Raw genomic sequence first — 55,952 nt, forward strand, 5'->3', positions numbered from 1 at the left:
CGGCCTTGCCGCCAAGCTCGCCGGTCGCTGCATCAACATCCACCATTCCTTCCTGCCCGGCTTCAAGGGCGCCAAGCCCTATCACCAGGCCTTCGAGCGCGGCGTGAAGCTGATCGGCGCCACCGCGCACTACGTCACCTCGGACCTCGACGAAGGGCCGATCATCGAGCAGGACGTCGAGCGCGTGTCCCACCACGCGACGCCGGAGGACCTGGTGCGCAAGGGCCGCGACATCGAGCGCCGCGTGCTCGCCCGCGCCATCGCGTGGCATCTGGAAGACCGGGTGCTGATGAACGGCAAGCGGACCGTTGTGTTCGCGGACTGAAGCCCCGCAACAGGCACCCGCCTGTGGAAGACCGCGTTCTCCACAGGCGGGGCCTCTGCGAGCCCATCTCCTAACCCACTGGAATCGAACGAAAATCGCGATTTGTCGGCGAAGATCAGAAATCGCGCTTCGCCCTCTTGATTCCCAAACGGTCTGCGCATAAGTTCCGCCTCGTCTCCGCGGCGACGGTCTCCCAAAGCAGATCGGACGGGCAACGGCAGCAGGTCTCAGAAGGCTTGCGGACGTGGTGGAAAGCCAAGGAGACGGCCAGTGTGGGGCCATAGCTCAGTTGGGAGAGCGCTTGAATGGCATTCAAGAGGTCGTCGGTTCGATTCCGATTGGCTCCACCATTTCTTCCTCGATCTGGCCTGAACCGAAGCCGCCGAAAGGCGGCTTTGTCGTTTCTGGCGCCCCGCTCGTCTTACCGGGATGCATTACGGTCTCGGATCAGTTCGCGCGATGATCCCGCGCGATGATCCAAAGATCGGCCCAGGCGCCTCCCGGCGGCCGATCACGCAGCCGGGAGGCGGTCCCAGGACCAAAGGCGGCTCAGACGTTCAGAAGCAGATATTCCCGTTCCCAGCTCGAAATCACCCGGTTGTAGAGCTGCCATTCGAGGTTCTTGACCTCGACAAAGGCGTCGACGAAGCGGTCGCCGAGGATGCGGCGGATCTTGTCGGCCCGCGCGAACATCAGAAGCCCGTCGTGCAGGTGGCGCGGCAGCGAGAACGGCAGGGTGTGGGCGTCGATGGTCACCACCGGCTCGGGGCGGATGCCCTCCTCCAGCCCGAGCAGGCCGCAGGCGAGGGTGGCGGCGATGGCGAGATAGGGGTTGGAATCGGCGCCCACCACGCGGTTCTCGATCCGGCGGGCCTCCGGCCCCGAATCCGGCACGCGCAGCCCGCAGGTGCGGTTGTCGCGGCCCCAGTGAACGTTGATCGGCGCGTCCGACTCGAGGCGGATGCGCCGGTAGGAGTTCACGTTCGGGCAGAACAGCGGCATCGTCGTCGGCACGTGGCGCTGGAGCCCGGAGATATAGTGCAGCAGGGCGGGGGCGTCGGTGCCGTCGGCGTGGACGAAGATGTTCTTCCCATCGGTGCTGCTGACGATGGACTGGTGGATGTGCATGGCCGAGCCCGGCTCGTTGACGTGGGGCTGGGCCATGAAGGTGGCGAACATCTGGTGGCGCACCGCCGCCTGGCGAACGGTGCGCTTGAACAGGAACGCCTGGTCGGCGAGTTCCATCGGGTCGCCGTGGCGGAAGTTCATTTCAAGCTGCGCCGGCCCGGCCTCGTGGGCCATGGTGCCGATCTCGATGCGCGAGGCGGCGGCGAAGGCATAGATGTCCTCCACCACCGGATCGAACTCGTTGGCGGCCTCGATGCCGTAGGCCTGCCGGCCCGATTCCGGCCGGCCGGAGGAGCCCATCGGCGCCGTCAGCGGCAGGTCGTGATCGGTGGAGCGGGCGACCAGATAGAATTCGAGTTCGGGTGCGATGATCGGCTTCAGGCCGCGCTCCGCATAGGCGTCGATCACCGTCCTGAGCACGGAGCGGGGCGCGTAATCGACCGCGGTGCCGTCGTTGAAGACGCAGTCGCAGATCACCTGCGCCGTCGGGTCCTGATACCACGGCACGATGCGGATGGTGCCGACATCCGGCACGGTGCGGATGTCCTGGTCGATCTCGGCGGCGACCGCCGTGTGGGGCACGGTGTCGCCTGTCACGGCCTGGATCAGCACGTGTTCGGGCAGCCGCAGGCCGGATGAGGACAGGGCGCGGATGAAGTCCTCGCGCGGCACGATCTTGCCGCGCATCATGCCGTTCATGTCCGGGATGATGCACTCGACCTCGTCGATGCGGCGCGCACGCAGCCATTCCACGCATTCGGCGGCGGAACCGGGGACTTCGTCGTTCATGGGAAAACTCGCAAGCCAGCTGAAAGCCGCGCCGGCCGGCTGGCGCGGCGGCTCTCCGCCTGGCCGGCGCCCGTCACCGGCGCGTCGGTGTGGAGATTAAAGGATTCTCCCGCAGATGGAATCGCCTCCCGTGCGGCAATCTCGGCAGGCGGGGCGGGCGGACCGGCAGGCGCGGCCGCTGAAAAGAAAAACGCGGCCGCATGGGCCGCGTCTTCGTGAAGATCGCGCGGGCATCGCCCGGTCCGATCAGAAATCGCGCTCGATGTGGAGCAGTCCCACAAGCGCGTTGCCGGTCGAGCCGATAGTCGGCTGGATGTTCTTGTATTCGACTTCGACGCCAATCTGGAAATCAGCAACCGGCATGAAGACGTGCTCGACCTGAACGTCGATGTTCGAGAAGTCGTAGAACCGCCCGAGCTGGTTCACGTCGAGATAGGAGGCGTTGATGTTGGTCTGCCATTTCGGCGACCAGTTGTGGGTGAGGCCGCCGCTGACGGACCACGCGCGCGAGAGATCGAGCCGCTTCGTGCCGTTGGAATTGACGACGATGGCCGCATCCGCGCCGCTGCGGACGAGCGGTCCGCCGATGGGGTTGGTGGCGACATAGTTGAGCGCGCCGTAGCCGTAGGCGGCCTGGACGACGAGCGAATCGCCGTCGCCGAGGAACGGCAGGTTCACCGTGACGCCACCGGCGGTCGCCCAGCCCATCGCGCTCTTGTCGTAGCCGACGGCGTTGTTCTGGTAGGAGTTCACCTGGTGGCTGGCGATCGACCACTGGAACCCGCCCCAGCTCTGCGACAGGTTCACCTGCCCGACCAGATCCGGTGCGCGCACGCCGGCATAGCCGTTGGCGGTGCCGGCATCGAAGCCCGGACCGTTGATGATGCCCACCTGGCGCGAGGCGTTGTCTTCGACGGAGCCGGTCACCGAGAGGCCGCTGTTGCCGAAGCTGTAGGTGTAGGCCAGCATGTTGGTCTTGGTGTCCGACCACGCGGGCTCGTACAGCGAGGCGTAGGTCGTGCCGGTGAAGTAGTCGAACATCGACTGCGTCCGCCCGGCGGTGATCCCGTTCCACGTCATCACCGCGTGATAGAGCGTGAGCTGGGTCGGCTCCGGCCCCGGGCCGTTCGACTGCAGGCTCATGCGCAGCTCGGTGAAGGTGGTGATCATGCCTTCTTCGGTCGGCGTCGCGGTATGGAACTTGATGTCGCCGCGGGTGTAGCTCGAGACGCCGTTCTTGCTGGGGCTATACCAGCCGGGCTGGCCCGAGGCCTGATTGCTGCCGTAGACCCAGAATTCGTAATAGACGAGACCGTCGATGCGCATGCACGTATCGGTGCCGGGCACGAGGAAGTAACCCTTGCCCTGCGCGTCGCAGGCCCGCATGAAGGAAACCGGCTCGGCGGCCGGCGGTTCGTCCGGCAGGCCGGCGGCGATGGCCGTTCCGGCGGGCGGGCAGAGCATCGCCGCTGCGATCAGGATCGCCCCGGCACGATGGTTTCTTGTGACAGACGGAAATTCCATAGCGGCGCCGACGTGGCGCCGAACACGCGAACAGACCCCAGTGATCATCCCCAACCTGCCGAAAATCGTGCAGCCCCACGGTCACATTCTCAGAAGCACCGTGACGTGGCAATGAAGGCCTGTACATTCCCGGCGCCCGGAAGCGGAGCGGCCACGCTTGGGCATGTGGTGTGACAATCGTGCACCGGCGGCGGACGTTTCGGCGCGCCGTCCGCTCAGGCCCCGGTGCCGTCGTCGTGCGGGGGCGGGGCGGGCTTCCGGCGGCGGGCGAAAGCGGAGTCCGCCTCTCCCTCTCGGGAAGAGGGCAGCACCTTCGCGACCTCGCCGATGACGTCCGACACCCGCGGCCGGCGGGCTTCCAGGAACGGCAGCGGCCGGCAGACATCGATGGCGGCAAGCCCGATGCGGGCGGTCATCAGGCCGTTGACGATGCCTTCCCCGAGCCGGCTGGACAGCCGGGTGGCGAGGCTCTTGCCGATCACCTCGTGCAGAATGGAATCCCCCGCCGCGATGCCCCCGGTGACGGCGAGATGGCCGATGACGTGGCGGGCGAGTGCGATAAAGCCGACGAGGCCCGGACGGCCGCCATAGAGCCGGGCGAGCCGGGCGATCAGCCGGGCGGAGGAAACCAGCACGAACAGGATGTCGACGAAGGCCCGCGGTGACAGCGCGGTGACGACGGAGACGCGCTTGGCGGCGTCCGTCACCATGGTCCGGGCCATGGCGTCGAGCGGGCTCAGGATCTCGCGCTCTGCCAGCACCAGAAGGTCGCGGCCGTCGATCACCTCGTCGAGATGCCCCTTGAGCGCGGCGCGCCCGCGGGCGGTCTCCGGCCGCTCCGTCATCAGGCGGGTGAGGTCGGCGATCACGGCTTCCGCCGCCGGGCGGCTGTCGGTGGCGGCGGCGGCCTCCGCGTCGTGGCGAAGCCGGTCGATGCGGCCGAGGCGCAGGAGCGACACGACCTCGCGGCCGACGATCGCGGCCGTCGCCACCACCGCCACGGCGGCGAGACCGGCGGCGACCCAGCCGAGCCATTCGGCGCGGGCGAACAGGTCTTCGATCAGCCGGTCGATGGAAAGCCCGATGCCGAGCGAGACGAGGCCGCCGACGCCTGCCGCTAAAAGCCCGCCCCACGGGATGCCGCGGCGCCGGACCGGGGCGACGCCCGTCGCTGTGGCTTCCAACCCGGCTTGCGGCACGTCCTCCGGTTCCGGCTCCGGCTCGATGGCGGCCGGTCCGTTGCCCGATTCCACCCGGCCGGCCTCGTCGAGGCGGAAGGCCATCGGCCTGCGGCGGAGGACGGGGTCCTCAGGGCGCTCTGCGGTCGTCATGCGAGGCGATCTCCGATCAGGAACTGGAGCGCCCTGTCGAGGCGGATGTGAGGCAGCACCAGCCCGAGCCCGTCCGGCGTGCGTTCCAGGCGGGGCGGGCGGAAGCGGGCGAACCGCAGGTCGCCCGGCGGCGCGACGCTTGCGGGCGCCTCGAACACGGCGGCCGGGTCCGCCGGCAGGTCGCCGGGAAACAGCGCTATCTCGGTGTCGCCGTCATAGGTCTCGCCGTCGATCCGCTCGCCCGGCATCGGCGTGCCGATGATGGCGGGAAGCCGCTCGCCGCCCCGCCGCACCACCGCCTGCCGGGTGGCGCGCACCGCGGCAATGGCGGCGACATCCACCGTCGCCCCGGCGAAGGAGGCGCGGGCGGAGGCACCGGCGACGAGCCGGGCGAGGATCGCCTCCAGCCGGTCGTGATCGCGGTGGTGCAGGTGGTCGGCCTTGGTGGCGGCGAACAGGATGCGGTCCACCCGCCGGTCGATCAGGCTGCCGAGCCACGACAGCTTGCCCGGACGGAAGGCGGCCATCACCTCGCCCAGCACCCGTTCGAGTTCGTGGACCGCCGCCGGTCCACGGTCGAGCGCCGCCAGCGCGTCGACCAGCACGATCTGGCGGTCGAGGCGGGAGAAGTGATCGCGGAAGAACGGCCGCACGACGTGGGTGCGATAGGATTCATAACGCCGCGCCATCATCGCGGCGAGGCTTCCCCGGGCCGGCTCCCCGTCGAGGAACAGCGGCGCGAAGGTCACGAGCGGCGAGCCTTCCAGATCGCCGGGCATCAGGAAGCGGCCCGGCGGCTCGGCGGCGAGCGCTTCCGGGTCCGCGCGCCGGGCGCGCAGGTGCGCGGTGAAGAGTTCCGCGAGCCGGCGGGCTTCCGCCTCGTTCTCCGCGGCGGACGGCGGCAGTTCCTTCAGGGCGTCGAGGAAGCGCTGGCTCGCCTCGGCCAGCGGCTGCGCGGTGAGGCGGGAAACGGCGTCCCGCGACCACGCCGCATAGTCGCGGTCGAGCAGGGCGAGGTCGAGCAGCCACTCGCCGGGATAGTCGACGAGATCGAGGTGCAGCCGCCCCCGGCCGAAATTGCGGCCGAGGAACGTGGCCGATTCGTAGGAGAGCGTGAGGCGGAGTTCGGCGATCATGCGCGTCGACGCCGGCCACAGCCGCCGGTCGACGAGCGCATCGACATGGGCCTCGTAGTCGAAGCGCGGCACGGCGTCGTCAGGCTGGGGATCAAGCCGCACGCCGGAAAGCCGGCCGGAGGCCGCGGCCTGGAACAGCGGCAGACGGCCGCCATGCAGCAGGTTGTGGACGAGCGCGGTGATGAACACCGTCTTGCCCGCCCGCGACAGCCCGGTGATGCCGAGCCGGACCGAGGGCGTCGCGAGATCGCGCGCGCGGCCGGCGAGGGTCTCCATCGCGAGGCGGGCATCGCCGGTGAGGTTCGACAGGCTCAGGCTCGGGGTTCGCAACGGCGGGTCGCTCGCTGAAGGACGGACGTTCTGGCAGCCGGTCGTGCCGGCACGGCATGGGGCCTTCCGAATCGCGCGCGACGGCGCCCGAAGCCGGAGGAGGGCTGTCCTCCACATAGGTCCTGCACCGGCGCTTTGCCAGTTTCCGGGCCGCTGCGGGCGGCGGAATCGCCCGGCTGCCGCCACCGGAACGCCGCGATGCCGCCACGCCATCTTAACCGGGTGGCAAGCGGTTGCTGGCATTCTCACTCCATCGTCGACGGGCGAGTGTGCGTTCAGGCCGCCGCGATCTCGACATCTGTGATGCGCCGCGAGGTCGCGATGGTTCAACGGGATATGAGGGAGAGGGGCATGCAGGCCCGCGTCAACCGGCTGGAGCCCACGGCGATCGAGTCGAACTCGGCCGAATTCGCCGTCGTCGCGCTCCTGATCGCCGTCGCGACCGCCGTTTCCCTGATCAGCGTCGGCGGCCCCATCGCCGATCTCGTCGCCCAGCTTCTCGCCGGCGGCGCCGTCTGAACACCGCAGCCCGGCCGCCTCGCGCAGGCCGGTCTATCCTCCCGATTCCGGTCCGCGCGGATGTTCGCCGGCCAATGTCTTCCACAGCCTCGGCGTTCCGGCTTGAGAGCCCCTTGCGCGTCCGGTGGAAGCCCGTTATAGGACTGCCTCGCCGGCTCCGCACCGGCGCGGCTTCGGCCAGAGGGCGGTTAGCTCAGCGGGAGAGCGTTGCCTTGACACGGCAAAGGTCACAGGTTCAATCCCTGTACCGCCCACCATTTTTGGTTGACTCCAATCGATATTGATATTTTTATTTGTAGCTGTGCCCCATTTGATTTCGGCATGGTGGCGTTAGGCGTGTTTTGCCTAGTTTACTCTCTGTCTTTGCATGCAGGCTTCAATGTGAAGTCGAGATAGAGTCAAATTTCTTCTAATCCAATCGCGCCGCATCGGCTGTCGATCGTATTAGTGGCGAGCTTTTCTCTCGTCGCTCTGTACTCGCCATGCGTGAATGATTGTTCGGCATCAACGCGGGGGCGTTTATGTTTGACGTTATTATCAGCGCAAGTGCGACTGTCGCAGTCGGTGTGCTGGCGTATTTTCAGTGGCTCATATCTCATCGCGCTTACAAGAAGCAGCGTGACAACGAGATGGTAAGATGGGCATCTGACGCGATGAAATCGATGTCGACTACTCGGTTACTTGTAAATAAATACAAAAATAAGCCGTATCCCGAAAATTTCCATAATCTTGTTGACGGAAACATTATTGAATTAAGTGCTCTAATAGAGAGAGGGCGGCTATTTTTCTCAAATACTGACGTTGGGCCCGAAGGATATCGTCCAAAAATACTGGATGAGATCGTTAAATACCATCATATTGCAATATATCTTTCTGCGGGGTTGCCATATGATGACCGTTTGATTGAGCATCTTGAGCATTCCAGAAAGAATTTTACACGTTATGTTCAACGTGAATTGGGGGAATCTATTAAGAGGAGCGCTCCTAAAGATGCAGGCTATAGTATACCGAAAAATCCGATGGATTGGCGTAGTTATTCTTCCTAGTCACATACGTCATCTTGCAATCATCATTTGTTAATTTCATTTCGACAGCCGCCGGATGTTCGCCCGGACCTTGCGGCGGTAGCCGTTGACGACCTTGCCGTGCGAGGCGCCGGTCGCGATCTGCGTCATCGCTTCGCCAGCCGCGGCGACCTTTTCCGTCACCATGCGCTGCGCCTCGCGATTCGCCTTGGGGCCGCCGGCGGCGAACAACGCCATCCGTTTGGCGATCACCATCTGCGCCTCGAAGCCGAGCATTGCCATGCTCATTCCGGCACTCCACCACGACGGCAGGGATGTCTTCTTCACGGGGGTGTTCTCCACTTTGACAGGCGAGGCCGATCATGCGGCCCCGCCGCTGCGCGATCAGCGCAGGATTGGGGACCGCGCGGGCCACATTCACGGTTGAGCATGTCCTTGCCGTTCAGATCGGTTCGATCCGGGCGGAATAGGCATTAGCGGTTCAGCACCAGGATCGCCGCGTTGAGAATGGCCGCAAAGCTGACCCAGGCGAGATAGGGCGCGAGCAGCCAGTTCGCCAGCGGATCGATGGTGCGCCCCGTGCGCATCGCGGCCACCAGCGCGCCGATCAGCACGAGGATGAGCACCAGCGCCGCAGCCGGATTGTGGCCGGCGAAGAAGGCGAACGACCAAGACACGTTCGCCAGCAATTGCAGCCCGTGCAGCGTCATCGCCTGCGGCTTCAGCGGGTGCGGCGGCGCGCGCATGAGCCGCCAGAGCGCGACCGCGATCATGGCGTAGAGCACCGTCCAGACCGGCCCGAACACCCAGTTCGGCGGATTGAACCACGGCTTCTGCAACCCGGCATACCAGGTCGGAATCTCCGGCATGGTCACCGCCGCGCCGAGCGCGGCGATGGCGAAGCACATCACGAGGCAACCGCCGAGCACGGCGAAATCGGCCGGGCTGCCGTGGCGCCAGGGCCGTTGTTCGTCGAACCGAGAAGAAAACATCACACCGCTCCCACGAGAACACAGGCAAGGGGTAACGCCCGGCGGGGAGGAACGATCCGTCGCCGGGGTCTCGCCCGGACGGCCGCAGCAGTGGTGTCAGCCGATCCGCTCGATCACGATGGCACCGGCTTCCGGTGCGATGTCCGCTAGCGCATAGGCCGCGCGGATATCGGCCGCGACCGCATCCGCATCGGCCTCGCTGGCGGCGTGGATCAGGCACAGCGGCCGGTCGGCGCCGACGCTGGCGCCGCGCCCGGCAATGCCGGTCAGCCCGACGGCCGGATCGATGGTGTCGGTCGGCCGCCGCCGGCCGCCGCCGAGCGCGATCACGGCGAGGCCGAGGGCGCGCATGTCGATGGCGGAGACGACGCCGGCCCGCTCCGGCATGACGGCGCGCACCACCGGCGCGCGGGCGAGGTGGGCATCCGGCCGGTCCAGAAGATCGGCCGGCCCGCCGAGCGCCGCGACCATGCGGGCGAAGCGTTCCGCGGCCGCGCCCGAGGCGAGCGCCCGGTCGACCTTGTCACCGGCTTCGGCGAGATCGGCGGCGAGCCCGCCCATCACCAGCATCTCGGCGGAGAGCGCCCGCGTCACCGCCATCAGCCTCGTTTCCGCCTTCCGGCCCGCGAGCACATCGATCACGAGGCGCACCTCCAAGGCGTTGCCGGCGGCGGTGGCGAGCACGTCACCCATGTCGGTCACGAGCGCCCGCGTCGGCAGGCCCGCCCGGACCGCGACGGCGACCAGGCTTTCCGCCAGCGCGCGCGCCTCGTCGAGGGTCGCCATGAACGCGCCGGAGCCGGTCTTGACGTCGAGCACCAGCGATTGCAGCCCCGCCGCGAGCTTCTTCGACAGGATCGACGGCGTGATGAGGTCCAGCGTCTCCACCGTCGCCGTCACGTCGCGGATGGCATAGAAGCGCCGGTCCGCCGGGGCGAGGTCGTCGGTCTGGCCGATGATCGCGGTGCCGACGTCGCGCACCACCCGGCGGAAGGTGGCGAGATCGGGCGTCGCGCGATAGCCGGGAACGGCGTTGAACTTGTCGAGGGTGCCGCCGGTGTGGCCGAGGCCGCGGCCGGAGATCATCGGTACATAGCCGCCGCACGCGGCGACGATCGGCCCGAGCAGCAGCGAGACGGTGTCGCCGACGCCGCCGGTGGAGTGCTTGTCGAGCGCGGGTCCGGGCAGATCCGACCAGTCGAGCACCGTACCCGAATCGCGCATCGCCAGCGTCAGCGCCGCGCGCTCGTCGATGTCGAGGCCGCGGAAGAAGATCGCCATGGCAAGCGCCGCGATCTGCCCCTCGGACACCGCGCCGGAGGTGATGCCGGCCACGAAGGCGGCGATGTCGCGCCCCGTCAGCCGCTCGCCCTGGCGCTTGGCGCGGATCACTTCCTGGGGCAGGAACGGGCGGGCCGGTTCGGCGGATGACGTCACGATGGCAATCCTCGGCACGACAGCACGAGCCGGCGCGGGGCGCCGACGTTTTGACGGGACAAAGCCGGCGCGGGGCGCCGGCGGTTGCGCTGAGAGTGCCTGCTTTTATCGCAAGGTAAAGCCCCCGCGGCGTCAGGCCGGCCAATCCTCCAGCGCGGCCTTCACCAGCGCCGTGAGGCGCTCCGCGGCCTTGCCGGCGACGTCCTTCGTCTCCTGGTGCGAGGGGCCGGTCGCCACCATGCCGGCGGCATAGTTGGTGATGGTGGAAAGCGCGGCGACCTTCAGGCCCATGAAGCGGGCGAGGATCGCCTCCGGCACCGTCGACATGCCGACCGCATCCGCGCCGAGCGTGCGGGCCATGCGGATTTCCGCCGGTGTCTCGAACGCGGGGCCGGAGAACCACATGTAGACGCCTTCCGACACCGGCTGCTGTAGTCGCTCCGCCGCCGCGGCGATGGTCTGCCGGAGCGCGGGGTCGTAGGCGTCGACCAGGTTGACGAACCGCGCGTCGGATGGCTCACCGATCAGCGGGTTGATGCCGGAAAACGCGATGTGGTCGCTGATCGACATCAGCGAGCCCGGCCCGACGTCTTCACGCGTCGAGCCGGCCGCATTGGTCAAGAGCAGGCTGGTACAGCCGAGGGCGGCGGCCGTGGCGATCGGCACCCGCATCGCCCGCGGGTCGCCGTGCTCGTAGAAATGGGCGCGTCCGGCGAACACGATCACCCGCCGCCCGGAAAGCCGGCCGGCGACGAGCGCCCCGGCGTGACCGGACACGCCCGAACCCGGAAAGCCCGGCAGGTCGCCATAGGGCACACGGACCGCCTCTTCCACCGCATCCGCGAGCTGGCCGAGGCCGGATCCGAGCACGATGGCCACCTCATAGGGGCCAGGGCGCTGCCACGACACCACGCGCGCCGCCGCCTCCGCGAGGCCGCGCCAGTCGTGCGCGGACCCGGCGGACGGCGCGGCGGCGGAAGGCTGTTCGGTCATGTTCGTTTCCATGATTGTGGCGGATCGGCGGGGGCGTCATGCGGCCTGCGGCCGACGGCACGCTCGGGGCGCCGGAACAATGCGGAGCACCGGGCCGCGGTTTCGGTCCGCTGCCGCTCAGTCGGCGAGGACGAAGCCGTGGGGCAGCAGGTCGCCCACCGTGAAGCTGGCGCGAACACCGCCGGGATCGGCGATATGAACCGGCACGTCGCGGCCGGCGAACTCGGCGAGCCGCTGCCGGCAGCCGCCGCACGGCGTCGTCAGCCCCGGCCCGTCGCCGATGACGAGCACTGCGCGCACGGTGCGTTCGCCCGAGGCCACCATCTTGCCGAGGGCGGTGGTCTCCGCACACCAGCCCTCCGGATAGCTGGCGATCTCGACATTGCAGCCGGCATGGATGGTGCCGGCGTCCGTCAGGATCGCGGCGCCGACGTGGAACTTCGAATAGGGTGCGTGGGCGTTGGCGCGCACGGCGCGGGCCGCCTCGAACAGCCGGTCGATCTCGTCGGTCATGACCGCTCCTTCACATAGGGCACGCCGCCGGCCTTGGGCGGGGTCGCGCGGCGGATGAAGCCGGCGAGCAGGAACACGGTGAGCGCATAGGGCAGCGCCTGGAACACCTGCACCGGCATCACGCCGATGCCCGGCACCGGCGTGCCCTGCAGGCGGATCGACAGGGCGTCGAGGAAGCCGAACAGCAGGCAGGCCCACATCACGCCGACAGGGCGCCAGTTGGCGAAGATCAGCGCGGCGAGCGCGATATAGCCCTTGCCGGCGGTCATGTCCTTCAGGAAGCCGGCGGACTGGCCGACCGCGAGATAGGTGCCGGCGATGCCGCACAGGATGCCGGCGCACAGCACGGCGCGGTAGCGCGCGAACGCGACGGAGATGCCGGCGGTATCGACCGCCGCCGGGTTCTCGCCGACCGCCCTCAGCCGCAGCCCGAACCGGGTGCGAAACAGCACCCACCACGTCAGCGGCACGGCGGCGAACGCGACGTAGGTGAGGATGTTGTTGCCGGAAATCAGGGTCTGGTAGACGGGCCCGATCACCGGAATCTGGCCGATGGTCTGGGCGAACGGCAGTTCGATCGGCAGGAAGCGGGCGGAGCCCGCGAGCGTCGGCGTGCGCCCGCCCTGGCCGAACCAGTTCTCGCCGAGGATCGCCGTCAGCCCGAGGGCGAGGAAGTTGATGGCGACGCCGGAAACGATCTGGTTGCCGCGGTGGGTGATGCAGACGAAGCCGTGGATCAGCGCGAACGCCATCGAGGCGAGAATGCCGGCGGCGAGCCCGCTCCATGCCGAGCCCGTCAGCGCCGCGACGCAGCCGGCGGCGAAGGCCGCCACCAGCATCTTGCCGTCGAGGCCGATGTCGAACACGCCCGAGCGTTCCGAATAGAGACCGGCGAGGCCGGCGAGAATCAGCGGCACCGACAGGCGGACGGTGGAGCCGAGGACCTGAACGATGGATAGGAAGGCGTCTTCCATGGTGCGGCCTCCCTCACGCCGAGGCGCCGGGCGCCGCCGTGGGGCGGGCCACCTTGGGGCGCGGGGCGAATATGCGGGCGAGCGCCGGACGGAACATGTGTTCGAGGCCGCCGGCGAACAGGATGACGAGGCCCTGGATCACCACGATCATGTCGCGGGTGATGCCCGGGGTCTCGAACGCAAGCTCGGCGCCGCCCTGGTAGAGGATGCCGAACAGGAGCGCGGCGAGCACGATGCCGACGGGATGGCCGCGCCCCATCAGCGCCACCGCGATGCCGACGAAGCCGTAGCCGGAGGTGAAGCCGATGATCAGCCGGTTGGAGGCGCCCATCACCTCGTTGATCGACATCAGCCCGGCCAGCGCACCGGAAATCAGCATGGCGACGAGGGTGATCTTGACCGGCGAGATGCCCGCATAGCCGGCGGCGGTGGGGTTGAGGCCGAAGGTGCGGATCTCGTAGCCGAGCCGGGTGCGCCAGATCAGCACCCAGACGCCGACCACCGCGAGGGCGGCCACCACCGTGGCGAGGTTGAGCGGCGACTGGCCGAAATCGATCAGGTCGGGATTGAACCAGTCGCGGGCGAGCGGCAGCTGCGCGGCATCGCCGAACGAGCGCGTCTCGGGCTGCATCGAGCCGTAGGACAGCACGTCCACCAGAAGATAGACGAGCAGCGCCGAGGCGATGAAATTGAACATGATGGTGGTGATGACGACGTGGCTGCCGCGCTTGGCCTGCAGCCAGGCGGGAATGAAGGCCCAGCCGGCGCCGAACGCCGCCGCCGCCACCAGCGCGATCGGCAGCAGCGCCCACCAGGGCAGCATGCCGCCGAGCGGCAGGCACACCAGCGCGACGCCGAGGCCGCCGAGGGTCGCCTGCCCCTCGCCGCCGATATTGAACAGGCCGGCGTGGAACGCGACCGCGACCGCGAGGCCCGTCAGCACGAAATCGGTGGCGTAGAACAGCGTGAAGCCGAAGCCCTCGCCGTAGCCGAGCGCGCCGTAGACCAGCGTCCGCACCGCATCGATCGGGTTCTCGCCGATCAGCAGCACCACAACGCCGGAAACCAGGAACGCCGCGGCGAGGTTGACGAGCGGCAGCAGGCCGTAATCGACCCAGCGCGGCAATTGTCCGACCGGCGTGCTCATGACGCTTCCCTCGATGCTTCCCGCCCCGGCGTTCCGGCCGGGCGGGCGCGATGGCCGCCGGAGTTCTGGACCGTGGTTCGCGGGATCACTCTGCCGCCTCGCTGTTCACCCCGGCCATGAGCAGGCCGAGTTCCTGTTCGTCGGCCTCCGGGCCGCGCTCGCCGGTGATCCGCCCGCCGCACATCACGATGACGCGGTCCGACAGCGCGCGGATCTCGTCGAGTTCGACCGAGACGAGCAGGATGCCCTTGCCGGCGTCGCGCAGCGCGACGAGGCGCCGGTGGATGAACTCGATGGCGCCGATATCGACGCCCCGGGTCGGCTGGCCGACGATCAGCACCACCGGATCGTGTTCGATCTCGCGGGCGAGCACGATCTTCTGCTGGTTGCCGCCGGAAAAGTTCGCGGTGCGCAGGCGCACGTCCGGCGGGCGGATGTCGTATTCCGCCACCGCCGTGCGGGCGTGGGTGCGCACCCGCTCGGGATCGAGGAACGGCCCGCGCCCGAGCGCGGGATCGCGGTGATAGCCGAGGATGGCGTTCTCGCTTTCCTCGAAGGCGTTGACGAGGCCCATGCGGTGGCGGTCCTCCGGCACGTGGCCGAGGCCGAGGGCGCGCAGCCGCGCGGGATCGGCGCGCGTGCGCGCATCGAGTTCCCGGCCGTCGAGCGCGATCTCGCCGGAGGCGGCGGGCCGCAACCCGGCGATCGCCTCGAGAAGTTCCGACTGCCCGTTGCCGGCGACGCCGGCGATGCCGACGATCTCGCCCGCGCGCACGGTGAGCGACACGCCATCGACGCGGACGAGGCCGCGCGAATCCGTGACGGTCAGGTCGCGGACGTCGAGCACGGTGCGGCCCGGCTTCGCGGGGGTCTTGTCGACCTTGAGGAGCACCCGGCGGCCGACCATCAGCTCGGCAAGCTCTTCGACCGTCGTCTCGGCGGTCCGCCGGGTGGCGACGATCTCGCCCCGCCGCATCACCGAGACCGCATCCGTGGCCGCCATGATCTCCCGCAGCTTGTGGGTGATCAGGATGATCGTCTTGCCCTCGTTCTTGAGGACGTGGAGGATGCGGAACAGGTGGTCCGCCTCTGCCGGCGTGAGAACGCCGGTCGGCTCGTCCAGAATGAGGATGTCGGCGCCGCGATAGAGCGCCTTCAGGATTTCGATGCGCTGCTGGATGCCGACGGCGAGCGTGCCGACCACCGCGTCCGGATCGACGCTGAGTTCGTAGTCGTCGGCGAGCCGTTTCAGCTCCCTGCGCGCCTTGGAGATGCCCTGGTTGAGCATCGCGCCGCCTTCGGCGCCGAGGATGACGTTTTCCAGCACGGTGAAGGGATCGACCAGCATGAAATGCTGGTGGACCATGCCGATGCCCGCCGCGATGGCCGCGCGGGAATCGGCGATGGCGGCTTCCTGGCCGTTGATAAGGATCTGGCCGGAATCCGCCTGGTAGAAGCCGTAGAGGATCGACATCAGGGTCGACTTGCCGGCGCCGTTTTCGCCGACGATGCCGTGGATCGTGCCCTTCTCGACCCGAAGGTGGATGTCCCTGTTGGCGTGGACGGCGCCGAAGCGCTTGTCGATGCCCACAAGTTCGATGGCGGGGGGGACATGGTCCGCCCCCGCCGGTGCCGGGGTGCCGCCCGCGTTCATGTCTGCGTCCACCACACGGTGTTCGGCTCTTCCTCGGGCATCTGCCGCGGGGAACTCAGGATCAGCGCCCAGAACGTGCCGTAGCGCGACGGCGATGAGGCGGCGGCGATGCCCATTTCCGTGAGGCCCTTGCGGAGCAGGTTTTCGTTGTGCTTCGGCGAATGCACCCAGCCGTCGAAGGCGGCCTTGAGCGTCGGATAGCCGGCGCCGAGATTTTCCGCCGAGACGCCCCAGTCGTAGCCGACCCGCTCGAGGCGGCGGGGCAGGGTGCCCTGGCCGGCGATGTCGTGGCTCATGCGGCCGATCTCCGCCATGGCGAGCGCCTGGGCGCGGGCGGCCTCGGTCAGGCGGCCGTCCTGGGTCAGGCCGTTGAGGCCGTGCTGGACGCGGTAGACCGAGACGAGCCGCACCGCCTCGCCGGAATTGATCTCGACGAGCTTGGCCGGATAGTGCGCGTCCGGCGCCGTCGAGACGCAGCCCGACAGGACGGCACCACCGGCGACGGCGAGGAAACCGCGCCGCGTCGGCGACGTGACGCCGGCGAGCCCGGGCAATGCGGGGGAAGCGAGGGGGAGACCGGCCGCGCGGGCGCGCGGCCGGAAGCGCTGCGGGCTCATTGCACCGGGCAGGACTGGTCGACCATGTAGTCGTGGACCTTGATCTTGCCGGAGATGATGTCGGCGCGGGCCTGGTCGGCGGCGGCCTTCATCTCGGGCGTGATCAGCTTGGCGTTGTATTCGTCGAGCGCCCAGCCCACGCCGTCGTCGGACAGGCCGAGAACGATGACGCCGCTGGTGAACTTGCCGTCCTTGGCATCGGCGAAGGTCTTGTACACGGCATTGTCGACGCGCTTCAGCATCGAGGTCAGCACGCTGCCCGGATGCAGGTAGTTCTGGTCGCTGTCGACGCCGATGCCGAGCTTGCCCGCGTCCGCCGCGGCCTGCAGCACGCCGAGTCCGGTGCCGCCAGCGGCGTGGTAGACGACGTCGGCGCCGCGGTCGAACTGCGACTTGGCGAGCTCGCCGCCCTTCACCGGATCGTTCCAGGCATCGCCGGTGGTGCCGGTCATGTTCTGGAACACCTCGGCGTTCGGATTGACCGCCTTCACGCCCTGCACGTAGCCGCAGGCGAACTTGCGGATCAGCGGGATGTCCATGCCGCCGACGAAACCGAGCTTGCCGGTCTTCGAGGCCATGGCGCCGAGCAGGCCGACGAGATAGGAGCCTTCCTCTTCCTTGAACACCACCGAGCGCACGTTCGGCAGGTCGACGGTGCCGTCGATGATGGCGAACTGCAGGTCGGGGAATTCCTTGGCGACCTTCTCCATCGCCTGGGCCTGGCTGAAGCTCACGCCGATGATCGGCGAATAGCCGCGCCGCGCGAAGTTGCGCAGCGCCTGCTCGCGCTGGGATTCGTTCTGCAGCTCGAAGTCGCGATATTCGATGCCGGTGTCCTTCTTGAACCGCTCGGCGCCGTTGAGCGCGGATTCATTGAAGGATTTGTCGAACTTGCCGCCGAGATCGAAGATGATGGCGGGCTTGAACTCGGGCGCCGAAGCGGCGACGGCGCTGAAGGCCGACGCGGCAAGCGCCGCAAGGCCGAGGCCGGCAAGCTTGAGGCCGGCCAAACCGTTCTTCGTCCTGAACATGATCCCTCCGGTCGCGCCCCGGAGCCCACGCTCGCAGCCGGCGCTGAAAGTTGCCGCTGGCGAGGAGGGGTGCCGTCTCCCCATCGCAGAGAGCCCGTCCCGCTTCTTCGCCGGAACCCCGCCGGTGCCGCTGCGACCGCCGGGTGCGGTCGGAAGGCACGGGCCTCGGTGGCTCCGGTGTGGAGATTGGCATGAGCACGCATTGTTTGCATGCCCTTTCTCTCGGCACTCACAGCCTCGAAAACGGCCGGTGGAAAGAATGGCGTGCCTCGCTGTCGCGGCGGGCGAAAGCGCCGGGCATCACACCGCCGTCGGCAGCACCCGGTCGGGCGGGCGGTGCCCGTCCATGAAGTTGCGGATGTTGACGATGACCTTCTCGCCCATGTCGATGCGGCCTTCGAGGGTGGCCGATCCCATGTGCGGCAGCAGCACCACCTTGCCGGCGTCGGCGAGCTTGCGCAGCTTCGGGTTGATCGCCGGCTCGTGCTCGAAGACGTCGAGCCCCGCGCCCGCGATGGCGCCGCTCTCGATCAGCTTGATCAGCGTCGCCTCGTCGACGATCTCGCCGCGCGCGGTGTTCACGAGATAGGCGCCGGCGCGCATCAGCTTCAGCCGCCGGGCGGAGAGAAGATGATAGGTCGCCGGGGTGCGCGGGCAGTGCACCGACACCACGTCCATCCGCGCCAGCATCTGGTCGAGGCTTTCCCAGTAGGTCGCCTCCAGCCCGTCTTCAACGGTCGCCGAGAGCCGGCGGCGGTTGTGATAGTGGATCGACATGCCGAACGCCTTGGCGCGGCGGGCGACCGCCTGTCCGATCCGCCCCATGCCGATGATGCCGAGGCGCTTTCCGGCGATGCGGTTTCCGAGCATCCAGGTCGGCGACCAGCCCGGCCAGGAGCCGCTGGCGGCGACCTTCGCCCCTTCCACCAGCCGGCGCGGCACGGCCAGCATCAGCGCCATCGTCATGTCGGCGGTGTCTTCGGTCAGGACGCCGAGGGTGTTGGTGACGGTGATGTTGCGCGCGCTCGCCGCCTCGACGTCGATATGGTCGACGCCGGTGCCGAAATTGGCGATCAGGCGCAGGTCCGGCCCCGCCTGGGCGATCACGGCGGCATCGATCCGGTCGGTGATGGTCGGCACCAGCACATCCGCGGTCTGCAGCGCGGCGACGAGGTCGGCCTGGCTCATCGGCCGGTCGTCCTCGTTGAGGCGCGCGTCGAACAGTTCGCGCATCCGCGTCTCGACCACGTCCGGCAGCTTGCGCGTCACGATTACGAGCGGTTTCTTCTTGCCCATCGCTTCGTCCCGTTCCGCCGGCTGCGTGGACCGGCCCTGCCGCCTGTCCGCCCTTTCCCGGTCCTGGCGAGAGACCGGCGACGGGCGGAACATTCAAAGGATATTAACCGTCCGGCGCGCAAGTTCGAACGTGCAAGTTTCGAGCTTGCACGTTCGATACGGGATCGAAGCCGATCCGCTCCCCGTGTCCGGTCGGAAGCCGGCGCCCTCTGTAGCCCACGAGGGTGCGGCAGCACAATGTCCGGTCAGGGCGGGGCGGGCGATGCCGCCGGTCCCAGTCGCGTTGCCCGGATTTCTCTGGCCCTGAATTCTCTTGCGCCGCCGCTTTGCCGCGGCCCGTCCTGTCTCGGATCCCGACGATGAAGAATGTCCGCCTTCTCCCCGCTTCCTTCCGCCGAACGGCGCTCCGGCTCGCGGCCGGAATGCTCGCCGCGGCGATGGCGGGCTCGGCGGCGCTTCCCCTGGCCGAGGCCGCCAGCACCACCACCGGTCAGCCACTGCCGCGCTTCGTCAGCCTCAAGGCGGCGCGCGTCAATGTGCGCGCCGGTCCGAGCAACGACCACGCCGTGAAATGGATCTTCGTGCGCTCCGGGCTGCCGGTGGAGATCGTCCAGGAGTTCGAGAACTGGCGCCGCATCCGCGATTCGAGCGGTGGCGAGGGCTGGGTCTACTGGAGCCTTCTCACCGGCAAGCGCACCGCGCTCGTGGCGCCGTGGGGCAGCGGCAAGCCGGTGGCGCTGCATTCCGCCGAGGACGAGACCGCTCGCGTCACCGCGACGCTTGAGCCGAACGTCGTGGTGAACGTCGAATCCTGCGACGGCAAGTGGTGCGAGGTCTACGGCAAGGGCTTCAAGGGCTACGCCCCGCAGGCCGAGCTGTGGGGCGTTTACCCGGACGAAGTGGTGAAATAGGCCGCCCGTCCGGTGCCGCCTGACGCATAGCCGTGCCGATCGGATGTCTCCATCAGATCGGAAAGCGCTCCAAGTACTTCAAGCTTTTGAATCTGGAGCGATTTCTTATCGATTTGATGAATCCATCAGATCGGAAAGCGCTCTAGGTGTCGCGGCCGACGCGCAGCATGTAGACCACGAATAGGCCGCAGGCCGCCGCGGCGAACAGGGGCAGGCCGTGGGGCACGAGGTCCATGGCGAGCCCGGCGAGCGTCGGCCCGACGAGCGCGCCCGCGCCCCAGACCAGCCCCATCACGGCATAGATGCCGACGAGGTCGGAACCCTTGAACCGGCTGCCCACCACCGTCAGCATGATGGTGTAGATGCCGACGAACAGCCCGCCCCACAGGAACAGCACGGTGTTGGCGAGCCAGGCGGTGTGAAGCACGAACGGCCACAACAGCGAGCCGAGGCCGGCAAGCACCGCGAGCGACAGCACCAGCTTCATGCGGTCGACCTTGTCGCCGAGCCAGCCGATCGGAAGCTGGAGCACGATCGCGCCGAACATCAGCGCCGACAGCAGCGTGGTCGCCTCCGCCTCCACCCAGCCGTGGGTCATGGCATAGAGCGGCAGCAGCGACATGCCGGCGGTCTCCAGCGCGGCATTGAGCACCGTCGTGCCGATCGCGACCGGCGCGAGGCGGATGAAGCGCAGCGGATTGCTGACCGTGGGCTCCTCGAAATGCGGCGCCGTCACCTTGCGTGACGCGATCAGCGGCACGGCGGCGAGCGTCAGCACCGCGCCGATCAGGAAGGGCAGCGCGCCGGCCGAGCCGGTGACGGTGAGGATCAGGGGCCCCAGCGCGAAGCCGAGCGACATCGAGGCGGTGTAGATCGCCATGGAGCGCGCGCGGCTGCGCTCGTCGGCAAGGGTGTTGATCCAGGTTTCCGAGAGCACGAACAGCACCTCGGTCGCCCCGCCGAGGATGAGGCGCAGCGGAAACCACAGCCACACGGACGGCATCGCCGGAAACAGCGCGAGCATCGCGGCCGCGACCACGAGAGCGGTGATGACGAGGCGGCGCGGGCCGGTGCGGGCGACGATGCGCGGCAGCAGCGGCGCGACGATCAGCACGCCCACCGCATGCATCGCCGCGTTCAGCCCGATCATCGTCTCGCCGAAACCGGCTTCCGAAAGATCGATGGCGATCAGCGGCGCGCTCAGTGAATAGGTCAGCCCGAACAGGGTGGCCGTGGCGATCACGGCGCCCATGGAGAGCATCCGGTTCGCCACGGGCGCGGCGGGGGCGTGGCTGTCGGGCGTGCTGGCCGTCATGCGGTGTCCTCGGCGGAGGGAAGGCCTGCGAAGGCGCGGCGCGACGCGCGCACGGCCTCGCGGTGATTGTGGCGGGCTTCGCGATAGCGACGCACGGAATCGGAGACGCGGTCGAACCAGTGCAGTTGCAGGGGCTCGACCACGCGCCGGAGCGCGCGGGCATAGTCCTGGGCGAGGCCGGGCGTCCAGGTCATCGCCTCCGCCTGTCCCCGCAGCACGGCCGCGAGCCACATGTCCGGGTTCACCAGCAGCAGCAGGAAGTTCGGCCACACCCAGCGCCGCGCGCCGACGGTGCCTTCCAGCGCCGCCTCGAGCGCGGTGATGACGGTGACGGAACAGTTGCGGTTGGTGAGGTTGTAGGTGTCGTCCCGGGAATAGACCTGCCAGAACGCCCTGAGATTTTCCGCGTTGTAGCGGCGGAACTTGATGTGGATGTCGGCCGGGCACCAGTTGGCCGATTCAATGGCGTAGGAGGGCTGGAAGCGGCCCTTGACGTCGTTCTCGTGCCCCGCGCGCAGGATCGAGGTGAACTCGCTCGGCGAGTGGTCGATCTCCTCGGCCGGATAGTGGCTGATATAGAGGTCGGGCGGCAGCTCCAGCGCGGCGTGACCGGTCGAGATCACGCCCTGGGAATCGACCGCGGCAATGTAGCGGTCCACCACCGGCCGGTGCACGGGATTGTCGGCGGAGCCGAGCGGCGTCCAGACGTGGACGACGAGCGGCTTCGGATGGGGCGACTTGTAGTGATGGTGGTGATGATGGCCGCCGGTGCGGCGCTCCACCGGTTCCGGCGGCGGCAGTTCGCTCACCGGGTGGGCGACGGACCACTGGCGGCGGCCGAAGATCGGCAGCGTCGTCACCGAGCGGTTGGGATCGATCCGCCGCAGCCGCAGCGCGATGTTGAACACCGTCCATCCGGACAGGATCAGGGCGATGGCGATGACGAAGGGAACGGCCTTGCGGTAGGGATAGGGCCACTGGGCGATCAGCATGGCGCCGAACATCGCTTCCAGCGCCGCGCCGGCGATCACCGTGCGCCACCGGGGGTGGCGCACCACATAGGCGGTGACCGCGCGCGTGGCGCCGTCGATGATGAAGGCGACGCCGAACAGCACCGCATGGGCGATGTGGCCGCGCGGCGGCAGCGCGACGATCATGAAGCCGAGCACGATCAGAGCCGCCGCCTTCATCAGGAAGAAGCCGGAGCTGTTGGAGCGCGCCGCCAGCATCGCGAACAGCGCCGCCGCGCCCTCGACGACGAGCAGGTAGCCGAAGGTATGGGTGGCAACGGTGGTCACGCCGTCGGCGGCGTCGGCGATGATGAGGAAGCCGAGGATCATCCAGCACTGGCCGATGATCGCGAGAACCGGCCACTTCGACCGTAACGCCCGCGCCCCGACAAGAAGAACCGCTAGCCTGATCATCCTCTCGGCGCCTCGGTGATCGATGCAGGGAAGCGTTCTTTTCGATCAAGATCGTGAAGGAAGCAACGGTGATCGCGCGCTGCCGCCCGTGGGTGACGCCGGGTCGGGTTTGGACGGACCTCGTACAACGCGGGAGGGTGATGATCGCGCTGATACTGACAGGCTGCACGGCGCAGGCAAGTCTCGCGTGTGCGGATGTCTGGAGGGTCCGGTAAAGAAGTCTGGCTGGCCCGACAAGCGGAATCCGGAGCCGGATTTCTCTTCCTCGGGACTGCGGCGGCACCGGAAAAGAGGGCCTGACCGCACCCGCGCCCGTCCCGGACGAGACGGACGATGGTGTGCGGCTCGTCCACGAAAAAAGCCGGCCCTGGGGCCGGCTTGGTCGGTTCGTCGTTCCTGCGGCCGTCAGCGGCGGGGGCGGACCCGCACCACGACATCGACGCGCACGATTTCCATGTCCTCGGGCGGCGGCGGCAGGCAATCGATCACGAGGCCGTCACCGGGGATGTCGATCACCGCGTTGTCGGTCTCGATGAAGAAATGGTGATGGTCGCTGGTGTTGGTGTCGAAATAGGTCTTCGTGCCGTCCACCGCTACTTCGCGCAGCAGCCCGGCCTCGGTGAACTGATGCAGCGTGTTGTAGACGGTGGCGAGCGACACCGGCACGCGGGCCGTCAGCGCTTCCTCGTGCAGCTGCTCCGCCGAGACGTGGCGGTTGCCCTTGCCGTAGAGGATCTCGGCGAGCGCGAGGCGCTGGCGCGTCGGCCGAAGCCCGGCCTCGCGCAGCAGCGAGCGGATGTTGCCGCGGCCATGATGGTGGTGACCTTCGCCGGCGTGGTGAGTCCCGGCATGGTGAAGCGGCGCATGGTGACCATGTCCATGGTGCTCCGTCACGATGACGGACGAGATCCGAGAGGCCACCATCTAATCCAGGTCTCCATTCCTTGAAGGCGCAGGCAGGCCGGCGCCTCTGGACGATCTCCGGTCCGCCACCCTGCGGCGATTCCGGCGCTCGATCCGTTGCTGCCACCATCCGGCAGGTCCAGCGGGAGGGCCGGGCGACCGTATGGCATGAAACGACGCCGCGCTTTCCGCACGGTATCCCATTGAGCGGACCATAGCGTCGGCTGATGGAGATTGCAAGTCATTCTTATGTTTAGATCTATTCCAGTCGACGACGGGCTGCCGGCTCAGAAATCCGCGCACGGGGTCTGGTGCCGGATGAGGCGCCCGATCGGGGTTCGCGCCCCACGCGGCCTGAGGCGTGGTATCTTTATAAAGGTGCGCATATAGAGGCGCGCGGACGAACGGGCATGCCGCCACCGCGGGCTTTCGAACCCGGACAGCGTGTGTTAGAAGGCACCCGCTCCGTTCCGCCTTTGGTGGCGCGGGCGTCGACGCATGTGTGCCGCGGGAGCTTGCCGGCGGCCACGGTGGTGGCGCCGGCTGGATCGCTTCGGGTGGGTGCGCGGGCCGGTCCGGAGATCGCCGGCCGCCCGGATGACGGCATCCGGGCGTCGCATCGGTTTGGACTGCGGGTTGGGGCAGGGGCGTTCCTTGAGAACGCATCTTCGTCCCGATGGGTTTTGGAACGGCGAAGGCGGCGCGAATGACGGCCGCCGGCCGGTTTCCCGCTGCATGCGGTCGCGCGGACCGGATGACGACGGCGGGATCAGGTTGTGAGGGATCCGGGAGCGGGATGGACCAGCGTCGCGCGAGCTTTGATTATGAAGACCTGCTGGCCTGTGGCCGCGGAGAACTGTTCGGCCCCGGCAATGCGCAGCTTCCCCTGCCGCCGATGCTGATGTTCGACCGCATCCCCTCGATCGGCGAGGATGGCGGCGAATATGGCAAGGGCCACGTCCGCGCGGAACTCGACGTCAACCCCGACCTCTGGTTTTTCGGTTGCCACTTCAAGGGCGACCCGGTGATGCCGGGCTGCCTCGGCCTCGATGCGATGTGGCAGATGCTCGGCTTCTTCCTCGGGTGGCTGGGCTCGCCCGGCCGCGGGCGGGCGCTCTCGGTCGGCGAGGTCAAGTTCACCGGCCAGGTCCTCCCGCACGTGAAGAAAGTCGAATACGGCGTCGACCTGAAGCGTGTGATGCGCTCCAAGCTCGTGCTCGGCATCGCCGACGGCTGGCTGAAGGCCGATGGCGAGACCATCTACCGGGCGCTCGACCTCAAGGTCGGCCTGTTCAAGACGGAAGCCGCCACGGCGGGCAGCTGATCGGCCGCATCGCGGCGCGCTTCCCCGGCCTCTGCCCGTCGACGTGCCGGAGCGGCCGGGGCGGAACGTCCGGGCGGATCATGGAGGGCCGGGCTTGGTGCCGCGGCCGGGCGGCGCGCGTGCGCCGCGCTCAAGAGGTGAAGGACGGAGGGCCCAATGAGACGGGTTGTCGTCACTGGCATGGGGATCGTGTCCTCGATCGGGAACAACACGCAGGAGGTTAACGCCTCCCTGCGCGAGGCCCGGTCCGGCATCGTCCACGCCGACGATTATGAGAAGCTCGGCTTCCGTTGCCAGGTTCATGGCGCGCCGACGCTTGTCGCCGAGGACATCGTGGACCGTCGGGCCATGCGCTTCCACGGCGGCGGCACGGCGTGGAACCATGTCGCGATGGAGCAGGCGCTCCGCGATTCCGGCCTCGAGGCCCACGAGATCTCCAACGAGCGTACCGGCCTGATCATGGGCTCCGGCGGTCCGTCGACCCGCACCGTGGTCGAGGCGGCCGACACCGCGCGCACGAAGGGCCCGAAGCGGATCGGGCCGTTCGCGGTGCCGAAGGCGATGTCGTCGACTTCCTCCGCGACGCTCGCGACCTGGTTCAAGATCAAGGGCGTCAACTATTCGATCTCGGCCGCCTGCGCGACCACCAACATCTGCATCGGCAACGCGGCCGAGCTGATCCAGTGGGGCAAGCAGGACATCGTGTTCGCGGGCGGCTGCGAGGAGCTCGACTGGACTCTGTCGGTCCTGTTCGATGCCATGGGCGCCATGTCCACCGGCTATAACGACCGTCCCGCGGTCGCCTCGCGTGCCTACGACAAGAACCGTGACGGCTTCGTCATCGCCGGCGGCGCCGGCGTGCTGGTGCTCGAGGAATACGAGTACGCGAAGGCGCGCGGCGCGCGCATCTATGCCGAGATCGCCGGCTACGGCGCGACCTCCGACGGCTACGACATGGTGCAGCCGTCGGGCGAAGGCGCCCAGCGCGCCATGCGGCTCGCGCTCGAGGGCGTCAAGCTGCCGGTCGACTACATCAACCCGCATGCCACCTCGACGCCGATCGGCGACCTGCGCGAGATCGAGGCGATCCGCGCCGTGTTCGGCGACAAGTGCCCGCCGATCTCGGCCACGAAGTCGCTGACCGGCCACTCCCTGGGCGCCGCCGGCGTGCAGGAGGCGATCTATTCGATCCTGATGATGCAGAACGGCTTCATCGCCGAAAGCGCCCACATCGACGAGATCGACCCGGCGTTCGCCGACATGCCGATCGTGCGCGAGCGGATCGACAACGCCAGTCTCGGCTGCGTGCTGTCGAACGGCTTCGGCTTCGGCGGCACCAACGCCACCCTCGTGCTCAAGCATCCGGACGCCTGACGCGCCGGTCGTTCCGGAGCGCGGATGCCCCTCGAATTTGCCGGCGGACCCCGCCGGCATCGTTCATCTCCGGATCGCCCGCTGCGGTCCCGACCCAGAGGATCGACATGTCGCAGTTGATGGCCGGCAAGCGCGGGCTCGTGATGGGTGTCGCAAACGACCATTCGATCGCCTGGGGCATCGCCAAGCGTCTTGCGGCCAACGGCGCCGAACTCGCCTTCACCTACCAGGGTGACGCGTTCGGCCGGCGCGTGAAGCCGCTCGCCGACTCGCTCGGCGCGCGCCACCTGCTGCCGTGCGACGTGGAAGACCTCGCCTCCGTCGACGGCGTGTTCTCCACCCTCGGCGATGCGTGGGGCTCGATCGATTTCGTGGTCCACGCGGTGGCGTTCTCCGACAAGAACGAGCTCAAGGGCCGCTACGCCGACACGACGCGCGAGAACTTCGTGCGCACCATGGTGATCTCCTGCTTCTCGTTCACCGAGATCGCCAAGCGCGCCGCCGCGCTGATGCCGAACGGCGGCAACCTCATCACGCTCACCTATGGCGGCTCGACCCGGGTGATGCCGAACTACAACGTCATGGGCGTCGCCAAGGCCGCGCTGGAATCGTCCGTGCGCTATCTGGCGATGGATTACGGCCGCCAGAACATCCGCGTGAACGCCATCTCGGCCGGCCCGGTGCGCACGCTCGCCGGCTCCGGCGTGTCCGATGCGCGGCTGATGTTCAATTTCCAGCGCAAGCACGCCCCGCTCGGCCGCACCGTCACCATCGACGAGGTCGGCGGCTCCGCGCTCTATCTTCTGTCCGACCTGTCGTCGGGCGTGACCGGCGAGGTTCATTTCGTCGATTCCGGCTACAACATCATCTCGATGCCGCATCTCGACGAGCTGAAGGCCGTCGAGCGCCAGGAGGACGCCCAGGGCATCGCCGGAACCCCGGGCGCCGCGCCGCGGGCCGAGGTGGTCTGACGCCGCCCGTTCCGTTCGGACCGCCGGTCGGATGACGGAGACCTTCGCGCGCCGCCTTATCCGCTCCGATGCCCCTTCGCAACGGACCGGCGAGGGGCCATATTGGGCGGTGGCGGTGCGTTGCCGGCTTCGAGCATATCCCGTTCGGATCGAACCGATCTGAACGACAAGGATATGATCAAAGCGTTGGATCCTAGGGCCCGGCACCGGCGCAGCGCGGCGCTTCTTTCGGTTTCACGGACGTCTGCCATGTCCCTCGTCGTCAAAATCTGCGGCCTGAAGACGCCCGAGACGGTCGAGGCCGCCATCGATGCCGGCGCCGACATGATCGGCTTCGTGTTCTTCCCGAAGAGCCCCCGCCATCTCGGGTTCCAGGAAGCCGCCGAGCTCGCGCGGCTGGCGCGCGGCCGGGCCGAGATCGTCGCGCTGGTGGTCGATGCCGGCGACGGCATGTTCGCCGCGATCTCCGACGAGGTGCGGCCGGACTGGTTCCAGCTCCACGGCCACGAGACCCCGGAGCGGGTCGCGGCCGTCGGCGATCTGTTCGGACGCCGGGTGATGAAGGCGATCGGCGTGCGCACCGCCGAGGACCTTGAGGCGCTCGGGCACTTCCCCGCAGCGGACCGGCTGCTGCTCGACGCCAAGGCGCCGCACGGCGCGTCGCGGCCCGGCGGAAACGGCAGGGCTTTCGACTGGAACCTGCTTGCGCACCTTGACCATGCGCCGCCGTTCATGCTTTCCGGTGGGCTTGGCCCGGAGAACGTGCGCGAGGCGATCGCGAAAGTCCGGCCGTTCGGTATCGATGTCTCCAGCGGCGTGGAAACGGCGCCGGGCGTGAAGGATCCCGAACGGATTGCCGCGTTCGTCGCCGCCGCGCGCGCGGCGGAGGCGGAACTGGCGGCGAGCCGTCCGGCGCAGGATGCCGGCGGGGCCGTATGAACGGGAACACAAAAGGGTATCGGCCGTGAACGAGGTTGCACGCGCAAAACTGGCTGAGGCTGCGTCCGGGGCGGCGGCCAATTCCTGGCGTTCGGGACCCGATGCGCGCGGCTTCTTCGGCATGTTCGGCGGCCGCTTCGTCGCCGAGACGCTGATGCCGCTGATCCTCGACCTCGAAGCGGCGTGGAACGCGGCGCGCACCGACCCGGCTTTCGAGGCCGAGCACGCGGCGCTGCGGACGAGCTATGTCGGCCGCCCGAGCCCGCTGACCTTCGCCCCCCGCCTGACGGAGCATCTCGGCGGCGCCAAGATCTATCTGAAGCGCGAGGAGCTGAACCACACCGGCTCCCACAAGATCAACAACTGCCTCGGCCAGATCCTGCTGGCCAAGCGCATGGGCAAGACGCGGATCATCGCCGAGACCGGCGCCGGCCAGCACGGCGTCGCTTCCGCCACGGTCTGTGCCCGCTTCGGCCTGCCGTGCGTGGTCTACATGGGCGCGACCGACATCGAGCGGCAGAAGCCCAACGTGTTCCGCATGCGCCTGCTCGGCGCCGAGGTGGTGCCGGTGACGTCCGGCGCGGGCACGCTGAAGGACGCGATGAACGAGGCCCTGCGCGACTGGGTGACCAACGTCGAATCGACCTATTACCTGATCGGCACCGCGGCCGGCCCCCATCCCTATCCGGCGATGGTGCGCGACCTGCAGTCGGTGATCGGCGAGGAGACCCGCGCCCAGATCCTGGAGGCCGAGGGCCGGCTTCCCGATGTCCTCGTCGCCTGCGTCGGCGGCGGTTCCAATGCCATCGGCCTGTTCCACCCCTTCCTCGACGATCCCGACGTGAAGATGGTCGGCGTAGAGGCGGGCGGCCACGGCCTCGACGGCGACGAGCACTGCGCCTCGCTCAACAAGGGGCGGCCGGGCGTACTGCACGGCAACCGCACCTACCTGCTGCAGGACGCCGACGGTCAGATCCTCGAAGGCCACTCGATCTCCGCCGGCCTCGACTATCCCGGCATCGGCCCCGAGCACTCCTACCTCCACGCCACAGGCCGGGTGAAATATGTGCCGGCCACCGACGAGGAGACGCTGGAGGCGTTCAAGCTGCTGTCGCGGCTGGAGGGCATCCTGCCGGCGCTCGAATCCGCCCACGCGCTCGCCGAGGTGATCAAGCTCGCCCCCACCATGGGCAAGGACGAGATCATCGTCATGAATCTGTCCGGCCGCGGCGACAAGGACGTGTTCTCCGTCGCAAGCCATCTCGGCCTCGATATCTGAGCGGAACCGACATGAACGCCCCCCTGTCCAACCCGGTCGCTGCCGGCTCCCGCATCGACCGCCGCTTCGCCGCGCTGAAGGCGGAAGGCCGCCCGGCGCTGGTGACGTTCCTCACCGCGGGCGATCCCGATCCGGCGACGTCGGCGGCGGTCCTCGCCGCGCTGCCGGCGGCCGGCGCCGACATCATCGAGATCGGGATGCCGTTCTCCGATCCCATGGCGGACGGGCCGGCGATCCAGGCCGCGTCCCAGCGGGCGCTGAAGGCCGGGCAGACGCTTGAGGGAACGCTCGCCATGGTGGCGGCGCTGCGCGAGGTCGACGACGCCGTTCCCGTGGTGCTGATGGGCTATTACAACCCGATCTACACCTACGGCATCGAACGGTTCCTGGAGACCGCCCGCAAGGCCGGGGTCGACGGGCTGATCGTGGTGGACCTGCCGCCCGAGGCCGATGACGAGCTGTGCCTGCCGGCGCACGAGCACGGTATCTCGTTCATCCGGCTGGCGACGCCCACCACCGATGAGAAGCGTCTGCCCTCGGTGCTCGCGAACACCTCCGGCTTCGTCTATTATGTCTCGATCCTCGGGATCACCGGCACGGCGGCGCCGGATGCCGCCGTGGTCGGCGAGGCGGTCCGCCGCATCAAGGCGCACACCGATCTGCCGGTCGCCGTCGGCTTTGGCGTGAAGACGCCCGAGCAGGCGGCCTCCATCGGCCGTATAGCCGATGGCGTCGTCGTCGGTTCTGCCATCGTCCAGGCGCTGGCGGCCACGCTCGACGAAGAGGGCCGCGCGACCGCGGCGAGTGTCGATGCGGTTCGCGATCTGGTCGCGGCGCTCGCCGCCGGCGTGAAGACCGCCCACACGGCCTGACAGCCATATTTCCGCCGACCGGCGGTGCGATGCGGTTCGTTGCCCCCGGCCGAGCCGCCTTGAACGAGGCTATTGATGAACTGGATCAACACTGTCGTCCGCCCGAAGATCCGCTCGTTCCTGAACCGGCGCGAGGTCCCCGAGAATCTCTGGATCAAGTGTCCGGAAACCGGGGAGATGGTGTTCCATCGCGATCTCGAGGCGAACCAGTGGGTGGTGCCGGGCTCCGGCCACCACATGAAGATTCCCGGCCGCAAGCGGCTTGAGCTCCTGTTCGACGGCGGCAATTACGAACAGCTTCCGACGCCGCAGGTCGCGGCCGATCCGCTGCGTTTCCGCGACGAGCGGCGCTATGTCGACCGGCTGAAGGATGCCCGCGCCAAGACCGGGCTCGATGACGCCGTGATCGTCGCCCGCGGCCGGCTGGACGGGCTCGACCTAACCGCCGCCGTGCAGGATTTCGCCTTCATGGGCGGCTCGCTCGGCATGGCCGCCGGCGAGGCGATCATCGCCGGCCTCGATGCGGCGCGGATCGCCGGCACCCCGTTCGTGCTGTTCGCGGCCTCCGGCGGCGCGCGGATGCAGGAAGGCATCCTGTCGCTGATGCAGATGCCGCGCACCACGGTCGGCATCGCCGCGCTGAAGGAAGCGGGCCTTCCCTACATCGTCGTGCTCACCAACCCCACCACCGGCGGCGTCACCGCGTCCTATGCCATGCTGGGCGACATCCACATCGCCGAGCCCGGCGCGCTGATCTGCTTCGCCGGCCCGCGGGTCATCGAGCAGACCATCCGCGAGAAGCTGCCGGATGGCTTCCAGCGGGCGGAATATCTGCTGGCTCACGGCATGGTGGACATGGTGGTCCACCGTCACGAGATCCGTCCGACGCTGTCGCGGGTGCTGAGGGTGCTGATGGGGCAGCCGCCGGCGGATGCTCCGGCCGCCGCTGAGGGTGTCGCGAACGTGCCCGCCACGGTCGCGGCCTGACGGGCCGGCCGAACCGAACGTGATGGACCGCACCGGCGCCACGCTGCAGCGCCTCGCCAAGCTGCACCCCAAGGAAATCGACCTGTCGCTCGACCGGGTGCACCGGCTGAACGCGGCGCTCGGCCATCCCGAGACGAAGCTGCCGCCGGTGATCCACGTCGCCGGTACCAACGGCAAGGGCTCGGTCACCGCGACCATGCGGGCGATCCTGGAGGCGGCGGGCAAGAGCGTCCACGTCTATACCTCGCCGCATCTCGTCAATTTCCACGAACGATTCCGGCTCGGCCAGCCGGGCGGCGGCCGGTTCGTCACCGACGAGGCGCTGATCGCGGCGCTCGACGAGGTCGAGCGGGTCAACGACGGCGCGCCGATCACCGTGTTCGAGATCACCACCGCCGCGGCGCTCGTGCTGTTCAGCACCCATCCGGCCGACGTGCTGCTGCTCGAAACCGGGCTTGGCGGCCGCCTCGACGCCACCAACGTGGTGGAAAAGCCGCTCGCCAGCGTCATCACCGCGATCTCGATGGATCACGAGAAGTTCCTCGGGGACGATCTCGCCAGCATCGCGCGGGAGAAGGCGGGCATCATCAAGCGCGGCGTGCCGGTCGTCTCCGCGCCGCAGCAGCCGGTGGCGGCGGAAGTCATCGAACGGGTCTCGGCGCGCCAGCAGGCGCCGCTGCATCTCGGCGGGCAGGACTGGACTGTCACCGAGGAGCGCCGGCGGCTCGTCTTCCAGGACGAGGATGCCCTGCTCGACCTGCCACTGCCGCGCCTCGTCGGGCGCCATCAGCTCGCCAACGCGGGAACCGCGATCGCCGCGCTGCGCGCGGCGGCGCTGTGGCCGGGGATGGCTGCGGCCGAGCGCGGCCTCGGCGCCATCGAATGGCCCGCGCGCATGCAGCGCCTGTCGGCCGGCCGGCTGGTCGATCTCTGCCCCCCCGGATCGGAGCTGTGGCTCGACGGTGGGCACAATCCCGCGGCCGGGGAGGCGATCTCCGGCGTGATGGCCGACCTCGAGGAGCGTCACCCCCGTCCGCTGTTCATGATCGTGGGAATGCTCAACACCAAGGACCCGATCGGCTTCTTCAAGCCGTTCGCCGGGCTGGTGCGCCATCTGTTCACGGTTCCGGTTTCCGGATCGGAGGCCGGCCGGGAGCCGGGCGAACTCGCCCAGGCCGCGCGCACGGCGGGGCTTTCGGCCGAGCCCGCCGGAAGCGTCCAGACGGCGCTCAGGGTGCTTCAGGAGGGCTGGCGCTACGAGCCGCCGCCGCGCATCCTGATCTGCGGCTCGCTCTATCTCGCCGGCGACGTGCTCGACCAGAACGGCACACCGCCAGCCTGAACCCGGCGGGGAACGCCGCACCGTCGGTCAGGGCAGGGGGCTTCGGGAAAGCGGCGCGGGGCAGGGCGATGCCCCTCCCCAGTGACTTATGCTGCCCGGTAACTCACGCTTGCCCACCGACCGCGCGCCGACCTTTGCCGCATGAAAAAGGGGCGCCGGCATCGCCGGGCGCCCCTTTTCCGTTTCGTGATCTTGGTCGTCGGCGACCTTGGCCGCGCGTGGGTTCTCAGTTCGTCGGAACCGGCGTGCCGTTGAGCCGGGCGAGGCCGTCGATCGCGGGCTTGTAGTTGGCCTTGAGATTGAGGGCGGCGCGGAACGACGTGCGGGCCTTCTCGACATTGCCGAGCTGGCTCGCCGCGATGCCGCGGTTCGCCCATGCCTCGGCGTAATACTTGTCGATGGACACGGCGACCGTGAAGTCGTCCTCGGCGGACTGGTAGTTGCCCAGCGCCAGATAGGACAGGCCGCGGCCGTTATAGGGCGCGGCGGCCGACGGATCGAGGCTGATGGCGCGCGAGAAGTCCTCGACGGCCTGGGCGTTGTTGCCCTGCTCCTGATAGACCAGCGCGCGGTTGTGGAATGCCTGAGAATTGTTCGGGTCGGCCGCGATCGCGGCGTTGAAGTCGTTCAGCGCCAGATCGTACTGCTTGTTCAGGCGGTAGATATTTCCCCGGCCCACATAGGCGGCCGAATATTTCGGATTGATCTGCAGCGCCTTGGCGTAGTCGTTGAGGGCCGACATCATGTCGCCCATCGACCGGTAGATCAGCGCGCGGTTGGCGTAGGCCTGATAGAAATTCGGGTCGAGCTTGATGGCGGTGCTGAAGTCGGCGAGCGCCTTGTCGTAGGAGCCCATCCGGCCGTAGGCGCTGCCGCGCACATTGTAGGCCAGCGGATCGGAGGGGTTGGCCTCGATCACCTGGCTGATCGACTGGATGTTGTCCGCGGAGGCCGCGCGTGCGGCGACCTGAGCCGGTGTCAGCGCGGCCTGATTCTGGCAGCCCGCGGCGATCAGGGCCAGCGCCAGTGCGCCGGCCGGCGCGACCACACGGCCGTTGCCGGAAAGGGCACGGATCAGACCCGGCATCACGCCCCGGCCACCCGCCTCGGGACCCTGCTTCGAAGGCTGCGCCGCCGTCCCCATCGTCCTCAAGCCCGCTTGCCGCATCCCATACTCCTGGCCGCCGTCGATGACCCCCGGTCGTCGGAACGGTCGCTGTTTGAAACGCGCATCCGCCCCAGGCGATGCGCTTGATGGAAAACTTGTCCGCCCGCGGCCGCGCTCGGCTCCGGTCCCGTCGCGGGACGGTCCGCCGATTCGCACGCGGTGCGTCCTGCCAGGAACCCCGTGTTCGGGATGCCGATGTCGAGAACATGGCAGACGGTGCGAAAAATCGATCGTCTCGTCCGAATTCTGCGCGGGCGCGGCAACTCGGCATCGCCGACCACCGGTTCCGGAGCGCGTCGGCCCTTCGCCTGCCCATGCCCGGCGTGTGCTGCGCACCGGCCGATGCCGGTCCCGAAGCATCGAACCCGACCCGTTTCGAACCCGACCTGTTTCGAACCTGAGGCGCGTCGAACCGAGGCGCGGTGAATCGAAGACGCTTCGAATCCGAATGGCGGCGAAAGCGAAACGCCGCGAGCCTCCGGCGACGAGGACACCCCCGCGTCGCGAACGGCCGAAGCCGCGGACCGTGGAGCGTCGACCGCCGCGATCCGCCACGCTGCGCCGAGTCGGGAAGCGACGAGAGAACCGCCGGCCGGAGCACACGGGCACCGGTGCATATGGCACCGGAGCAAATGGCACCGCAGCACATAGCAAAAGACCGCCGTTGGAAGACCCAACGCCGGTCCGGTAATCCGCGCGATTCGCGCCGCGTCCAGTGTCACGCGCGAATCGGTCTCTGGCGGCCGATCAGAATGCCGGCCGGCGCGCTCGCGCCGGGGCAAACGGCGGCGGAAATCCGGGCTCCCGAAGAAGCCGGCCCGCCTCGTATCGATCAGCGCTTGGCGACGACCTTGGTCGGCACCAGACCCTCGCGCTGCGCGCGCTTGCGGGCAAGCTTGCGCGCACGGCGAACGGCCTCGGCCTTCTCACGCGCCTTCTTCTCCGACGGCTTTTCGTAATGACCGCGGAGCTTCATCTCGCGGAAGATGCCTTCGCGCTGCATCTTCTTCTTGAGAGCCTTCAGAGCCTGGTCGACGTTGTTGTCGCGGACGAGAACCTGCACGCCTTTGTCTCGCTATCCTGTCGAGACCGCTTCCCGCCTTAAAGGGAACGGTGTCATCGAATGTTGATCAAACCAAACGGACGGCGCGCTTCGCCCTGTCAGACGAAACCGCACCGTTCGACATGGAGGGCTCGATAGCAGAAACGTGGCCCTGTGTCCACGTCTTCCTGCCCCGTATTCCCGCCTGTGTTCACGCCCTGTCTTAGCCGTGTCTTGGCCGTGTCTTGGCCGACTTTCCCATCGCCGGATTTGCCGCCGCTTGCGTCTGCCCGACGGAGATCGCCCGCCTGGCCGCAGGGCCTGTATGGGGGCGCGGGAGACGAGGCGGTGCGGGGAGGCGGAGGGTCCGCGGTCAAAGCGGTTGGAGGAGAAGGGCACGCAGGCGCTTGGGGGGTGACGGCGCCTGCGTGCCCTTGCCGCCGGTTCCCTGCGGGGCGGCAGGGGGCGGCGCCTCCATCGATCCGGCGCCGGGGCTGATCGGCGATGGGGATCGACGTCGCGACCGGAGCCGCACGCCAAACGAGGCAGCTCCACCGCGGTCTTCATCTTCGTCCGGTGGGGCGGACGGCCGAAGATGAAGTCTTGCCGAAGCGATCAGCCGGACCGGAGGAACCGGATCGACGGAACATCGCTTCGCAGTTCAGGAACCGGGCACCGCGCGGCCGTCAGAGGCGACGGTGTCCTGCGGTCGGTGCCCTGCCGGCGAACCGGCGAAGGCTCACTGCGCCGTGGTGGACGCAGCCGGCTTCTTGGTCTTGTGGGCAGTCGAGGCCGGCTTCTTCTTCTTGACGGTCGTGTGCTTCACCGTGCTCTGGGCGGTGGTGGAGGTCGACGGCGTCGTGCTCGCGGCGTAGGCGGCCGGGGCGAGGCCGAGCGCCACCGAGAGGGTCGCGGCGGAGAGGGCAAGCGCGAGGCGGTTGCGGATGGTCATCTTGAAAATCCTCGTTTGCGATGCGCCGGGGGCGGCTGCGACCCGCCGGTGGTGGCTTCCATCGCGCCACATAGCTATTTCGCTATGACCCCGAGGGCGGTTACAGGCAGACGAGAATTTTTTTCGGGACCCGCATTTTTTTTCAGGTGCGGGGCGATTTCTTCGCCGGACGGCGCAGCGTGCGCGTCAGGGCGGGCGCGCCGAACGCGACGCTGCAGCCGATCACGGCCGCGACCGCGATGAAGTTGACGAAGAGATCGGCCGCCGCCGCGTCCCACGGGCGGAACAGGTTGAACAGCGTCAGCCCGGCGGAGACGGCCGCGAGGCCCGCCGTCGCCGCCGCCAGCCGCGGCCAGAGCGAATAGGCCCGCCGCAGCATGAACACCATCAGCGCCGACAGGGGCAGGGCGAGCGCGAGAATCAGCACGAGGCAGTCGCGCACCTCGCTCAAGGTCGGGTCGTAGGCATCGTCGGGCGCCATCCACACGCGCACGAAGCCGGCGATGCTGGCCCCGATCCAGATCGCGGCGGAGGGCAGCGGCACCAGCGCCCAGGTGGGCGAACGGTCCGGAACCGAGAGTTCGAAGGCCGCGAGCGCGGCAAGGCCCATCGTGACGACGGATGCCGCAAGGGCGAGCGCGAACTCCGGCATGTCCACCATGCGCCCGAACAGTTCCTCGAGATCGGCGAACACGGCGAGCGTGATGGTGAGCGCGCCGACGATGGCGAGCCAGCTCGTCGCCCTGAGGGCCGGCGTGGACATCCGCTCGACCGGGGGCGGTTCGTCGGCGAGATCGCCGATCAGGGCCTCGAGCCGCGCGGCCGCCGAGCCCCCGGCGGTCAGGTCGGGATCATCGTCGTAGGAGGGGAGATCGTGCGGCGAGAGATCTCGGGAGGCGAGATCGCGGGCGCCGAGATCGTGCGAATCGCCGGCCTCGTCGCGCCCGGCGTGGGGCTGGCCGGAGAGGCCATGCCGCGTGTCCCGCCCGGGGCGCCCCGGCGCATCGCGGTCGGTGTCGTCCGACCGGGCGGAAATATCCGGCAGATGAGGCATCGCTCGGCTCCTGATCCGGGCTCGGCGCCCGGCCCAGGGGCCCCGGCGTCAGTCCTGACTGGCGAGACGCACCGTGAGCGCCTTTAGCGCACGGTGCAAGTTCACCTTCAACGCCCCCATCGACCGCCCCGTTGCGGCCGCCGCTTCCGCGAGCGACCGCTGCCGCAGCGCCAGTTCCTCGACCGCTTCGCGCTGGCCCGCGGGCAAGGTGGCGATGGCCTTGCCCAGCCATTCGATGCGGCCCTGGAAGTCGACTACGGCGGTCTGATCGGCCTCGGAATCAGGATGGTTCTCGTAGGCGAGCGGGGCGTGGACCTCGCGGCTGTCGCGGCGGGTCTGGCGGCGGAGGAGATCGATTGCCCTGCGCTGCGCGATGGTGCGAATCCACGCCGTGAACGACCGGCCGCGCTCATAGGTGTGCCGCGCCTGATGGAGGGTGAGGAGCACGTCCTGCACCACGTCGTCCAGCCGGTCCGGCGGCACGCCCTGCCGGCGCGCGGCCGACCGGATCAGCGGCACGCTTTCCCGCAGCACGGTCTGATAGGCGCGGCCGTCGCCTTCCTGGGCGGCGACCATCAGCGCGCTCAAACGCGCATCGGCATCCGGAACCGGAGACTTCTGAGAGAGAGGAGTGTCGGACATGTTCGGCTTCGCCCACCCGTCGACCGCAAGTTAAAAATCGGTCATGGCCGATCACGATCCAGCGATCCGAAGCGGGCGTTGTTGAGGCGGGCCAAAAATTTCCGGGAACCACGTCGTCGGGCATGGCCTGACCCCTCCGGAGGCCGTGGCCGCCTCCCGCCAGCGGCGGGAAGTGCTGTTGAATCAAGGGCTGCGTCGAAGGGATGTCGCGGTTCGGCCTGTGGATGCCGGCGCCGTGTCTTCCCTTGTGGTTCGTCGCGACCGGCCCGGCGGTTACGTTGCCGGGATTCAAAAAAAGGCAATTTCGTGAAATGAACCGCGTCCCGAGCGCCGGGGCCGCCGGAGCGGCCCCGCCAGGCCCCGTCACATGGTCGCGCCGACCTGCCAGGGCACGAATTCCGCGTCGCCGTAGCCGAGCAGTTCGGACTTCGAGCGCTCGCCCGAGGCGACCCGCAGCACGGTCTGGAAAATCTCCCGGCCCTTGTCCTCGATGGAAACGCCCTCGACCACGTCGCCGCAATTGATGTCCATGTCGTCGGGCATCCGGCGGTAGGTCTCGGAGTTGGTCGCGAGCTTGATCGAGGGCGTCGGCTTGCAGCCATAGGCCGAGCCGCGGCCGGTGGTGAAGCACAGCACGTTGGCGCCGCCCGCCACCTGTCCCGTCGCAGAGACCGGATCGTAGCCGGGGGTGTCCATGAACACGAGGCCGCGGGTGCGGACCTGTTCGGCATAGCGGTAGACGTCGGCGAGCGCCGTGGTGCCGGCCTTGGCGGCGGCGCCGAGCGACTTCTCCAGAATGGTGGTGAGCCCGCCCGCCTTGTTGCCCGGCGACGGGTTGTTGTTCATGTCGCCGTGGTTGCGGGTGGTGTAGTCCTCCCACCAGTGGATGATGTCGACCAGCTTCTCACCCACCTCGCGATTGACCGCGCGGCGGGTCAGCAGGTGCTCCGCGCCGTAGATCTCGGGCGTCTCCGACAGGATCGCCGTGCCGCCGTTGGCGACGAGCAGGTCGACGGCCGCGCCGAGCGCCGGGTTGGCGGTGATGCCGGAATAGCCGTCCGAACCGCCGCACTGCAGGGCGAGCACCAGTTCGGAAGCCGGAATGGTCTCGCGCCGCGCGGCGTCGACCGCTGGCAGCATCTCGCGGATATCGGCCACCGCGCGCTCCACCGCCTTGCGGGTGCCGCCGCTGTCCTGAATCGTCAGGGTGCGGAAGGTCTCGCTTTCGGAAAGGCCGTATTCGCTCTTCATGCGGGCGATCTGGAACACCTCGCAGCCGAGGCCGACCATCACGACGCCGCCCATGTTCGGGTTGGCCGCGTAGCCCCACTGGGTGCGCTTCAGAATGTCGAAGCCTTCGCCCTTGGAAGCCATGCCGCAGCCGGTGCCGTGCACCAGCGGGATGACGCCGTCGATGTTGGGATAGTCGTCGAGGATGCCCGAGCGCTCGATCTCCTTGGCGACGAAGCGGGCGACCGTGGCCGAGCAGTTCACCGAGGTGAGGATGCCGACATAGTTGCGCGTGCCCGCGCGGCCGTCCGCCCGGCGGAAGCCCTGGAAGGTCGCGCGCTCGCTTTCCGGCACCATCGTGGCCGGGCGGGCCTCCTCCGCATAGCGATAGTCGCGCTCGAACGTCTCCATCCGGCAATTGTGCTCGTGCACCCACTCGCCGGCCGCGATCGGCCGCGAGGCGGCGCCGATGATCTGGCCGAACTTGCGGATGGATTCGCCCTCCGCGATGGGCCGCACCGCGATCTTGTGGCCGCGCGGAATGCGCTCGCGCGTGACGACGCCTTCCGCGAGGGCGCCTTCACCGAGGCCGTCGACGGCGACCACGACGTTGTCGTCGGCATGAAGCCTCAGGATCGGCGGGCGTTCGGGAGCGGAGACGGTGATCGTGGACATCTCGGGGGACCTCGGAGGAAGCGGTATCCGGCCTGCGGCCCGTGCTTTCTCGCGGGGTCTCGGCGCAGGACGGGCGGCGGGGGGACGCCTGCGGACCGTGCCGCGCGCCCGTGCTTTAGGTAGTTGGATCGGTTTCAGTTTACAATAACGATAAAATACGGGAGCGGATAATACCGATAAAAGACCGCCGAAGGCAAACGCCGCCGTCGCTGCACATGCGGCAAACGACGTATTGCCGCTAGCGCCTTCGCCGGCTGACAGTGCCGGCTTGCACCCGCGCCGGACGGTCCGGTCCAGTGGAAGAGAACCCGGTGGAAGAGGCCTATGCCGCGATGGCCTGCTTCCGCCCGCCCGGGCGGCGGGGTTTGAGCCTCAGGGCGGGCGCCTCGATGAAGTGCCAGGACAAAACTGCCAGCGCCAGCGCGCCGGCCAGCGACACCAGCGCGGCGACGTGAACGCCAAGGACGCCGTGGAAATGCGCCGCCACCACCTGCTGCATCGGAAAGGCGTAGAGATAGAGCCCGTAGGAGAAGTCGCCCCACCGTGCGAAGCCGGCAAAGGATGTCCCCCGGGCGAAGGCCAGCACGGCATAGGCGAACAGGAAGGCGCGCGGCGCGAACGGCAGCGCGGTCGCGGGCATCACCACCAGCGCGCCGACGATCAGCACGGCGATGTCCGTCCGCAGCGGCAGCCGGTTCGGGCTCAGCGCCAGCACCGCGCCGCTCAGATAATAGAGCCCGAGCCCGGCGATCACCGTCATATCCGAGCCGGCTACGAACAGGCTGGTGCGCCCGCTCGCCTCGACCGCGATCAGGAAGCCCCACAGCACCGCGCCGCCGAGAAGATGCCACGGCAGCGCGCGCGCGAACACGCGGGGCAGTCCGAGGCGCACCGCCACCAGCACGGCGAGGCCGATCGCCGACGACATCACATACATCAGCACCTCGACCGGCAGGCTCCACAGCGAGCCGTTGACGGCGCCGGGGAACGGATTGTCGGCGAACACGCCCGGCAGGGTGTGATGGATGCGGGGAAACAGCACGATGTTGCCGAGATAGCGCCACGTCTCGCCGGACGCGAAATAGGCACCGAGCGGAACGGTGGTGACGAGCGGGCCGAGCACGAACACCGAGAACAGCAGCACGCCGGCGAGGCCGGGCAGGATGCGCAGGGCGCGGCGCCTTGCGAACCGGGCCGGCGAGGGGTCCGCCTGCCAGCTCAGCGTGATGAGATAGCCGCTGACGCAGAAGAAGATGTCGATGCCGAGCCCGTGCAGCGAGGTGCCGAGCAGGAACGGCACCGGCTCGCCCATCAGCACGAACATGTGGCCGTAGAGCACAGACAGGGCCGCGAGCACGCGCAGGAAATCGAAATTGTTGGCGCGCGTCATCGCAGAGCCCGGTTCACCCTTGTTGCCCGCGACCTTGTAGCCTTCCGGCCGCCGCCGTCAAACGTCCGCTCGGCGGTTCCCGCGCGAACGGCGGCGAACGCCCCTGCCGCTCGACGCTCTGTCATGTTAGCAAAATGCGCCCGTCCGCTTTTCTCCCGTCCGCCATGCCTCGGTTGGTCTGGCGCGCCAATGCACGAGCCTTCATGACGCCGTCGATGCCCGTTCCCGCCTCGTCCGTTCCCGCCCCGTCCGATGCCGGCCTGCCGGGCGCTGCCGCAGCGGCCGTCGTGCCGGCCTTCGTGCGCGCCCACGGCGGCGTCGGCCTCACGCTCACCGCCGCGCCGCGCGGCACCGAGGCGATGCGGGTGCGTGAGGCGGGCGGCTACCGCGTGCGCTTCCCCGCGGTGGAAGGGCGCCATTGCGAGGCCGTGCTGATCAACACCGGCGGCGGCATGACCGGCGGCGACACCATGCGCGTCGAGATCGAGGCGGGCGAGGGCGCGGACGCGGTGGTGACGACCCAGGCGGCGGAGAAGATCTATCGCTCGCAGGGTGCCGACACCCGCGTCGACGTTTCCATCCGGCTTGCGTCAGGCGCGAGTTTTGCATGGCTGCCGCAGGAAACCATTCTGTTCGACGGGTCGCGGCTTCGCCGCTCGCTCGAGATCGACCTTGCCGGGGATGCGCGCCTGCTGATGGCGGAGAGCCTGTTTTTTGGTCGTGCGGCCATGGGGGAAAGTTTCGCGCGCGGCGCGTTCCGCGATCGCTGGCGGCTGCGCCGCGACGGCCGGCTGGTGCTGGCCGAGGGCGTGCGGATCGAGGACGACATCGCCGGCACGCTGGAGCGCGCGCCGCTCGGCGGCGGCGCGCGCGCCGTGGCCACGCTCGTCTGTGTGGCGCCGGACGCCGAATCCCGTCTGGACGAGGCCCGTGCCCATCTCGAAGGCGCCGTGAGCGAATGCGGGGCAAGCGCGTGGGACGGGCTTCTCGTGGTCCGGATGCTCTGCCGCGAGGCCGCCGCCCTCAGGGCCGATCTGGTGCGCTTCCTCGTTGCCTTCAGGGGAATGGCGATGCCGCGATCCTGGTAGCGCCGGCAGGCCGCCCGCCCCACGGTTGCGGCATGCCCGGAGGCAGACCCGGAATTCCTTAGCCTGCTTCGTATCCCTTATCTCGCTTCGAAAGACCAAGGCTTGGAGACTGTGCGATGAACCTGACACCCCGGGAAAAGGACAAGCTGCTCGTCGCCATGGCGGCGATGGTGGCCCGTCGCCGGCTGGAGCGCGGCGTGAAGCTCAACCATCCGGAAACGGTCGCGCTCATCACCGACTTCGTCGTGGAGGGCGCGCGCGACGGCCGCACCGTGGCCGACCTGATGGAAGCCGGCGCCCACGTCGTGACCGCCGACCAGGTGATGGACGGCGTCGCCGAGATGATCCACGACGTGCAGGTCGAGGCGACGTTCCCGGACGGCACCAAGCTCGTGACCGTCCACAACCCGGTCCGCGGCGCGCTCGGCCGGCTCGATCCCGGCGCGGTGGAGACGGCCGAGGGCGAGATCGTGCTCAACGTGGGCCGGGCGACGGTCACGCTCACCGTCTCCAACACCGGCGACCGGCCGATCCAGGTCGGCTCGCACTACCATTTCTACGAGACCAACGCCGCGCTTTCCTTCGACCGCGAGGCCGCCCGCGGCATGCGCCTCGACATTCCCTCGGGAACCGCCGTGCGCTTCGAGCCGGGCCAGACGCGCGAGGTCAACCTCGTGGCGCTTGCCGGCGAACGCACCGTCTACGGCTTCCGCCAGGCGGTGATGGGCAAGCTCTGAGGCTCCGGCAGGAACCGAACGACGAGAAAGTCGAAGGACGAGAGAGTCGAAGGACGAGAGACATGGCTTACACGCTTTCCCGCGCCGCCTATGCCGGCCTGTTCGGACCGACGACCGGCGACAAGGTGCGCCTCGCCGATACCGAACTCTTCATCGAGGTCGAAAAGGACTTCACCACCTACGGCGAGGAAGTCTCGTTCGGCGGCGGCAAGGTCATCCGCGACGGCATGGGTCAGTCCCAGGCGACGCGGGCGCAGGGTGCGGTCGACACCGTCATCACCAACGCCGTGATCCTCGACCACTGGGGGATCGTGAAGGCCGACGTCGGCCTCAAGGGCGGCCGCATCGCCGCCATCGGCAAGGCCGGCAACCCGGACATCCAGCCGGACGTGACCATCATCATCGGCCCGGGCACCGAGATCATCGCCGGCGAGGGCAAGATCCTCACCGCCGGCGGCTTCGATTCCCACATCCACTTCATCTGCCCGCAGCAGGTGGACGACGCGCTGATGTCGGGCATCACCACCCTGCTCGGCGGCGGCACCGGGCCGGCGGAAGGCACCAAGGCCACCACCTGCACCCCCGGCCCGTGGCACATCGAGATGATGATCCGCGCCGTGGACAGCATGCCCGTCAATATCGGCATCGCCGCCAAGGGCAACGCCTCGCTGCCGGGAAGCCTCGTCGAGCAGGTGATGGCGGGCGCGTGCGCGATGAAGCTGCACGAGGACTGGGGCACCACGCCGGCCGCCATCGACAACTGCCTGTCGGTCGCCGACGAATACGACGTGCAGGTGATGATCCACACCGACACGCTGAACGAATCGGGCTTCGTGGAAGACACCATCGCCGCCTTCAAGGGCCGCACCATCCACGCCTTCCACACCGAGGGCGCCGGCGGCGGCCATGCCCCGGACATCATCAAGGTGGCCGGGCTGCCGAACGTGCTGCCGTCGTCCACCAACCCGACGCGGCCCTTCACCCGCAACACCCTCGACGAACACCTCGACATGCTGATGGTGTGCCACCATCTCGACCCGTCGATTCCCGAGGATCTGGCGTTCGCCGAAAGCCGCATTCGCAAGGAGACCATCGCGGCCGAGGACATCCTGCACGATCTCGGCGTGCTCTCGATGATGTCGTCGGACAGCCAGGCCATGGGCCGGCTCGGCGAGGTGGCGACCCGCACGTGGCAGACCGCCCACAAGATGAAGGTGCAGCGTGGCCCGCTGCCCGGCGAGAACGGCAACGACAATGTCCGCGCCAAGCGCTACATCGCCAAGTACACCATCAACCCGGCGGTGGCCCACGGCGTGTCGAAGCACATCGGCTCGGTCGAGCCGGGCAAGCTCGCCGATCTCGTGCTGTGGTCGCCTGCCTTCTTCGGCACCAAGCCCGATCTCGTGCTCAAGGGCGGCATGATCGTCGCCGCGCCGATGGGCGACCCCAACGCCTCGATCCCGACGCCGCAGCCGGTGCACTACCGCCACATGTTCGGCGCGTTCGGCAAGGCGGTGGGCGCGACCTCCGTCACCTTCGTCTCGAAGGCGGCGATCGAGGGCGGGCTCGCCGGACGCCTCGGCCTTGAAAAGACGCTGGTCGCCGTCGAGAACACCCGCGGAGGCATCGGCAAGCGCTCGATGATCCACAACGACGCCACGCCGAAGATCACCGTCGATCCCGAGACCTACGCGGTAACGGCGGACGGCGAGCTGCTGGTGTGCGAGCCAGCCGAGGTGCTGCCGATGGCCCAGCGCTATTTCCTGTTCTGAGCCGCGCCGCGCGGGTTCGAATTCAACAGAAGAAAGCGGCCGGAGCGCAAGAGCATATCCCGTTCAGATCGAAGCGATCTGAACGACAAGGATATGCTCAAGCTTTCGAATCTGGAGCGATTTCTCGTCGATCTGATGATTCCATCAGATCGGAAAGCGCTCTAGCCCCGGCCCGATGCGAAAGCGAACGTCATGTTGCGTGCCACTGCCATCCTCCGCCACGGCGAGGTCGACCGCGAAAAGATCGTCGACCGCGTCACCCTCGACCATGCCGGCCGGCACCGGCGTCGCGTCGTTCTCGGCGCCGAGGGCGGGCTCTCCTTCCTGCTCGATCTCGGCAAGGCCGTCGTGCTCCACGACGGCGATGCGCTGGTGCTGGATGACGGCCGCCTCGTCGAGGTGAAGGCCGCGGCCGAGCGGCTCCTCGCGGTCAAGGCGGCCGATCCGCTCGCGCTCGCCCGCGTCGCCTGGCACATCGGCAACCGCCATACCCCGGCCGAGATCACCGAAACCGCGATCTTCATCGAGGACGACCACGTTCTCGCCGACATGGTGCGCGGCCTCGGCTGTGCCGTGGAGCCGGTGGTGCGCCCCTTCCGCCCCGAGCGCGGCGCCTACGACCATGGCGGCGGCCACCACCACCACGACCGCTTCGCCGAGGACGAATCGGCCCATGCCGACGGTCATGACCACGATCACGGTCACCACCATCACGACGACGACCACGGCCACGCCCATGGCCACGGGCATCATGACGACGACCATGATCACGGTGGGCACAGCCACAACCATAGTCATGGCCATTCCCATTCCCAATCCCATGCCCACGCCCACGCCCACGCTCATGCGGAGGCCGGGGGCAAACCGGTCCCGGCGGACAGGCCCCACGCGCACCAGCATGTGCACGTCCACACCCACGTCGAAGCGGACGGGACGGTGACGACCCACGCTCACGGCCACGCCCATGCGCATTCCCACGACACCGACGGGCCGCACCATCACGACCGGCTGCACCCCGACGACGCGCCGCACCGGCATCACCACCCGCGCGCCGAGGATGGCGCGTCGTGAGCGCGCAATGACCATGCAAACGCGCGCAATGAGCGCTCATCTACCGATGATGGTGTGGATGTCGCCCGCCTTTCCGGTGGGCGGATTCGCCTATTCCCACGGGCTCGAATGGGCCGCGGAAGCCGGCGACCTGAAGGGCGCCGACGACCTCAGGGAATGGCTCGGCGACCTCCTGTTCCACGGCGGTCCGCGCAACGACGCCATCCTGTTCCGCGCTGCCTTCCTCGCCAGCGGGAGCGGGGACAACGATGGGCTGCGCGAGGCCGCGGAACTCGCGCTCGCCTTCGCCGGCAGCCGGGAACGGCGGCTCGAAACCGTCACCCAGGGCAACGCCTTCGTCATCGCCGCCACCTCGTCCTGGCCCTGCGCGGCGCTCGACCGCCTGAAAGCGGCCTGGGATGGGGATATCGCCTATCCCGTCGCCGTCGCGGTGACCGCCGCCGGCCACGGTCTCGCTCTCCATCCGGCGCTCGAAGGCTTCCTCGTCGGCGTCGTCGGCAATCTGGTCTCGGCGGCCGTCCGCCTCGGCGTCGTCGGTCAGACCGGCGGCCAGCAGGCGGTGGCCGCGTTGGTGCCTGCCGTTGAAAGGCTCGCCGCCCTGGTCTGCGGCATGGACGGCGCAGCGGTCCTCACCCTCGACGATCTCGGCGGCGCGGCGTTCCGCAGCGACATCTCCGCCCTTCGACACGAAACCCAGTATACGAGGCTGTTCCGATCATGAGCACATCCCCCAATGGCCCCCTGCGCGTCGGCATCGGCGGGCCGGTCGGCTCGGGCAAGACCGCGTTGATGGAGGCGCTGTGCAAGCGGCTCGCGGGCGACTACGCCGTCGTCGCCATCACCAACGACATCTACACCAAGGAAGACGCGGAGATCCTGACGCGCGTCGGCGCGCTGCCGCCCGAGCGCATCATGGGCGTGGAGACCGGTGGGTGCCCGCACACCGCCATCCGCGAGGACTGCTCGCTCAATCTCGCCGCCGTCGCCGACATGAACCGCCGCTTTCCGGGGCTCGATCTCGTGCTGATCGAATCGGGCGGCGACAATCTCGCAGCGACGTTCTCGCCGGAACTCGCCGACATCACGATCTATGTGATCGATGTTTCCGGTGGCGAGAAGATCCCGCGCAAGGGCGGGCCCGGCATCATCCGGTCCGATCTTCTGGTGATCAACAAGATCGATCTCGCGCCCTATGTCGGCGCCAGCCTCGAGGTGATGGAGCGCGACACGCAGCGCATGCGTGGTGAGCGGCCCTATGTGTTCACCAACATTCGCGGCGGAACCGGCGTCGACGTGGTCGCCGACTTCATCCTGAGAGCCGGTGGCCTGAAGGCTTGATTGCAGGGCTCTGAACGGGTTGCGCCCGGCGGCTGCCGATCGGGCGCAACCGGCCGCATCGAAGGGAAGCGGCCATTGGCCGTGTGACGAGAGCGGAGGCCCGTCGTCAGGGCCTTCTGCGGGTCACACGGACGTCGGTACTGGTCGGGTGTTCGCGATATTTGGCCGGGCCGTGCGGCTCAGGTCATCGTCGCCGCGGTCAGGCTGTTGGGCGAGGTTCCGTAATAGCGCAGCGTGCCGTTGCCGTAGTGCGCATACATCAGGTCGCCGGTCAGCTTGTTCAGAACGCTGAAGTGGCCAGACGAATATCGTCCGCCGTCGCCCATGACGATAAGGTTGCCGCTGAACTCGTAATAGTTCTCGATGTTGCGGTTGATCTTCACCATGGTGGAGGTGTCGTCCGAAATCTGATCCCGCCGCCGCGCGATTTCCTCGCGCAGATAGTTCGCCATCTTGCGGATGGCGGACGGCATGTTCTCTTCCGTATCGGACGCGAACCTGGATGGCATCCGGGCCGCTTCCTCGATGGCCGCGACGACGGCTGCGAGGCCGATATCCTCCGCGCCGGTCGTCGCGACGTCGCTGACGGACGGCGGCGGCAGCGCCGGCAACTGCCAGCCGAACACGGCGACGGCGTCACCACTCGGCTCCGGTGTGTCGCCGCTGTCCTCAAGCCAGGGATAGGGGGAGGGGCCGTCTTCGCCGATGGCCAGCCCCCCGTTGCCGTCCGTTCCGGCTGCGCCCGCAGCTGCCGTGTCCCGAACGGAGGCATCGGCGCGGTCGCCGACGGCAAAACCGTCCGGTCCATGGGTGGAGGGCAGGGCTGAAGGCTGGGCGGCAGGCTGGCGCAGCTGCTGGATATCGGCGGCGTTGCCGGCATGATCTGCCGTCGCCACGCCGCTTCCGGCGTCGGCGGATGAGGAGGTGTTCAGAACGGCATTGCTGATCGCAGTGGTGACCTGCGACGAGATGGGCGAAAGCCGCGTCGAAATCTCCGTATTCTTCACGGCGGCGTCCGCGGTCGTCTCGGAACTGCCTTCGACGGTGGGCGTATAGAGGGCCGTGGACGTCGCCGAGGTCACCGAAACCGGCGCGGCGACGGCCAGGTCACGCGCCGCGACCGCGGCCTGGGTCCACGGCGGAGCGGGCTGGTTCGGCTGGGATGTCACCGACTGGATAGCCGTCATGATGATCGCCGTCCCGAACACTGACGGCCGGGCGGGGAGGACCCGGGCATCAGAACGCGTGCCGCTCGACCGCTATCATGGCGACGGGCGACGATGAGCAGCGACTATCATGGTCGCCGTGAAATCGGGTCCACGCTGCCGGGCAACGTCCGGCACAATCAGCTATGTAAAGTATGCTTCCAAGTTGCACGGCGAAGCTTGCGCGAAGCTTGCTTTCGCCGCGGCGCCGCGGCGTAAAAGATGTGCAAAACCAATGCGTCGAGCGCATCCAGCGTCGTGGGCACGGTCTCTCCCGATCGAAATGGCGGCCGCAACGGCACGGCGGGGCCACAGGCGAGAACGGGTGGCCGTGGTCCCGCTCAGACAAGCTAATGTTTCTACTTGTCTTTCGGCGTTAGCGCGAAAAGAGGTTGGGCGAAACGCGATTGCGGGGACACTCGATCCGAGGTCAAGAGCCTTTTGAAGCTCATTGTAAATGCGTGACGGATTTAAGACGGGTGAAAAAGCACGCGAGTCTCGTGAGCACAACCAGGGCTTGATCCTGTTGCGTTCGGACTGGTCCGGCGGGGAGACGATGAGCCAAATGGCTGCGATCGCGCAATTTCCCCGTCGACGGGTCTGCGCTGACGGGAAACTGAGGTCGGGAAAACGGCTACCCGCGCGTTGACGGGTCGATCAGGCCGGCATCGCCGCGAGCGGGATGATGGCGCCGCGGTGACGGATCACGGTGGCAGCCAGCGAATGGCCGGCGAGCGCGGCGTCTTCCACGCCGGCGCCGAGGGCGCGGGCGGCGAGATAGCCGGCGTTGAAGCTGTCGCCGGCCGCGGTGGTGTCGACGGCCTTGGCGGGCGGCGGCACGGCGAGCGGCGCGGTGGATGTGCCGCCGGCCACGATCAGGGGGCCGTTCGGGCCGCGCTTCAGGATGCACTCGCGATGGCCGTAGCCCTTCAGGCGGGCGATGACGGTATCCTCGTCCGCCTCGTCGAACAGCGCCATCTCGTCGTCGACCGACGGGAACGCGACCGTCGCGACCCGCCAAAGCCGCTCGACGGTCTCCTGCGCCTCTGTCTTCGAGGCCCAGAGCCGCGGGCGATAATTGGAATCGAACGCCACCGTGCCGCCATTGGCGCGATGCCGCTCGAGAAGCGCGATCAGCCGCTCGCGTCCGGCCGCCGGCAGGATCGCGACGGAGATCGCCGAGAGATAGAGCACGTCGTGGCCGAGGAGGGCGGCTTCGAAACCGGCGTCCGGGGCGTCGAACAGCGTGCGAGCCGCCGCCTCTCCGCGCCAGTAGGTGAAGGAGCGCTCGCCATCCGCAGCCGTGGTGATGGCGTAGAGGCCGGCGATGCGGTCCGGATGGCGGCGCACCAGGGCCGTGCCGACACCTTCCGCTTCCCATGCCGACACCATGCGGTCGGAGAACGGATCGCGGCCGACCGCCGTGACATAATCGACGGCCACGCCCTGCTTCGCCACGAGGCGGGCGAGATAGATCGCGGTGTTGAGAGTGTCCCCGCCGAAACCCAGCGCCGTCGTGCCGTCCGGTGCAACGCCGAGTTCCACCATGCATTCGCCGATCGAGGCGATGGAGGAAAAGCGGAGGGCGCGCGAGGAAACGGCTTCGGAAACCATGGGGCGGAACTCGAAACTGCGGGTGGGGAGGGCGCCGGCCGTGCAGAATGGCCATCGCGCTTTCGGGGGTTCACCCTTAGTCCAACAGGGCGAAGAGGGGGAAGCGATTTTCGGGCGGGACGCGATTTTCGGCGGACGGCGCTTTCGGTCTCCGCTTCGTTTCCCGTCAGCGCGGTGCGATCCGCTGCGGAGCCAGGCGCGTAACATCGGCGGTGCCCGTGCGCGAAGCCGCGACGGCGGACGACGGCACGGGCGGAAGATGCCTCGGGAGGAATGATGAGCCGGCTTTCCAACGCGTCCGGGACCGATGACGCGCCTGCTCTGGTGAGGTTCGGCGACGATCTCAGGGTCGACGACAACCCGGCGCTCACGGCCGCGGCCGAAAGCGGGCGACCCGTCGTCGCGCTGTTCGTGCTCGACGACGGAACGGGACGCCCGCCCGGCGGCGCGGCGCGGTGGTGGCTGCATCACGGGCTCGCGGCCGTGCGCGATGACCTTGCCGCGCTCGGCATTCCCCTGGTTCTGCGCAAGGGAGCCGCCGATCTGGTGGTCCCGGGTGTTGCCGCTTCACTCGGCGCCGGACTCGTCACCTGGAACCACCGTGCGGACCCGGCAGCGCAGGAAACCGAGGCTCGGCTTGCGGAAGCCCTGCGCGCCGACGGTCGGCAGCCCCGCCGCTTCCTTGCAGATCGCTTGTTCGCGCCGGGGGAGGTGCAGACAGGTGCGGGCAGGCCGTTCCGCGTGTTCACGCCGTTCTGGCGCGCGGCCATGGCGCTGCCGCCGCCACATCGGCCGAAGCCTGTGCCGCAGGGAACTCGCGCGCCGGCGGACGTTCCGGCCGGCGAGGCGCTCGAAAGCCTCGGCCTCGTGCCGGTCGCCCCCGACTGGGCCGGGGGTATCGCCGCGCAATGGCGCCCGGGCGCGGGAGAGGCCGCGCGGCGGCTGGCAGCGTTTCTCGACGACGGCCTCGCCGGCTATGCCGAACGGCGCGACGATGTCGGCGTCGACGCGACCTCCTGTCTCTCGCCCTATCTGCGCTTCGGCCATCTCTCGCCACGGCGGCTTTTTCACGCCGTGCGCGACCGTGCCGGGGCGGATGGGCTGGGCGCCGACGGCGCCAAGTTCATTGCCGAACTCGGTTGGCGGGAGTTCTGCCGCGAGCTGCTCGACCAGTTCCCAGCGCTTCACGAAGAACCGATCGATCACCGCTTCGCGGCGTTCCAATGGCGCGACGATCCGGTGGGTCTCGCGGCGTGGCAGCAGGGGCGGACCGGTATTCCGCTCGTGGATGCGGCGATGCGCTGCCTGTGGCAGACCGGCTTTATCCACAACCGGGCGCGGATGGTCGCCGCATCCTTCCTGGTCAAGCACCTGATGATCGACTGGCGGGCGGGCGAGCGCTGGTTCTGGGACACGCTCGTCGATGCCGACGTCGCCAGCAACCCGGCGAGTTGGCAGTGGGTCGCGGGCTGCGGCGCGGATGCCGCGCCGTTCATCCGCATCTTCAATCCGGTGCGGCAGGGCGAGCGCTTCGACCCGGCCGGGCGCTATGTGCGCCGCTTCGTGCCGGAACTCGCCGGCCTGCCGGACAGCTTCATCCATCGGCCCTGGGAGGCCCCGTCCGACGTGCTGCGCACGGCCGGCGTTCGGCTGGGCGAGACCTATCCGCGGCCGGTGATCGATCTCGACGAAGGCCGCAAGCGGGCGCTCGCGGCCTTCGAGGACATTCGCCGGGGCGAATGAGCCCGGGGCGCTGGCTCAGAGGCTCGTGAGCTTCATCGCCGCCTCGCCATAGCGGGCGCCGGAGACGGCCGAAGGCGGCACGGCGGCGGCGATGGTGGCAAGATCGTCGGCCGAAAGCACGATGTCGACGGCCGCGATGTTGTCGGCGAGGTGCTCGATGCGGCGCGATCCGGGGATCGGCACGATGTCGTCGCCCTGGTGAAGCACCCAGGCGAGCGCAAGCTGGGCGGCGGTGACGCCCTTCGCGGCGGCGATGCGCTCCAGCGTGTCGACGAAGGCGAGGTTCGCGGCGAAGTTCTCCGCCTCGAAGCGCGGCAGCGTGCGGCGGAAGTCGCTGTCCGGCAGCGCCGCGAGGTCGCGCAGCTTGCCGGTGAGGAAGCCGCGCCCGAGCGGGCTGTAGGGCACGAGGCCGATGCCGAGTTCGCGGCAGGTCGGCAGGATTTCCGGCTCCACCTCGCGGAACCACAGCGAATATTCGCTCTGCAGCGCGGCGATGGGATGGACCGCGTGGGCGCGGCGCAGCGTCTCCGGCCCGGCCTCGGACAGCCCGAGATAGCGCACCTTGCCCTCGCGCACGAGATCGGCCATCGCGCCGACGGTGTCCTCGATGGGCACGGCGGGGTCGACGCGGTGCTGGTAGAGGAGATCGATGGTCTCGATGCCCAGCCGCTTCAGCGAGGCTTCCGCCACCGCCTTGACATGCTCAGGGCGGCTGTCGGTGCCGGCCATGCGCTGGAAGCCATCGCCGTCGGGAGCGATCCGGAAGCCGAATTTGGTGGCGATGATCACCTTGTCGCGCACGGGCGCGAGACCCTTGCCGACGAGCTGCTCGTTGGTGAAGGGGCCGTAGACCTCGGCCGTGTCGAACAGGGTGATGCCGAGATCGACCGCGCGGCGCAGGGTCCGGATCGCGTCCGCCTCGTCCTGGCCGCCATAGGCGTGCGACATGCCCATGCAGCCGAGGCCGATGGCCGAGACGGTGAGACCGGAACCGAGGGTGCGGGTTTTCATGACAGTTCTCCGAAGCGCGGCAAGGCGGCGGCGGGACTGGATCCCGGGCCGCTGCCGCCTTGCGGACTGTGTCACCGGATCCACGCGCGGATTAGCCATGCAATCGAGAACGCGTTGATCTAATCTGCTCATCAATGGTGCGTCGATCCGATCTCCCCGCTCTGGTCCTGTTCGCCGAGGTGACGGCGCGCGGCAGCTTTCGCGGCGCCGCGCGGGCGCTCGGGCTGTCGCCCTCGGCGGTGAGCCATGCCATCACCGGGCTGGAGGATGCGCTCGGCGTGCGGCTGCTGGCGCGCACCACCCGCAGCCTCGCCCCGACCGAGGCCGGCCGGCGCCTTTTGGAGCGGCTGCGCCCGGCCCTCGGCGAGATCGAGGAGGCGGTCGATGCGGCGCTTGCCGAACAGGGGCGCATTTCCGGGCTCCTGCGCCTGACGGTGTCCTATTCGGTCGCGGAAACGGTGCTCGTGCCGCTCGCGCTCGGCTTCATGGAAGCCTATCCGGATGCGGTCGTCGAGATCGTCGCCGATGACGGCTTCGTCGACATCGTCGCGGACGGGTTCGATGCGGGTATCCGCTTCGACGACGGGCTGGAGCAGGACATGGTGGCGGTGCGCTTCGGCGGGGCGCAGCGCGCGGCGGTGGTCGCCGCGCCGGCCTATCTCGCCCGCCGTGGCCGACCGCTGACGCCGGACGATCTCGCCGGCCATGCCTGCATCGGCCGGCGGTTCCCGAGCGGGCGGCTCTATCGCTGGGAATTCGAGCGCGACGGCGCCGAGTGCATCGTCGACGTTTCCGGCGCGCTCGTGCTCAACGACAGCCGGCTGATGCTGCAGGCGGTGCTCGGCGGTGCCGGCATCGCCTACCTGATGGAGCCGTTCGTGGCGGCTCATGTCGCGGAGGGGCGACTGGTGCGCCTGCTCGAGGACTGGTGTCCGGCCTTTTCCGGCTACTGCCTCTATTATCCGAGCCGCAAGCAGATGCGCCCCGTTCTGCGGGCCTTCCTCGATTATTGCGCGCGGGAGGCCGCGACGTTCGGAGCCGCGACCGAGGCACCGCTGCGATAGCGCGCTACGGCGCGGGGACGAACGCGGCCTGAACCTCCGCGGGCGCGTCGATGCCGTTGGCGAGAAGAACCTGAAGCAGAACCCGGGCCTTCGCCGGATTGTAGCTGCCGGCGGCGACGAAGCCGGGCGTGTCGTCGTCGATCTCGATATTGCGCATCACCGGGCCGGAGCCGACCCGGCTGGAGCGCACCACCACGATCCCGCGTGCGGCCGCCGCGGCGAGCGCATCGATGGCCGGCTTCGCGGCGTTGCCGTCGCCGACGCCGGCGAGCACGATGCCCTTCACGCCCGCCGCCACCGCATCCTGCACCTGGCGGGCTCCCATGCCGGCGTGGGCGACGACGATGTCGACCGGCGGCAGCGGCGGCAGGGCCGGCAACGGATAGACCGTGCGGGCCGCGGGCGGGGCGTGGAACGCGACCATGTTCGGGTTGACGAGGCCGACGGGGCCGCAATTCGGCGACTGGAAGGTCTGCACCGAGGTGGTGCTGGTCTTGGTCACGTCGCGGGCGCCGTGGATGGTGTCGTTCAGCACGACCAGCACGCCCCGTCCGCGTGCCTGCGGGGATCCCGCGACCTGGACGGCCTCGTGAATGTTGAGCGGTCCATCGGCGCTGATCGCCGTCGAGGGCCGCATCGCGCCGACGAGCACGACCGGCTTGTCGGTCTCCACGACGAGGTCGAGGAACAGCGCGGTTTCCTCCAGCGTGTCGGTGCCGTGGGTGACGACGATGCCGTCGACCTCCGGCGAGCGGGCGAGGAGATCGATCCGCCGGGCGAGGCCGAACCACACCGCGTCGTTCATGTCCTGGCTGCCGATGGAAGCGACCTGTTCGGCCGAGAGCCTTGCCAGGGCCTCGATGCCCGGAACGGAGGCGATCAGGCTTTCGGCAGAGACCTCGCCGGCATTGTAGCCGGATTGCGAGCGCGGATCGGCGGCGCCGGCGATGGTGCCGCCGGTTGCGAGGATCACGATGCGGGGAAGCGTGTCGGCCATGGCTGTCCTTGCGAGGCTTTCCGTGCCGGCGGGCGACGGACCCGGACGGCAGCATTCCCGCGACGGACGGGCCGCGCAAGAGCGGGCCGACGAAACAGCCGTGGACCAGGTGTTCCGGACCGATCGGCGGGGGCTCCGCCACCGCCGGTCTTGTATCCGCGACTCTTGCATCCGCGACGCACACGCGCTGTCATCGTGGCGTTGCCCCATCCAGGTCTTGTTCGCGGCCGATACCGACTCGTTCGCGAAACCGAGGCCCGAACGCCCGCCCGCCCGACAGGCCGGCACGCCGTGCCGGCGAGGAGATCGTCATGACCGAACCGCTTTCGACCCACATTCCGGCCGCGGAGGCCGCCGCCGCCCACGCCGTCCGGCTGGACAGGCTGGCCGAGGTCGTGGTCCGGGTCGGGCTCGGCCTGAAGGCGGGGCAGGAAGTGGTGCTGACCGCGCCGGTCGAGGCGCTGCCGCTGGTCCGCCGCATCACCGAACATGCCTACAGGGCCGGCGCCTCGCTGGTGACGCCGCTCTACGGCGACGATCAGGCGACGCTGATGCGCTTCGCCCACGCGCCCGACGACAGCTTTGACAAGGCGACCGGCTGGCTGTTCGAGGGGATGGCGGCGGCGTTCTCCGGCGGCGCGGCGCGGCTTGCCATCATCGGCGACGATCCGGCGCTGCTTTCAGGGCAGGATCCCGCGAAGGTCGCCCGCGCCAACCGCGCGCGCTCCAAGGCCTATGTGCCGGCGCTGAAGCTGATCTCGGGCTTCGACATCAACTGGTCGATCGCCTCGTTCGCGACGCCGGCCTGGGCGAAGGCGGTGTTTCCCGGCGAGACCGAGGAGGTCGCCGTTGCCCGGCTGTGGGATGCGATCTTCGCCGCCTCCCGCGTCGACGTGGCGGATCCGGTCGCCGCGTGGACGGCGCACAATGCTGCATTGCACGCCCGGCGCGCGCTTCTGAACGGCCGCCGCTACGCCGCGCTGCGCTTCACCGGCCCGGGGACCGATCTGACCGTCGGGCTTGCCGACGACCACGACTGGGGCGGCGGTTCGTCGGAGGCGAAGAACGGGATCGTCTGCAATCCGAACATCCCGACCGAGGAGGTCTTCACCACCCCGCACAAGGACCGCGTGGAAGGCTACGTCACCTCCACCAAGCCGCTGTCCTACCAGGGCACGCTGATCGACGAGATCCGCGTGCGGTTCGAGGCGGGCCGAATCGTCGAGGCGAAGGCGCGCCGCGGCGAGGACGTGCTGGCGAAGGTGCTGGAGACCGACGAGGGCGCGCGCCGGCTGGGCGAGGTGGCGCTCGTGCCGCACTCTTCCCCGATCTCGGCGAGCGGCCTGTTGTTCTTCAACACCCTTTTCGACGAGAACGCGGCATCCCATATAGCGCTTGGGCAGTCCTACAGTCAGTGCATCCGCGGCGGTGGCACGATGTCGGAGGCCGAACTGGCCGCCCGCGGCGCCAACCGCAGCCTGATCCACATCGACTGGATGATCGGCTCCGGCGCGATCGACGTGGATGGCATCGGCGCGGACGGTTCGGCAGAGCCGATCATGCGCCGCGGCGAATGGGTGTGATTTCGGGGCGCCGAACGGGCCCACACGCGACTCAGAGGCATTCCGCCGCAGGAGCGAACCGCCCGTCGCCAGCCCCGGTCGTCGGTGACGGTGTGGCGGAATCACGCGTCCGCCTGTGACGCAAAGCGACCCGATGCGGCGGAGGCCGGCGGGACCGATCTGGACGGAAGACAG

General features: G+C 68.7%; 50 protein-coding genes and 2 tRNA genes (1 of these 52 running past the window's edge). 23 read left to right on the plus strand and 29 right to left on the minus strand.

The genetic code is table 11. The features are described from left to right. Together purU and BUF17_RS13795 are read left to right on the plus strand one after the other, a co-directional pair. A protein-coding gene (purU, locus tag BUF17_RS13790; RefSeq protein WP_084564659.1) for a formyltetrahydrofolate deformylase crosses the window boundary here: on the plus strand, positions 1–325 show its 3' portion. 620 nt of this gene lie to the left of the window's left edge; the window shows 325 of its 945 coding nt (coding positions 621–945); the start codon falls outside the window, past its left edge; its stop codon occupies positions 323–325. A gap of 274 nt (positions 326–599) precedes the next feature. Next, positions 600–675: transfer RNA gene (locus BUF17_RS13795), tRNA-Ala, on the plus strand. Between the two features lie 199 nt (positions 676–874). On the opposite strand, the gene BUF17_RS13800 is transcribed toward BUF17_RS13795, so the two are convergent. From BUF17_RS13800 to BUF17_RS13815, 4 genes are all read right to left on the minus strand, one after another. Beyond that, a complete protein-coding gene (locus tag BUF17_RS13800) occupies positions 875–2,242 on the minus strand; it encodes a glutamine synthetase family protein (RefSeq protein ID WP_073629630.1) in 1,368 nt (455 codons plus the stop codon). Positions 2,243–2,488: 246 nt separating this feature from the next. After that, a complete protein-coding gene (locus BUF17_RS13805; RefSeq protein ID WP_175563703.1) occupies positions 2,489–3,766 on the minus strand; it encodes a porin in 1,278 nt (425 codons plus the stop codon). A gap of 215 nt (positions 3,767–3,981) precedes the next feature. Beyond that, entirely contained in the window at positions 3,982–5,097 is a 1,116-nt protein-coding gene (locus BUF17_RS13810; protein ID WP_073629634.1) for a YcjF family protein, read from the minus strand. Beyond that, positions 5,094–6,509: a YcjX family GTP-binding protein gene (locus BUF17_RS13815; RefSeq protein WP_073630049.1), complete on the minus strand. Its 1,416-nt coding sequence runs from the start codon at positions 6,507–6,509 to the stop codon at positions 5,094–5,096. The genes BUF17_RS13810 and BUF17_RS13815 overlap by 4 nt, the downstream gene beginning before the upstream one ends. 405 nt (positions 6,510–6,914) lie before the next feature. On the opposite strand from BUF17_RS13815, the gene BUF17_RS22960 reads away from it, so the two are divergent. The 3 genes from BUF17_RS22960 to BUF17_RS22605 all read left to right on the plus strand — a co-directional run bounded on the left by BUF17_RS22960 (position 6,915) and on the right by BUF17_RS22605 (position 8,128). Continuing rightward, positions 6,915–7,082 (plus strand): hypothetical protein, encoded by a 168-nt coding sequence (locus BUF17_RS22960; protein ID WP_175563704.1) that lies wholly within the window; start codon positions 6,915–6,917, stop codon positions 7,080–7,082. Positions 7,083–7,264: 182 nt separating this feature from the next. Further along, positions 7,265–7,339: transfer RNA gene (locus BUF17_RS13820), tRNA-Val, on the plus strand. Positions 7,340–7,576: 237 nt separating this feature from the next. Beyond that, positions 7,577–8,128 (plus strand): hypothetical protein, encoded by a 552-nt coding sequence (locus BUF17_RS22605; protein WP_139282531.1) that lies wholly within the window; start codon positions 7,577–7,579, stop codon positions 8,126–8,128. A 36-nt stretch (positions 8,129–8,164) separates the two neighbouring features. Here the strand turns inward: BUF17_RS22605 and BUF17_RS13825 are convergent, their stop codons facing one another. The 11 genes from BUF17_RS13825 to BUF17_RS13875 all read right to left on the minus strand — a co-directional run bounded on the left by BUF17_RS13825 (position 8,165) and on the right by BUF17_RS13875 (position 18,761). After that, positions 8,165–8,395, minus strand: a complete 231-nt coding sequence (locus BUF17_RS13825; protein ID WP_073629636.1) for a hypothetical protein — start codon at positions 8,393–8,395, stop codon at positions 8,165–8,167. A 185-nt stretch (positions 8,396–8,580) separates the two neighbouring features. Then, complete coding sequence (locus tag BUF17_RS13830) at positions 8,581–9,099, minus strand: TspO/MBR family protein (protein WP_139282532.1); 519 nt, start codon at positions 9,097–9,099, stop codon at positions 8,581–8,583. Positions 9,100–9,195: 96 nt separating this feature from the next. Then, positions 9,196–10,536: a thymidine phosphorylase gene (deoA, locus tag BUF17_RS13835; RefSeq protein ID WP_244530885.1), complete on the minus strand. Its 1,341-nt coding sequence runs from the start codon at positions 10,534–10,536 to the stop codon at positions 9,196–9,198. A 132-nt stretch (positions 10,537–10,668) separates the two neighbouring features. Continuing rightward, positions 10,669–11,529: a purine-nucleoside phosphorylase gene (locus BUF17_RS13840; protein ID WP_084564665.1), complete on the minus strand. Its 861-nt coding sequence runs from the start codon at positions 11,527–11,529 to the stop codon at positions 10,669–10,671. 117 nt (positions 11,530–11,646) lie between these two features. Next, positions 11,647–12,042 carry a cytidine deaminase gene (gene cdd / locus BUF17_RS13845; RefSeq protein WP_073629638.1) on the minus strand — a complete coding sequence of 132 codons (396 nt, stop codon included), beginning with the start codon at positions 12,040–12,042 and terminating at the stop codon, positions 11,647–11,649. After that, on the minus strand, positions 12,039–13,016 hold the full coding sequence (locus BUF17_RS13850; protein ID WP_073629640.1) for an ABC transporter permease: 978 nt from the start codon (positions 13,014–13,016) through the stop codon (positions 12,039–12,041). The genes cdd and BUF17_RS13850 overlap by 4 nt, the downstream gene beginning before the upstream one ends. Positions 13,017–13,029: 13 nt before the next feature. Further along, positions 13,030–14,163, minus strand: a complete 1,134-nt coding sequence (locus BUF17_RS13855; RefSeq protein ID WP_073629642.1) for an ABC transporter permease — start codon at positions 14,161–14,163, stop codon at positions 13,030–13,032. A gap of 85 nt (positions 14,164–14,248) precedes the next feature. Further along, the gene (locus tag BUF17_RS13860; protein WP_073629644.1) at positions 14,249–15,817 is read right to left on the minus strand and encodes an ABC transporter ATP-binding protein; all 1,569 of its coding nucleotides are present in this window, start codon (positions 15,815–15,817) and stop codon (positions 14,249–14,251) included. Continuing rightward, a complete protein-coding gene (locus BUF17_RS13865) occupies positions 15,814–16,434 on the minus strand; it encodes a CAP domain-containing protein (protein ID WP_084564667.1) in 621 nt (206 codons plus the stop codon). Before BUF17_RS13865 ends, BUF17_RS13860 begins: the two co-directional genes overlap by 4 nt. Further along, a complete protein-coding gene (locus BUF17_RS13870) occupies positions 16,431–17,465 on the minus strand; it encodes a BMP family lipoprotein (protein ID WP_073629646.1) in 1,035 nt (344 codons plus the stop codon). Before BUF17_RS13870 ends, BUF17_RS13865 begins: the two co-directional genes overlap by 4 nt. 300 nt (positions 17,466–17,765) lie before the next feature. After that, positions 17,766–18,761, minus strand: a complete 996-nt coding sequence (locus tag BUF17_RS13875) for a 2-hydroxyacid dehydrogenase (protein WP_073629648.1) — start codon at positions 18,759–18,761, stop codon at positions 17,766–17,768. Between the two features lie 359 nt (positions 18,762–19,120). Between BUF17_RS13875 and BUF17_RS13880 the strand changes: the two genes are divergently transcribed. After that, on the plus strand, positions 19,121–19,672 hold the full coding sequence (locus tag BUF17_RS13880) for an SH3 domain-containing protein (protein ID WP_139282533.1): 552 nt from the start codon (positions 19,121–19,123) through the stop codon (positions 19,670–19,672). Positions 19,673–19,814: 142 nt separating this feature from the next. On the opposite strand, the gene BUF17_RS13885 is transcribed toward BUF17_RS13880, so the two are convergent. The 3 genes from BUF17_RS13885 to irrA all read right to left on the minus strand — a co-directional run bounded on the left by BUF17_RS13885 (position 19,815) and on the right by irrA (position 23,335). Further along, a complete protein-coding gene (locus BUF17_RS13885) occupies positions 19,815–20,987 on the minus strand; it encodes an MFS transporter (protein WP_073629650.1) in 1,173 nt (390 codons plus the stop codon). After that, on the minus strand, positions 20,984–22,411 hold the full coding sequence (locus tag BUF17_RS13890; protein ID WP_073629652.1) for an HdeD family acid-resistance protein: 1,428 nt from the start codon (positions 22,409–22,411) through the stop codon (positions 20,984–20,986). Before BUF17_RS13890 ends, BUF17_RS13885 begins: the two co-directional genes overlap by 4 nt. Positions 22,412–22,816: 405 nt before the next feature. After that, positions 22,817–23,335, minus strand: coding sequence for an iron response transcriptional regulator IrrA (irrA, locus tag BUF17_RS13895; protein ID WP_084564669.1), 519 nt, complete (start codon positions 23,333–23,335; stop codon positions 22,817–22,819). Between the two features lie 775 nt (positions 23,336–24,110). Here irrA and fabA point away from each other — a divergent pair. The 8 genes from fabA to BUF17_RS13935 all read left to right on the plus strand — a co-directional run bounded on the left by fabA (position 24,111) and on the right by BUF17_RS13935 (position 32,402). Next, the gene (gene fabA / locus BUF17_RS13900) at positions 24,111–24,638 is read left to right on the plus strand and encodes a 3-hydroxyacyl-[acyl-carrier-protein] dehydratase FabA (RefSeq protein ID WP_073629654.1); all 528 of its coding nucleotides are present in this window, start codon (positions 24,111–24,113) and stop codon (positions 24,636–24,638) included. A gap of 156 nt (positions 24,639–24,794) precedes the next feature. Further along, positions 24,795–26,012 carry a beta-ketoacyl-ACP synthase I gene (gene fabB / locus BUF17_RS13905; protein ID WP_073629656.1) on the plus strand — a complete coding sequence of 406 codons (1,218 nt, stop codon included), beginning with the start codon at positions 24,795–24,797 and terminating at the stop codon, positions 26,010–26,012. A gap of 107 nt (positions 26,013–26,119) precedes the next feature. Beyond that, positions 26,120–26,983 (plus strand): enoyl-ACP reductase FabI, encoded by an 864-nt coding sequence (fabI, locus tag BUF17_RS13910; protein ID WP_073629658.1) that lies wholly within the window; start codon positions 26,120–26,122, stop codon positions 26,981–26,983. Positions 26,984–27,232: 249 nt separating this feature from the next. Further along, a complete protein-coding gene (locus BUF17_RS13915; RefSeq protein ID WP_073629660.1) occupies positions 27,233–27,922 on the plus strand; it encodes a phosphoribosylanthranilate isomerase in 690 nt (229 codons plus the stop codon). Between the two features lie 121 nt (positions 27,923–28,043). Further along, a complete protein-coding gene (trpB, locus tag BUF17_RS13920; protein WP_244530897.1) occupies positions 28,044–29,201 on the plus strand; it encodes a tryptophan synthase subunit beta in 1,158 nt (385 codons plus the stop codon). A gap of 11 nt (positions 29,202–29,212) precedes the next feature. Then, the gene (gene trpA, locus BUF17_RS13925; RefSeq protein WP_073629662.1) at positions 29,213–30,073 is read left to right on the plus strand and encodes a tryptophan synthase subunit alpha; all 861 of its coding nucleotides are present in this window, start codon (positions 29,213–29,215) and stop codon (positions 30,071–30,073) included. Positions 30,074–30,148: 75 nt separating this feature from the next. Beyond that, positions 30,149–31,060 (plus strand): acetyl-CoA carboxylase, carboxyltransferase subunit beta, encoded by a 912-nt coding sequence (accD, locus tag BUF17_RS13930; RefSeq protein ID WP_073629664.1) that lies wholly within the window; start codon positions 30,149–30,151, stop codon positions 31,058–31,060. 22 nt (positions 31,061–31,082) lie between these two features. Then, entirely contained in the window at positions 31,083–32,402 is a 1,320-nt protein-coding gene (locus BUF17_RS13935; RefSeq protein ID WP_073629666.1) for a bifunctional folylpolyglutamate synthase/dihydrofolate synthase, read from the plus strand. A gap of 226 nt (positions 32,403–32,628) precedes the next feature. On the opposite strand, the gene BUF17_RS13940 is transcribed toward BUF17_RS13935, so the two are convergent. From BUF17_RS13940 to BUF17_RS13970, 7 genes are all read right to left on the minus strand, one after another. Continuing rightward, a complete protein-coding gene (locus tag BUF17_RS13940) occupies positions 32,629–33,489 on the minus strand; it encodes a tetratricopeptide repeat protein (protein WP_073629668.1) in 861 nt (286 codons plus the stop codon). A gap of 913 nt (positions 33,490–34,402) precedes the next feature. After that, positions 34,403–34,633, minus strand: coding sequence for a 30S ribosomal protein S21 (gene rpsU, locus BUF17_RS13945; RefSeq protein ID WP_073629670.1), 231 nt, complete (start codon positions 34,631–34,633; stop codon positions 34,403–34,405). A 718-nt stretch (positions 34,634–35,351) separates the two neighbouring features. Beyond that, positions 35,352–35,564 (minus strand): hypothetical protein, encoded by a 213-nt coding sequence (locus BUF17_RS13950; protein WP_073629672.1) that lies wholly within the window; start codon positions 35,562–35,564, stop codon positions 35,352–35,354. A 142-nt stretch (positions 35,565–35,706) separates the two neighbouring features. After that, positions 35,707–36,618 carry an NrsF family protein gene (locus BUF17_RS13955; protein ID WP_084564673.1) on the minus strand — a complete coding sequence of 304 codons (912 nt, stop codon included), beginning with the start codon at positions 36,616–36,618 and terminating at the stop codon, positions 35,707–35,709. A gap of 48 nt (positions 36,619–36,666) precedes the next feature. Continuing rightward, positions 36,667–37,260, minus strand: coding sequence for a sigma-70 family RNA polymerase sigma factor (locus BUF17_RS13960; protein WP_073629674.1), 594 nt, complete (start codon positions 37,258–37,260; stop codon positions 36,667–36,669). Positions 37,261–37,623: 363 nt separating this feature from the next. Then, on the minus strand, positions 37,624–39,165 hold the full coding sequence (locus BUF17_RS13965) for a UxaA family hydrolase (RefSeq protein WP_073629676.1): 1,542 nt from the start codon (positions 39,163–39,165) through the stop codon (positions 37,624–37,626). A 322-nt stretch (positions 39,166–39,487) separates the two neighbouring features. Then, on the minus strand, positions 39,488–40,555 hold the full coding sequence (locus BUF17_RS13970; RefSeq protein WP_073629678.1) for an acyltransferase family protein: 1,068 nt from the start codon (positions 40,553–40,555) through the stop codon (positions 39,488–39,490). A 203-nt stretch (positions 40,556–40,758) separates the two neighbouring features. Between BUF17_RS13970 and BUF17_RS13975 the strand changes: the two genes are divergently transcribed. The 6 genes from BUF17_RS13975 (at position 40,759) to ureG (ending at position 46,561) form a co-directional block, all read left to right on the plus strand. Next, positions 40,759–41,643, plus strand: coding sequence for an urease accessory protein UreD (locus BUF17_RS13975; protein ID WP_244530887.1), 885 nt, complete (start codon positions 40,759–40,761; stop codon positions 41,641–41,643). 116 nt (positions 41,644–41,759) lie between these two features. After that, positions 41,760–42,380: an urease subunit gamma gene (locus tag BUF17_RS13980; RefSeq protein ID WP_073629680.1), complete on the plus strand. Its 621-nt coding sequence runs from the start codon at positions 41,760–41,762 to the stop codon at positions 42,378–42,380. Between the two features lie 62 nt (positions 42,381–42,442). Further along, positions 42,443–44,152: an urease subunit alpha gene (gene ureC, locus BUF17_RS13985; protein ID WP_073629682.1), complete on the plus strand. Its 1,710-nt coding sequence runs from the start codon at positions 42,443–42,445 to the stop codon at positions 44,150–44,152. A gap of 192 nt (positions 44,153–44,344) precedes the next feature. Then, positions 44,345–45,223 carry an urease accessory protein UreE gene (locus BUF17_RS13990; protein ID WP_073629684.1) on the plus strand — a complete coding sequence of 293 codons (879 nt, stop codon included), beginning with the start codon at positions 44,345–44,347 and terminating at the stop codon, positions 45,221–45,223. A gap of 28 nt (positions 45,224–45,251) precedes the next feature. Next, positions 45,252–45,944, plus strand: a complete 693-nt coding sequence (locus BUF17_RS13995; RefSeq protein WP_244530888.1) for an urease accessory protein UreF — start codon at positions 45,252–45,254, stop codon at positions 45,942–45,944. Next, on the plus strand, positions 45,941–46,561 hold the full coding sequence (ureG, locus tag BUF17_RS14000) for an urease accessory protein UreG (RefSeq protein WP_073629688.1): 621 nt from the start codon (positions 45,941–45,943) through the stop codon (positions 46,559–46,561). Before BUF17_RS13995 ends, ureG begins: the two co-directional genes overlap by 4 nt. 179 nt (positions 46,562–46,740) lie before the next feature. Here the strand turns inward: ureG and BUF17_RS14005 are convergent, their stop codons facing one another. Then, on the minus strand, positions 46,741–47,748 hold the full coding sequence (locus tag BUF17_RS14005; RefSeq protein ID WP_139282534.1) for a hypothetical protein: 1,008 nt from the start codon (positions 47,746–47,748) through the stop codon (positions 46,741–46,743). Positions 47,749–48,423: 675 nt separating this feature from the next. Beyond that, complete coding sequence (locus tag BUF17_RS14010; protein ID WP_073629692.1) at positions 48,424–49,380, minus strand: sugar kinase; 957 nt, start codon at positions 49,378–49,380, stop codon at positions 48,424–48,426. Positions 49,381–49,656: 276 nt separating this feature from the next. Between BUF17_RS14010 and BUF17_RS14015 the strand changes: the two genes are divergently transcribed. Further along, entirely contained in the window at positions 49,657–51,123 is a 1,467-nt protein-coding gene (locus BUF17_RS14015; RefSeq protein ID WP_073630069.1) for a cryptochrome/photolyase family protein, read from the plus strand. 15 nt (positions 51,124–51,138) lie between these two features. On the opposite strand, the gene BUF17_RS14020 is transcribed toward BUF17_RS14015, so the two are convergent. Next, positions 51,139–52,134, minus strand: coding sequence for an aldo/keto reductase (locus BUF17_RS14020; protein WP_073629694.1), 996 nt, complete (start codon positions 52,132–52,134; stop codon positions 51,139–51,141). A gap of 134 nt (positions 52,135–52,268) precedes the next feature. On the opposite strand from BUF17_RS14020, the gene BUF17_RS14025 reads away from it, so the two are divergent. Continuing rightward, positions 52,269–53,198: a LysR family transcriptional regulator gene (locus BUF17_RS14025; protein WP_428977651.1), complete on the plus strand. Its 930-nt coding sequence runs from the start codon at positions 52,269–52,271 to the stop codon at positions 53,196–53,198. A 4-nt stretch (positions 53,199–53,202) separates the two neighbouring features. On the opposite strand, the gene BUF17_RS14030 is transcribed toward BUF17_RS14025, so the two are convergent. Continuing rightward, a complete protein-coding gene (locus BUF17_RS14030; RefSeq protein WP_244530889.1) occupies positions 53,203–54,195 on the minus strand; it encodes an asparaginase in 993 nt (330 codons plus the stop codon). 311 nt (positions 54,196–54,506) lie between these two features. Between BUF17_RS14030 and BUF17_RS14035 the strand changes: the two genes are divergently transcribed. Then, positions 54,507–55,778 (plus strand): aminopeptidase, encoded by a 1,272-nt coding sequence (locus tag BUF17_RS14035; RefSeq protein WP_073629698.1) that lies wholly within the window; start codon positions 54,507–54,509, stop codon positions 55,776–55,778. Positions 55,779–55,952 lie beyond the last annotated feature (174 nt).

It is taken from the genome of Pseudoxanthobacter soli DSM 19599 (genome assembly GCF_900148505.1).
Lineage (GTDB): Bacteria > Pseudomonadota > Alphaproteobacteria > Rhizobiales > Segnochrobactraceae > Pseudoxanthobacter > Pseudoxanthobacter soli.

Bases quoted from the DNA above. Each gene is read 5' to 3' on its own strand.
- BUF17_RS13800 (WP_073629630.1), bottom strand. From the start codon at position 2,242: ATGAACGACGAAGTCCCCGGTTCCGCCGCCGAATGCGTGGAATGGCTG.
- BUF17_RS13805 (WP_175563703.1), bottom strand. From the start codon at position 3,766: ATGGAATTTCCGTCTGTCACAAGAAACCATCGTGCCGGGGCGATCCTG.
- BUF17_RS13810 (WP_073629634.1), bottom strand. From the start codon at position 5,097: ATGACGACCGCAGAGCGCCCTGAGGACCCCGTCCTCCGCCGCAGGCCG.
- BUF17_RS13815 (WP_073630049.1), bottom strand. From the start codon at position 6,509: ATGGAGACCCTCGCCGGCCGCGCGCGCGATCTCGCGACGCCCTCGGTC.
- BUF17_RS22960 (WP_175563704.1), top strand. From the start codon at position 6,915: ATGCAGGCCCGCGTCAACCGGCTGGAGCCCACGGCGATCGAGTCGAAC.
- BUF17_RS13825 (WP_073629636.1), bottom strand. From the start codon at position 8,395: ATGAGCATGGCAATGCTCGGCTTCGAGGCGCAGATGGTGATCGCCAAA.
- BUF17_RS13830 (WP_139282532.1), bottom strand. From the start codon at position 9,099: ATGTTTTCTTCTCGGTTCGACGAACAACGGCCCTGGCGCCACGGCAGC.
- BUF17_RS13840 (WP_084564665.1), bottom strand. From the start codon at position 11,529: ATGACCGAACAGCCTTCCGCCGCCGCGCCGTCCGCCGGGTCCGCGCAC.
- cdd (WP_073629638.1), bottom strand. From the start codon at position 12,042: ATGACCGACGAGATCGACCGGCTGTTCGAGGCGGCCCGCGCCGTGCGC.
- BUF17_RS13850 (WP_073629640.1), bottom strand. From the start codon at position 13,016: ATGGAAGACGCCTTCCTATCCATCGTTCAGGTCCTCGGCTCCACCGTC.
- BUF17_RS13855 (WP_073629642.1), bottom strand. From the start codon at position 14,163: ATGAGCACGCCGGTCGGACAATTGCCGCGCTGGGTCGATTACGGCCTG.
- BUF17_RS13860 (WP_073629644.1), bottom strand. From the start codon at position 15,817: ATGAACGCGGGCGGCACCCCGGCACCGGCGGGGGCGGACCATGTCCCC.
- BUF17_RS13865 (WP_084564667.1), bottom strand. From the start codon at position 16,434: ATGAGCCCGCAGCGCTTCCGGCCGCGCGCCCGCGCGGCCGGTCTCCCC.
- BUF17_RS13870 (WP_073629646.1), bottom strand. From the start codon at position 17,465: ATGTTCAGGACGAAGAACGGTTTGGCCGGCCTCAAGCTTGCCGGCCTC.
- BUF17_RS13875 (WP_073629648.1), bottom strand. From the start codon at position 18,761: ATGGGCAAGAAGAAACCGCTCGTAATCGTGACGCGCAAGCTGCCGGAC.
- BUF17_RS13880 (WP_139282533.1), top strand. From the start codon at position 19,121: ATGAAGAATGTCCGCCTTCTCCCCGCTTCCTTCCGCCGAACGGCGCTC.
- BUF17_RS13885 (WP_073629650.1), bottom strand. From the start codon at position 20,987: ATGACGGCCAGCACGCCCGACAGCCACGCCCCCGCCGCGCCCGTGGCG.
- BUF17_RS13890 (WP_073629652.1), bottom strand. From the start codon at position 22,411: ATGATCAGGCTAGCGGTTCTTCTTGTCGGGGCGCGGGCGTTACGGTCG.
- irrA (WP_084564669.1), bottom strand. From the start codon at position 23,335: ATGGTGGCCTCTCGGATCTCGTCCGTCATCGTGACGGAGCACCATGGA.
- fabA (WP_073629654.1), top strand. From the start codon at position 24,111: ATGGACCAGCGTCGCGCGAGCTTTGATTATGAAGACCTGCTGGCCTGT.
- fabB (WP_073629656.1), top strand. From the start codon at position 24,795: ATGAGACGGGTTGTCGTCACTGGCATGGGGATCGTGTCCTCGATCGGG.
- fabI (WP_073629658.1), top strand. From the start codon at position 26,120: ATGTCGCAGTTGATGGCCGGCAAGCGCGGGCTCGTGATGGGTGTCGCA.
- BUF17_RS13915 (WP_073629660.1), top strand. From the start codon at position 27,233: ATGTCCCTCGTCGTCAAAATCTGCGGCCTGAAGACGCCCGAGACGGTC.
- trpB (WP_244530897.1), top strand. From the start codon at position 28,044: ATGTTCGGCGGCCGCTTCGTCGCCGAGACGCTGATGCCGCTGATCCTC.
- trpA (WP_073629662.1), top strand. From the start codon at position 29,213: ATGAACGCCCCCCTGTCCAACCCGGTCGCTGCCGGCTCCCGCATCGAC.
- accD (WP_073629664.1), top strand. From the start codon at position 30,149: ATGAACTGGATCAACACTGTCGTCCGCCCGAAGATCCGCTCGTTCCTG.
- BUF17_RS13935 (WP_073629666.1), top strand. From the start codon at position 31,083: ATGGACCGCACCGGCGCCACGCTGCAGCGCCTCGCCAAGCTGCACCCC.
- BUF17_RS13940 (WP_073629668.1), bottom strand. From the start codon at position 33,489: ATGCCGGGTCTGATCCGTGCCCTTTCCGGCAACGGCCGTGTGGTCGCG.
- BUF17_RS13950 (WP_073629672.1), bottom strand. From the start codon at position 35,564: ATGACCATCCGCAACCGCCTCGCGCTTGCCCTCTCCGCCGCGACCCTC.
- BUF17_RS13955 (WP_084564673.1), bottom strand. From the start codon at position 36,618: ATGCCTCATCTGCCGGATATTTCCGCCCGGTCGGACGACACCGACCGC.
- BUF17_RS13960 (WP_073629674.1), bottom strand. From the start codon at position 37,260: ATGTCCGACACTCCTCTCTCTCAGAAGTCTCCGGTTCCGGATGCCGAT.
- BUF17_RS13965 (WP_073629676.1), bottom strand. From the start codon at position 39,165: ATGTCCACGATCACCGTCTCCGCTCCCGAACGCCCGCCGATCCTGAGG.
- BUF17_RS13970 (WP_073629678.1), bottom strand. From the start codon at position 40,555: ATGACGCGCGCCAACAATTTCGATTTCCTGCGCGTGCTCGCGGCCCTG.
- BUF17_RS13975 (WP_244530887.1), top strand. From the start codon at position 40,759: ATGACGCCGTCGATGCCCGTTCCCGCCTCGTCCGTTCCCGCCCCGTCC.
- BUF17_RS13980 (WP_073629680.1), top strand. From the start codon at position 41,760: ATGAACCTGACACCCCGGGAAAAGGACAAGCTGCTCGTCGCCATGGCG.
- ureC (WP_073629682.1), top strand. From the start codon at position 42,443: ATGGCTTACACGCTTTCCCGCGCCGCCTATGCCGGCCTGTTCGGACCG.
- BUF17_RS13990 (WP_073629684.1), top strand. From the start codon at position 44,345: ATGTTGCGTGCCACTGCCATCCTCCGCCACGGCGAGGTCGACCGCGAA.
- BUF17_RS13995 (WP_244530888.1), top strand. From the start codon at position 45,252: ATGAGCGCTCATCTACCGATGATGGTGTGGATGTCGCCCGCCTTTCCG.
- ureG (WP_073629688.1), top strand. From the start codon at position 45,941: ATGAGCACATCCCCCAATGGCCCCCTGCGCGTCGGCATCGGCGGGCCG.
- BUF17_RS14005 (WP_139282534.1), bottom strand. From the start codon at position 47,748: ATGACGGCTATCCAGTCGGTGACATCCCAGCCGAACCAGCCCGCTCCG.
- BUF17_RS14010 (WP_073629692.1), bottom strand. From the start codon at position 49,380: ATGGTTTCCGAAGCCGTTTCCTCGCGCGCCCTCCGCTTTTCCTCCATC.
- BUF17_RS14015 (WP_073630069.1), top strand. From the start codon at position 49,657: ATGAGCCGGCTTTCCAACGCGTCCGGGACCGATGACGCGCCTGCTCTG.
- BUF17_RS14020 (WP_073629694.1), bottom strand. From the start codon at position 52,134: ATGAAAACCCGCACCCTCGGTTCCGGTCTCACCGTCTCGGCCATCGGC.
- BUF17_RS14025 (WP_428977651.1), top strand. From the start codon at position 52,269: ATGGTGCGTCGATCCGATCTCCCCGCTCTGGTCCTGTTCGCCGAGGTG.
- BUF17_RS14030 (WP_244530889.1), bottom strand. From the start codon at position 54,195: ATGGCCGACACGCTTCCCCGCATCGTGATCCTCGCAACCGGCGGCACC.
- BUF17_RS14035 (WP_073629698.1), top strand. From the start codon at position 54,507: ATGACCGAACCGCTTTCGACCCACATTCCGGCCGCGGAGGCCGCCGCC.